This window comes from Amycolatopsis sp. NPDC049253 (genome assembly GCF_040678995.1).
GTDB lineage: Bacteria > Actinomycetota > Actinomycetes > Mycobacteriales > Pseudonocardiaceae > Amycolatopsis.
Genome location: NZ_JBFAQX010000034.1, coordinates 1 through 55,777 on the forward strand (window position 1 = coordinate 1; position 55,777 = coordinate 55,777).

Annotated in this window: 54 protein-coding genes and 5 pseudogenes (1 of these 59 cut by a window edge); 22 read left to right on the forward strand and 37 right to left on the reverse strand. The window is 72.7% G+C overall.

The annotated features are described in order from the left end of the window. The first annotated feature begins 204 nt into the window (after positions 1-204). Complete coding sequence (locus AB0K15_RS41145) at positions 205-561, forward strand: hypothetical protein (protein WP_364064030.1); 357 nt, start codon at positions 205-207, stop codon at positions 559-561. Positions 562-617: 56 nt separating this feature from the next. Here AB0K15_RS41145 and AB0K15_RS41150 read toward each other — a convergent pair whose 3' ends face one another. The 3 genes from AB0K15_RS41150 to AB0K15_RS41160 form a co-directional block, all read right to left on the reverse strand. Then, positions 618-2,240 (reverse strand): NAD(P)/FAD-dependent oxidoreductase, encoded by a 1,623-nt coding sequence (locus tag AB0K15_RS41150; RefSeq protein ID WP_364064033.1) that lies wholly within the window; start codon positions 2,238-2,240, stop codon positions 618-620. Positions 2,241-2,265: 25 nt separating this feature from the next. Next, complete coding sequence (locus AB0K15_RS41155) at positions 2,266-2,565, reverse strand: hypothetical protein (protein ID WP_364064037.1); 300 nt, start codon at positions 2,563-2,565, stop codon at positions 2,266-2,268. 316 nt (positions 2,566-2,881) lie between these two features. After that, a complete protein-coding gene (locus AB0K15_RS41160) occupies positions 2,882-3,334 on the reverse strand; it encodes a DUF1801 domain-containing protein (RefSeq protein ID WP_364064044.1) in 453 nt (150 codons plus the stop codon). A gap of 108 nt (positions 3,335-3,442) precedes the next feature. Between AB0K15_RS41160 and AB0K15_RS41165 the strand changes: the two genes are divergently transcribed. From AB0K15_RS41165 to AB0K15_RS41175, 3 genes are all read left to right on the forward strand, one after another. After that, positions 3,443-4,018: a TetR/AcrR family transcriptional regulator gene (locus AB0K15_RS41165; RefSeq protein ID WP_364064051.1), complete on the forward strand. Its 576-nt coding sequence runs from the start codon at positions 3,443-3,445 to the stop codon at positions 4,016-4,018. A 127-nt stretch (positions 4,019-4,145) separates the two neighbouring features. Continuing rightward, positions 4,146-5,249, forward strand: a complete 1,104-nt coding sequence (locus AB0K15_RS41170; RefSeq protein WP_364064055.1) for an LLM class flavin-dependent oxidoreductase — start codon at positions 4,146-4,148, stop codon at positions 5,247-5,249. A 24-nt stretch (positions 5,250-5,273) separates the two neighbouring features. Further along, entirely contained in the window at positions 5,274-6,263 is a 990-nt protein-coding gene (locus tag AB0K15_RS41175; RefSeq protein WP_364064058.1) for an AraC family transcriptional regulator, read from the forward strand. Positions 6,264-6,301: 38 nt separating this feature from the next. Here the strand turns inward: AB0K15_RS41175 and AB0K15_RS41180 are convergent, their stop codons facing one another. The 6 genes from AB0K15_RS41180 to AB0K15_RS41205 form a co-directional block, all read right to left on the reverse strand. Next, a complete protein-coding gene (locus AB0K15_RS41180) occupies positions 6,302-6,430 on the reverse strand; it encodes a hypothetical protein (RefSeq protein WP_364064061.1) in 129 nt (42 codons plus the stop codon). A gap of 66 nt (positions 6,431-6,496) precedes the next feature. Next, positions 6,497-7,255, reverse strand: a complete 759-nt coding sequence (locus tag AB0K15_RS41185) for an MsnO8 family LLM class oxidoreductase (RefSeq protein WP_364064064.1) — start codon at positions 7,253-7,255, stop codon at positions 6,497-6,499. A gap of 152 nt (positions 7,256-7,407) precedes the next feature. Then, entirely contained in the window at positions 7,408-7,728 is a 321-nt protein-coding gene (locus AB0K15_RS41190) for a putative quinol monooxygenase (RefSeq protein ID WP_364064067.1), read from the reverse strand. A gap of 67 nt (positions 7,729-7,795) precedes the next feature. Continuing rightward, a complete protein-coding gene (locus AB0K15_RS41195; protein ID WP_364064070.1) occupies positions 7,796-8,821 on the reverse strand; it encodes an NAD(P)-dependent alcohol dehydrogenase in 1,026 nt (341 codons plus the stop codon). After that, positions 8,818-9,570: an iron-sulfur cluster assembly protein gene (locus AB0K15_RS41200; protein ID WP_364064073.1), complete on the reverse strand. Its 753-nt coding sequence runs from the start codon at positions 9,568-9,570 to the stop codon at positions 8,818-8,820. The genes AB0K15_RS41195 and AB0K15_RS41200 overlap by 4 nt, the downstream gene beginning before the upstream one ends. After that, complete coding sequence (locus AB0K15_RS41205) at positions 9,570-10,595, reverse strand: amidohydrolase family protein (protein ID WP_364064076.1); 1,026 nt, start codon at positions 10,593-10,595, stop codon at positions 9,570-9,572. Before AB0K15_RS41205 ends, AB0K15_RS41200 begins: the two co-directional genes overlap by 1 nt. A 196-nt stretch (positions 10,596-10,791) precedes the next feature. On the opposite strand from AB0K15_RS41205, the gene AB0K15_RS41210 reads away from it, so the two are divergent. From AB0K15_RS41210 to AB0K15_RS41250, 9 genes and pseudogenes are all read left to right on the forward strand, one after another. Next, entirely contained in the window at positions 10,792-12,219 is a 1,428-nt protein-coding gene (locus AB0K15_RS41210) for a helix-turn-helix domain-containing protein (protein WP_364064083.1), read from the forward strand. 54 nt (positions 12,220-12,273) lie between these two features. After that, on the forward strand, positions 12,274-12,681 hold the full coding sequence (locus tag AB0K15_RS41215) for a DUF1232 domain-containing protein (protein WP_364064090.1): 408 nt from the start codon (positions 12,274-12,276) through the stop codon (positions 12,679-12,681). Positions 12,682-12,819: 138 nt separating this feature from the next. Beyond that, complete coding sequence (locus tag AB0K15_RS41220) at positions 12,820-13,644, forward strand: nuclear transport factor 2 family protein (RefSeq protein WP_364064093.1); 825 nt, start codon at positions 12,820-12,822, stop codon at positions 13,642-13,644. Between the two features lie 228 nt (positions 13,645-13,872). Next, entirely contained in the window at positions 13,873-14,409 is a 537-nt protein-coding gene (locus tag AB0K15_RS41225) for a hypothetical protein (protein ID WP_364064096.1), read from the forward strand. Between the two features lie 328 nt (positions 14,410-14,737). Continuing rightward, positions 14,738-14,848, forward strand: a pseudogene (locus AB0K15_RS41230) (TetR/AcrR family transcriptional regulator); the annotation flags it as partial. Between the two features lie 44 nt (positions 14,849-14,892). After that, positions 14,893-15,360, forward strand: a complete 468-nt coding sequence (locus AB0K15_RS41235; protein ID WP_364064342.1) for a hypothetical protein — start codon at positions 14,893-14,895, stop codon at positions 15,358-15,360. 61 nt (positions 15,361-15,421) lie between these two features. After that, a pseudogene (locus tag AB0K15_RS41240) lies at positions 15,422-16,382 on the forward strand (TIGR03619 family F420-dependent LLM class oxidoreductase). Positions 16,383-16,546: 164 nt separating this feature from the next. After that, positions 16,547-16,705: a hypothetical protein gene (locus tag AB0K15_RS41245; RefSeq protein WP_364064099.1), complete on the forward strand. Its 159-nt coding sequence runs from the start codon at positions 16,547-16,549 to the stop codon at positions 16,703-16,705. Between the two features lie 4 nt (positions 16,706-16,709). Continuing rightward, entirely contained in the window at positions 16,710-18,455 is a 1,746-nt protein-coding gene (locus tag AB0K15_RS41250) for an amidohydrolase (protein WP_364064102.1), read from the forward strand. 139 nt (positions 18,456-18,594) lie between these two features. Here AB0K15_RS41250 and AB0K15_RS41255 read toward each other — a convergent pair whose 3' ends face one another. Beyond that, entirely contained in the window at positions 18,595-19,617 is a 1,023-nt protein-coding gene (locus AB0K15_RS41255; protein WP_364064339.1) for an LLM class flavin-dependent oxidoreductase, read from the reverse strand. A gap of 931 nt (positions 19,618-20,548) precedes the next feature. Between AB0K15_RS41255 and AB0K15_RS41260 the strand changes: the two are divergent. Then, positions 20,549-20,827 (forward strand): annotated as a pseudogene (locus tag AB0K15_RS41260) (NACHT domain-containing protein); the annotation flags it as partial. 39 nt (positions 20,828-20,866) lie between these two features. Here the strand turns inward: AB0K15_RS41260 and AB0K15_RS41265 are convergent. The 3 genes and pseudogenes from AB0K15_RS41265 to gcvH form a co-directional block, all read right to left on the reverse strand. After that, a pseudogene (locus tag AB0K15_RS41265) lies at positions 20,867-21,316 on the reverse strand (flavoprotein); the annotation flags it as partial. A 72-nt stretch (positions 21,317-21,388) separates the two neighbouring features. Then, positions 21,389-22,744, reverse strand: a complete 1,356-nt coding sequence (locus tag AB0K15_RS41270; RefSeq protein ID WP_364064105.1) for an MFS transporter — start codon at positions 22,742-22,744, stop codon at positions 21,389-21,391. Between the two features lie 152 nt (positions 22,745-22,896). Further along, a complete protein-coding gene (gcvH, locus tag AB0K15_RS41275) occupies positions 22,897-23,298 on the reverse strand; it encodes a glycine cleavage system protein GcvH (RefSeq protein WP_364064108.1) in 402 nt (133 codons plus the stop codon). Positions 23,299-23,601: 303 nt separating this feature from the next. On the opposite strand from gcvH, the pseudogene AB0K15_RS41280 reads away from it, so the two are divergent. Further along, positions 23,602-23,796, forward strand: a pseudogene (locus AB0K15_RS41280) (hypothetical protein); the annotation flags it as partial. Positions 23,797-23,827: 31 nt separating this feature from the next. On the opposite strand, the gene AB0K15_RS41285 reads toward AB0K15_RS41280, so the two are convergent. Then, positions 23,828-24,139 carry a hypothetical protein gene (locus tag AB0K15_RS41285; protein ID WP_364064347.1) on the reverse strand — a complete coding sequence of 104 codons (312 nt, stop codon included), beginning with the start codon at positions 24,137-24,139 and terminating at the stop codon, positions 23,828-23,830. Positions 24,140-24,346: 207 nt separating this feature from the next. Between AB0K15_RS41285 and AB0K15_RS41290 the strand changes: the two genes are divergently transcribed. The 3 genes from AB0K15_RS41290 to AB0K15_RS41300 are packed head-to-tail and all read left to right on the forward strand — an operon-like array spanning position 24,347 to position 25,928. Then, positions 24,347-24,949: a sulfite oxidase-like oxidoreductase gene (locus tag AB0K15_RS41290; protein WP_364064116.1), complete on the forward strand. Its 603-nt coding sequence runs from the start codon at positions 24,347-24,349 to the stop codon at positions 24,947-24,949. Next, the gene (locus AB0K15_RS41295; protein WP_364064124.1) at positions 24,919-25,671 is read left to right on the forward strand and encodes a ferredoxin reductase; all 753 of its coding nucleotides are present in this window, start codon (positions 24,919-24,921) and stop codon (positions 25,669-25,671) included. Before AB0K15_RS41290 ends, AB0K15_RS41295 begins: the two co-directional genes overlap by 31 nt. Then, positions 25,668-25,928 (forward strand): DUF6510 family protein, encoded by a 261-nt coding sequence (locus AB0K15_RS41300; protein ID WP_364064132.1) that lies wholly within the window; start codon positions 25,668-25,670, stop codon positions 25,926-25,928. The genes AB0K15_RS41295 and AB0K15_RS41300 overlap by 4 nt, the downstream gene beginning before the upstream one ends. Here AB0K15_RS41300 and AB0K15_RS41305 read toward each other — a convergent pair. Continuing rightward, positions 25,919-28,618, reverse strand: coding sequence for an AAA family ATPase (locus AB0K15_RS41305; RefSeq protein ID WP_364064140.1), 2,700 nt, complete (start codon positions 28,616-28,618; stop codon positions 25,919-25,921). The genes AB0K15_RS41300 and AB0K15_RS41305 overlap by 10 nt on opposite strands. A gap of 202 nt (positions 28,619-28,820) precedes the next feature. On the opposite strand from AB0K15_RS41305, the gene AB0K15_RS41310 reads away from it, so the two are divergent. After that, a complete protein-coding gene (locus tag AB0K15_RS41310; RefSeq protein WP_364064143.1) occupies positions 28,821-31,349 on the forward strand; it encodes a LuxR C-terminal-related transcriptional regulator in 2,529 nt (842 codons plus the stop codon). Next, positions 31,346-33,991 carry an AAA family ATPase gene (locus AB0K15_RS41315; protein WP_364064146.1) on the forward strand — a complete coding sequence of 882 codons (2,646 nt, stop codon included), beginning with the start codon at positions 31,346-31,348 and terminating at the stop codon, positions 33,989-33,991. The genes AB0K15_RS41310 and AB0K15_RS41315 overlap by 4 nt, the downstream gene beginning before the upstream one ends. Positions 33,992-33,993: 2 nt before the next feature. Here the strand turns inward: AB0K15_RS41315 and AB0K15_RS41320 are convergent, their stop codons facing one another. The 14 genes from AB0K15_RS41320 to AB0K15_RS41385 form a co-directional block, all read right to left on the reverse strand. After that, complete coding sequence (locus AB0K15_RS41320; protein ID WP_364064149.1) at positions 33,994-34,932, reverse strand: urease accessory protein UreD; 939 nt, start codon at positions 34,930-34,932, stop codon at positions 33,994-33,996. Further along, entirely contained in the window at positions 34,929-35,645 is a 717-nt protein-coding gene (ureG, locus tag AB0K15_RS41325; protein ID WP_364064152.1) for an urease accessory protein UreG, read from the reverse strand. Before ureG ends, AB0K15_RS41320 begins: the two co-directional genes overlap by 4 nt. Before the next feature lie 12 nt (positions 35,646-35,657). Then, complete coding sequence (locus tag AB0K15_RS41330; protein WP_364064155.1) at positions 35,658-36,398, reverse strand: urease accessory UreF family protein; 741 nt, start codon at positions 36,396-36,398, stop codon at positions 35,658-35,660. Beyond that, positions 36,398-38,116: an urease subunit alpha gene (gene ureC / locus AB0K15_RS41335; protein ID WP_364064158.1), complete on the reverse strand. Its 1,719-nt coding sequence runs from the start codon at positions 38,114-38,116 to the stop codon at positions 36,398-36,400. The genes AB0K15_RS41330 and ureC overlap by 1 nt, the downstream gene beginning before the upstream one ends. Beyond that, positions 38,113-38,493: an urease subunit beta gene (locus AB0K15_RS41340; protein WP_364064161.1), complete on the reverse strand. Its 381-nt coding sequence runs from the start codon at positions 38,491-38,493 to the stop codon at positions 38,113-38,115. The genes ureC and AB0K15_RS41340 overlap by 4 nt, the downstream gene beginning before the upstream one ends. 9 nt (positions 38,494-38,502) lie before the next feature. After that, positions 38,503-38,805, reverse strand: a complete 303-nt coding sequence (locus tag AB0K15_RS41345; protein WP_220247702.1) for an urease subunit gamma — start codon at positions 38,803-38,805, stop codon at positions 38,503-38,505. A 54-nt stretch (positions 38,806-38,859) separates the two neighbouring features. After that, positions 38,860-40,095, reverse strand: coding sequence for a beta-propeller fold lactonase family protein (locus AB0K15_RS41350; RefSeq protein ID WP_364064164.1), 1,236 nt, complete (start codon positions 40,093-40,095; stop codon positions 38,860-38,862). 164 nt (positions 40,096-40,259) lie between these two features. Continuing rightward, a complete protein-coding gene (locus AB0K15_RS41355) occupies positions 40,260-41,420 on the reverse strand; it encodes an FAD-dependent oxidoreductase (protein WP_364064167.1) in 1,161 nt (386 codons plus the stop codon). A gap of 100 nt (positions 41,421-41,520) precedes the next feature. Then, positions 41,521-42,855 (reverse strand): beta-propeller fold lactonase family protein, encoded by a 1,335-nt coding sequence (locus tag AB0K15_RS41360; RefSeq protein ID WP_364064171.1) that lies wholly within the window; start codon positions 42,853-42,855, stop codon positions 41,521-41,523. Positions 42,856-43,040: 185 nt separating this feature from the next. Then, complete coding sequence (locus tag AB0K15_RS41365; protein WP_364064174.1) at positions 43,041-43,478, reverse strand: hypothetical protein; 438 nt, start codon at positions 43,476-43,478, stop codon at positions 43,041-43,043. Beyond that, positions 43,409-44,560 (reverse strand): aldehyde dehydrogenase family protein, encoded by a 1,152-nt coding sequence (locus tag AB0K15_RS41370; protein WP_364064179.1) that lies wholly within the window; start codon positions 44,558-44,560, stop codon positions 43,409-43,411. The genes AB0K15_RS41365 and AB0K15_RS41370 overlap by 70 nt, the downstream gene beginning before the upstream one ends. Positions 44,561-44,573: 13 nt before the next feature. After that, a complete protein-coding gene (gene fdxA, locus AB0K15_RS41375; protein WP_364064182.1) occupies positions 44,574-44,915 on the reverse strand; it encodes a ferredoxin in 342 nt (113 codons plus the stop codon). Between the two features lie 18 nt (positions 44,916-44,933). Then, complete coding sequence (locus AB0K15_RS41380) at positions 44,934-45,938, reverse strand: NAD(P)/FAD-dependent oxidoreductase (RefSeq protein ID WP_364064185.1); 1,005 nt, start codon at positions 45,936-45,938, stop codon at positions 44,934-44,936. Beyond that, a complete protein-coding gene (locus tag AB0K15_RS41385) occupies positions 45,935-47,008 on the reverse strand; it encodes an extradiol ring-cleavage dioxygenase (RefSeq protein ID WP_364064188.1) in 1,074 nt (357 codons plus the stop codon). The genes AB0K15_RS41380 and AB0K15_RS41385 overlap by 4 nt, the downstream gene beginning before the upstream one ends. Positions 47,009-47,135: 127 nt before the next feature. Here AB0K15_RS41385 and AB0K15_RS41390 point away from each other — a divergent pair, with 127 nt between their 5' ends. Next, positions 47,136-47,927: a fumarylacetoacetate hydrolase family protein gene (locus tag AB0K15_RS41390; RefSeq protein WP_364064191.1), complete on the forward strand. Its 792-nt coding sequence runs from the start codon at positions 47,136-47,138 to the stop codon at positions 47,925-47,927. Between the two features lie 9 nt (positions 47,928-47,936). Here AB0K15_RS41390 and AB0K15_RS41395 read toward each other — a convergent pair whose 3' ends face one another. The 8 genes from AB0K15_RS41395 to AB0K15_RS41430 all read right to left on the reverse strand — a co-directional run bounded on the left by AB0K15_RS41395 (position 47,937) and on the right by AB0K15_RS41430 (position 54,164). Then, on the reverse strand, positions 47,937-48,722 hold the full coding sequence (locus AB0K15_RS41395) for an IclR family transcriptional regulator (protein WP_364064198.1): 786 nt from the start codon (positions 48,720-48,722) through the stop codon (positions 47,937-47,939). A gap of 142 nt (positions 48,723-48,864) precedes the next feature. Next, positions 48,865-50,145 carry an aromatic ring-hydroxylating dioxygenase subunit alpha gene (locus tag AB0K15_RS41400; protein ID WP_364064201.1) on the reverse strand — a complete coding sequence of 427 codons (1,281 nt, stop codon included), beginning with the start codon at positions 50,143-50,145 and terminating at the stop codon, positions 48,865-48,867. Further along, the gene (locus tag AB0K15_RS41405) at positions 50,142-51,146 is read right to left on the reverse strand and encodes an amidohydrolase family protein (RefSeq protein ID WP_364064207.1); all 1,005 of its coding nucleotides are present in this window, start codon (positions 51,144-51,146) and stop codon (positions 50,142-50,144) included. Before AB0K15_RS41405 ends, AB0K15_RS41400 begins: the two co-directional genes overlap by 4 nt. Positions 51,147-51,153: 7 nt before the next feature. After that, complete coding sequence (locus tag AB0K15_RS41410; protein WP_364064212.1) at positions 51,154-51,648, reverse strand: aromatic-ring-hydroxylating dioxygenase subunit beta; 495 nt, start codon at positions 51,646-51,648, stop codon at positions 51,154-51,156. After that, positions 51,645-52,358: an alpha/beta fold hydrolase gene (locus tag AB0K15_RS41415; RefSeq protein WP_364064215.1), complete on the reverse strand. Its 714-nt coding sequence runs from the start codon at positions 52,356-52,358 to the stop codon at positions 51,645-51,647. The genes AB0K15_RS41410 and AB0K15_RS41415 overlap by 4 nt, the downstream gene beginning before the upstream one ends. Next, complete coding sequence (locus tag AB0K15_RS41420; RefSeq protein ID WP_364064218.1) at positions 52,355-52,567, reverse strand: tautomerase family protein; 213 nt, start codon at positions 52,565-52,567, stop codon at positions 52,355-52,357. Before AB0K15_RS41420 ends, AB0K15_RS41415 begins: the two co-directional genes overlap by 4 nt. Positions 52,568-52,581: 14 nt before the next feature. Then, on the reverse strand, positions 52,582-53,352 hold the full coding sequence (locus tag AB0K15_RS41425; RefSeq protein WP_364064221.1) for a fumarylacetoacetate hydrolase family protein: 771 nt from the start codon (positions 53,350-53,352) through the stop codon (positions 52,582-52,584). Further along, positions 53,349-54,164, reverse strand: a complete 816-nt coding sequence (locus AB0K15_RS41430) for a fumarylacetoacetate hydrolase family protein (RefSeq protein ID WP_364064224.1) — start codon at positions 54,162-54,164, stop codon at positions 53,349-53,351. The genes AB0K15_RS41425 and AB0K15_RS41430 overlap by 4 nt, the downstream gene beginning before the upstream one ends. A gap of 175 nt (positions 54,165-54,339) precedes the next feature. Here AB0K15_RS41430 and AB0K15_RS41435 point away from each other — a divergent pair, with 175 nt between their 5' ends. After that, a protein-coding gene (locus AB0K15_RS41435) for an aldehyde dehydrogenase (RefSeq protein ID WP_364064229.1) crosses the window boundary here: on the forward strand, positions 54,340-55,777 show its 5' portion. Its footprint extends 8 nt past the window's final position; only the first 1,438 of its 1,446 coding nucleotides appear in the window; it begins with the start codon at positions 54,340-54,342; its stop codon lies off the right edge, out of view.

Consider the following 55,777-nt stretch of genomic DNA (forward strand, 5'->3'; position numbering starts at 1 on the left):
AATGGCGTGGTCTGGCCACCCGCTTCGACAAGCTCGCCATCATCTACCGCTCAGCCGTGCTCCTTCACGCGGTGACCATCTGGACCAAAACATTGTCAGACACGGCGTAGCCGCGGCGGCGGATCTCGGCGAGCTCGGCGCGCAACCAGGGCTCGGGCCGAACACGAGGATCGCCTCGCCCGAAGCCGCGGAGCGCGGGGGAACGTGGCCGTCGAGCTGCGTGACGACCCGGCCGCGACCCCGGCTGCCGACGTACTCCTCGGTGAACGGCATCCCGCCCCGGCCGGGCACGACCAGCAGCACGGTCTCCTGCGTGACGTGCGCCAGATCGGCGAGGAACGGCGCGGCGACCACGCGCAGCGAACGGTGGGCGGGTGCGCGCTGGCCGAGCTCGCAGAGCCACGTGCCGAGACGGTAGCCAGCTCGCCGATCCCGAGCACGGACGAACTCGCGTCGAACGACGGCAGGATCGCCCGCGCGCGGCGCGGCACCGCCTTCGCGGGCGGGGTGCCGAGGGGTTCGCCGCCGGCGTCCATGCCCTCTCCCGGCCTTCCGCCGTGATCGCTGATGCCAGGTCGGTTTCCCGGCCGCCACACCCGTCGTCGCGGACCCGGCGTTCAGGTGCGCGAGCCCCGCAACCACGACCTCAGCGCAGACTTCGCCGACTCCACGCGCGACGGCGTGACGAGGCGCTGGGCGACGAGGTGGCCCGAGCCGGCGCCGAGCCCGGCGCCCGGGTGCGTCGACGCGCCGATGTGCCACAGCCCCGGCACCGGCGTGCGGTGGTGGGCCGCGCTGGGCAACGGGCGCCACAGGAAGCTCTGGTCGACTTCGGCGGCGCCGCCGTAGGGGTCGCCGGCGACGGCGTTGACGTTCGCCGTCCGCAGGTCCGGTGGGGTGATCACGTCCACGGCCAGCACCTTCTCCCGCAGCCCGGGGGCGTGCCGCGCGATCCGGTCGAGCACGCGGTCGGCGTAGGCGGAGGCGAGGCTCGGGGTCCAGCCGCCCGTGACGTCGAGCTCCCCCGCCGCGTCACCGACCGGGGCGAACGGCGTTTCCTGCAGCTGCAACCACAACGCAGCCGCGCCCTCGGGCACGCGCGAGGGGTCGAGCAGGTACTGCTGGCCGACGACGATGGTCGGGCGGTCCGGCAGCAGGCCGGCTTCCGCCTGGGCACAGGCGATTCCGGTGCTCGCCGATCCGTCGGAGACGTGGACGAGCGGGATCTCGCGCAGCCGCTCGTCGCGCCAGTCCGGCGGCGCGGACAGGGCGACGTGGATCTGCAGCTCCGCGCGGCCGTAGCGGAAGCGCCGGGCCTCGTCGGCGACCTGCTCGGGCACGGACCCGGCCGGCAGCAGCTCGCCGTATAGCGCCGTCGGCGTCACCGACGCGATTACGGCCCGCGTGGCCCGCAGGGTCTCGCCGCCGGCCACGACACCGGCCGCGCGCCCGCCCTCGACGAGGACGCGCTCGACCGGCGCGCCCGTGCGGATCTCCACGCCACGAGCTTCGAGCAGCGACCGGAACGCCTCGACGAACCGCCCGGCCCCGCCCTCGACCACGGGCAGGCCGAACCCGTGCAGGGTCGCGGCCAGCACCGGCACGAAGAACCCGCCCGAGGCCTGGTCGGGTGCCAAGCCCGCGTGCAGCAGCCACGGGATCCACAGGTGATCGACCTCGGAGCCGGTGAACTCCCGCGCGCACCACGAACGGCCGCTGCTCACGAAGTCCCGCAGCCAGCGTTCGGTTCCCGTGCGGCCGAGGCCGCGCGCGAGCCCGCCGGCGTGCTTCAGCAGCGCGGGCGAGCGCAGCTCCGAACCCATCAGGCCGCCGACCGGGCCGGCGTGGTCCAGGAAGTCCCGCAACGCCTTCAGGTACCGGGCGCGGTCCTCGGCGTGCGCGAACTCGGCCGCCGTCCGCTCCGGGTCGCGGTGCGCGACCACGGCGTGCCCGTCGTCGGCGAGGCTCGCGACGAGCGGACCTTCGGCGTTGCGGTAGACGAGCCCCTGCCGGTGCAGCTCCTCCCCCAGCGCCGCGTACGCGCCGCCCGAGACGAACAGCGGGTGCCAGGAGGAGAAGGTGTCGTGCACGTAGCCCGGGAGCGTGCGTTCCTCGCTCGCGATGAACCCGCCGAGCCGGTCGTTGCGCTCCACGAGCGTCACCGACCAGCCGGCGCCGGCCAGCTCGGCCGCCGCGACCAGGCCGTTGACGCCACTGCCGACCACGATCGCGTCCGGCATCGGATTCCCCCTCACGCGATTCTTCTCACGCCAGGTGGGCCCGCACCGACTCCTGCCGCGGATCGGTCCAGCCCTTGCTCGCGGCGTAGGCGATCATCTTCCCGAAAGCTTCCGTCCACTGTGGATCGACACCGGGTCCTTCGCCCCGCAGCCACGCCACCGAAAGCCACGCGTGCCCGTCGGCCGCGGTGCCGGCTCCGGCCCCGCGCAACGCCGTGTCGACGTCGGCTTCGGTGACCCCCTCGGCTCGCTCGACCGACAGCGACGTCAGCTCCTCGGCTTCGACCACCGCCGGCCGACGGTCCGCACCGATGACGACCTTCATGCCGTTTCCTCCCGTCCGACCTGCCGCGGCAGGTGCGTTCCGAAACCCCGGCCGTCGAGGGTCAGCGCCTCGTCCGGCCGCGGCACCGCCGACGTGACCCGCGCGAACGCGACGCCGTGGTCGCGCTCAGGACACAGGCCGCCGAGCGGCGTCCCGAGTCTGCCTCACCCGCCCGCAGTGGCCCGACGATCGTGGTGAACGCCTCTTGCCGAAGCACGCGATGGAGTCGTCCTGGCCGCACGACTTCCGGCATCACGCAGGCCCGCTCGAACACGCACGCCCCGATCGCGGCGTACTCGTCGTGGAAGGCGCGAGATCAGCCGATCGCCTGCCGCACCAGGGCGGTGATCTGCTTCTCGACCTCGGCGGTCATCTCGGTGACGGCGTACGCGACCGGCCACAGCGCACCGTCGTCGAGCTTCGCCAGGTCACTGAACCCGAGCGTCGGATAGCGGGTCTTGAACTTCGCCGACGGCTGGAAGTGGCACAGGAGCTTGCCGTCGAGGGCGTAGGCCGGCATGCCGTACCAGAGCTTCGGCTCCAGCTGTGGCGCCGCGGCCAGGACGACGGCGTGCACGCGCTCGGCCCGTACCCGGTCCGCCGGGTCCAGCTCCGCGATCTTGTCGAGCACGTCCTGCCGCGCCTGCGCCGCCTTCTCGGCTTTCGAGCCGCCACGCGCGGCCGCCTTGAGGTCCTTCGCGTGGTCCTTCATCGCCGCCCGCTCCTCGGCGCTGAAGCCCTCGCGCCGAGCCGTCTGTCCGGTGGCCATCCGATTCCCCTTCCACCAAGATCGGCACGGCCCGTGCCGATCGGGCACAGCATGGCTTCCCCGTCGGCACCTGTCAATGGCACGGCCCGTGCCGTTAAACTCCCGGCCATGGGCGAGGAACCCCGGCGCCGCGGCGCCGCGCGTACCGACGAACTCCTGCGGGTCACGCTCGACCTCGCGACGGAGGTGGGCTACGCCGGGCTGAGCATGGAGGCGGTCGCGCGCCGGGCCGGCGTCGGGAAGCACACGATCTACCGGCGCTGGCCGTCGAAGTCCGCGCTGCTGCTCGACGCGCTCGCCCGCGTCTGGACGACCGACCTGGACTACCACGACACCGGTGACGTTCGCGCCGACCTGCGCGAGCAATTCCTCCGCTCGGCACCCGCCCTCTCCACGCCCCCGATCGGCCCCGTGTACCGCGCGGTGATCGCCGAAGCGCAATCCGACGAAGCACTGCGCGAAACGCTGCACGAGCGGTTCCTGGTGACCGTGGAGAGAAGCACACTCGAGCGCATCACCCTCGCCCAGCGCGCCGGCGAGCTCAAGGCGGACGCCGAGCTCGGGTTCGCCGCCGAGGTCCTGTGCGGCGCGCTCTACTACCGCGCCCTGCTCTCGGCCCGCCCGGTCGACGAAGCCGCGGTCGACGGCCTGATCGACCTGTTCATGGCCGCGTACGCGGCTTGATCCTTTGTGGACCCGGCCGGGGGCGGTGCGCGATCCGGCCATCCCCCTCGCGTCCCGGATGGCCGCGGACCGGCGACGCGGTGAGACTTCGGCACACCACATCGGCACCGCGCCCCGAGGAGGAGCCATGGTCAAACCCGTCGCCGACGGCAAAGGGTTCAAGCTGGGGCTGTTCTCGGCCAACTGCTCGTCCGGGCTGGCCGTGACCAAGATCCCCGAACGCTGGTCGGGCAGCTGGGAGGACAACCTCCGCCTGGCCGAGCTGGCCGACGAGATCGGGATCGACTTCCTGCTGCCCATCGCCCGCTGGATCGGCTACGGCGGCGAGACCAACTTCCACGAGGGCGTGCTCGACCCGACGACGCTCGCGGCGGCGCTGCTCGCGCGCACCCGGCGGATCACGGTGTTCACCACCGTGCACACCGCGTTCAACCACCCCGTCGTCGTGGCCAAGCAGCTCGCCACCGCCGACCTGGTCGGGGCCGGCCGCGCGGGGATCAACATCGTGGCGGGCTGGAACGAGCCCGAATACCGCGCGCTGGGCGCGGATCTGCCCGCCGAGCACGACGCCCGCTACGCCCTGGCACAGGAGTGGTGGGACGTCGTCCGCCGGATCTGGACCGAGGACGGCCGGTTCGACCACGAAGGCCGGTTTTTCCGGCTCGAGGGCGTCGAGGGGATGCCGAAGCCCTGCGACGGGCCGCTGCCGGTGCTCAACGCCGGCTCGTCGAAGCAGGGCCGTGGCTTCGCGGCGCGCAACGCGGACGTCGCGTTCACCATCGTCGGCGGGCCGGAGGACGGTGCCGGGATCGTGCAGTCCGTCCGCGCGGAGGCCGAACGCGAGCACGGGCGCCAGGTCGGCGTGTTCACCCTCGGCCACGTCGTCTGCCGCCCGACGCGCGCCGAGGCCGAGGAGTACCTGCGCTACTACGCCGGCGAGCAGGCCGACTGGGCCGCCGTCGACAACCTCATGCGGCTGCAGGGCCTGCACGCGCAGTCCTTCACGCCGGAGATGCTGGCGACCTTCCGCGCGCGGTTCGCCGCCGGCCACGGCAGCTGCCCGCTGATCGGCGCGCCCGATGACGTCGCCGACCGGATCGCCGCGTTCCACGAGGCCGGCTTCGCCGGGATGACGCTGTCCTTCGTGGACTACGCGGGCGAGCTCGGCTACTTTGCCCAGGAAGTGCTGCCGCGCCTCGAGGCCCGCGGGATCCGGGCCCCCGCCGGCTGACGGGACGCCAGAGGGGAGCCGCCGGTGACCGCGACGACGAGGGTCCCGCCCCGCTCCGGAGAGGGCACGCTGCTCGCGACGTCCCTGCGCTCCACCCGGCTCACCGACCTGCGCGACCGGGTGCAGGACCTCACCGTCGTGCACGAGATCGAGCCCCGCCGCGGCCGCCCGGACGGCACGGTCGCCGTGGCGGGACTCGGCGCACTCAACCTGGTCGTGGTCCGCTACGGCGCCCAGGTCACCGTCGACGCCTTCCCCACACGCAACCGCTTCGCGCTCACCGTGCCGCTCGGCCCGATGCGGGTCTCGGCGCCCGAGGTCGCCGGCGAGGTGCTCACGTCCGGCTTCGCGCTCGCCGGCGACGATCACACGGTCATGCGCCCCGACCCGCACGCCGGCGCCCTGGTGCTGTCCACGCGGATGTCGCGGGTCGAGGAGCACCTCGCCACCCTGCTCGGGCGTCCGCCGAGCACGGCGCTGCGGTTCCTGCCGCCGAACGCCCCGGCGGCGGGACCGGCCGCGCTGCTCGACCCGGCGTGGCGCACCGCCTGCTTCGCCCTCGCCGACACCCGCGCGCCGCTCGGGCCGGCCGTGCTGCGGGCGCTGGAAGACCAGCTGCTCACCGCGATCCTGCTCGGCCTGCCGCACACGTCGTCAGCCGAACTGCTCGCCGGTCCCGCCGACGAGCCGGCCGACGTGGTCGAGCGGGCGCGCGCCTGGCTGGAGGAGCACCACGCCGAGCCGGTGACCGTCGCCGACCTCGCCCGCGCGACCGGACTCGGCCCTCGCCAGCTCCAGGCGCGGTTCCGCCGCCGGCTCGGCACCACGCCGACGGCTCTGCTGCGCGACATCCGGCTCGGCCGCGCGCACCGCGCCCTGCTCGGCGCCGACCGGACGGTGGCCGAGATCGCGCACTCCTGCGGGTTCACGCACCTGAGCCGGTTCGCGCAGGAGTACCGCGCGCGGTTCGGCGAGCTGCCTTCCGAGACGGCCCGCCAGCGGCGGCCGGTCTGACCACAGTGGACAGCCGGCCCAGTCGCCGTGCGCGGGCCTCAGCGGGTCACGAGGTCGGCGACGAGCTCGTGGGAATGCCGCCGGTCCGCGTGGTCGCGCACGGGTGTGGTGATCATCAGCTCGTGCGGTGCCGTCCGGTCGAGCAGGCCTTGCAGCCGGTCCCGCACGGTCGAGGGCGAACCGACCACGAGGTGGCCGCACCGGGCCTCGATCTCCGCGCGGTCGGCCTCGGTTTACGGGTGTGCGGCGGCCGTTTCCGGGTCCGGCAACAGAATCCGGCGGCCGCGGTGCCGGCTGAGGATCTTCAGCCGCTCGGGCCCCGCGAGCCACCGCGCGCGTTCGTCGGTGTCCGCCGCGATCACGGCAACGCTGCGCAGTGTGGGCCGCACGGTGATCTCGCGGTACGCCGGCAGTGCTTCGCGCGCCAGGCGGGCGTTGAGGTGGTGGGCGAACGCGTAGGGCAGCCCGAGCCCGGCGGCCACCCGCGCGCCGGCCGGACTCCAGCCGAGCACCCAGACCGCCGGCGTGTTGCCGACCGCGGGCACCGCGCGAACGGACCCGTCGCCGGCGAAGTAACCCAGCAGCTCTTTCACTGGCTCCGCCAAAGGTTTCGCCGAGTGCTCCCGTTCGCCGCGCACGGCGTCCGCGGCGGCGCGGGGACCGCCGGGCGCCCGCCCGAGCCCGAGATCGATCCGGCCCGGGTGGAACGCCGCCGGCGTCCCGAACTGCTCGGCCACCACGATCGGCGTGTGGTTCGGCAGCAGCACCCCGCCTGCCCCCACCCGGATCCTGCGGGTCGCCGCCGCGACCCGCCCCACGACCACCGCCGGCGCCGAGCCGGCGACCCCGCGCATGCCGTGGTGTTCGGGCACCCGGCAGCGGTGGTACCCCAGCTCGTCGGCGAGCATCGCGAGGTCCACGGTGCGGTGCAGGGCCTCGGCCGCCGTGGATCCCGCCACGATCGGGGAAGTGTCGAGCACCGCGACGCGCACCCGTCCTGTCTGCCACCGACGCGCGCGACCCGCTGTGCCAGGTCTGCCGGGAGCAGCACGGACACGCCTTCACCGAGCGAGAGGGCGCGGCAGACGAAAACGGCGGCGCACCCGCCCAGGGGTGCGCCGCCGCCGTCGTGTTCGCGCGCGCCTCAGCCGACCTTCATCTCGCCCAGCTCCGACCAGGTGTCCTGGTCGAGGGTGGTGTTGATGATGTCCGGGGTCTTCTGCAGGTACTGCGGGAACTCGGCCTGCGCCTTCTTGAAGTGGTCCGCGTTGACGTGCGCCGCGGCCGCGTCGTCGGCGAAGGCCTCCACCAGGACGTACTCGTTCGGGTCGTCGAGGCTGCGGGACCAGTCGAACCACTTGTTGCCCGGTTCGGCTCGCGTGGCCTCGGTGAACTCCCGCGAGAGCTCCGGCCACCGGTCCGCGTACTCCGGCTTGATCTGCCACTTCACGGTGATGAAGATCATCTGTTCCTCCTTCGTGCCCTCAGCAGCCTAGCGCCGCCGCGGGCGCGTCCGCTGTGGACGGCCGCGCTCACGGGACCAGGATCGCCCGCCCGCGGATGCGGCCGCCGTCGAGGTCGTCGAGGGCCTGCTGGAAGTTGTCGAGCGGGTACTTCGTGGTGTGCAGCTTCACCTTGTCCTGCGCGGCCAGCACCATCAGCTCGCACAGGTCGGTGTAGGAGCCGACGAGGTTCCCGATGAAGTTGATCTCCGTGGAGATCACGTCGATCGTCGGGATGTTGATGTTCTCGCCGTAGCCCACCACGTGGTAGTCGCCCGCGCGCCGCAGCATCGCCACACCGTCCCGCGTCGCGCCGCCCTCGCCGACGAAGTCGACCACGACCTCCGCGCCGTGGCCGCCCGTCAGCTCCTGCACGGCCGCCACGTGGCCGCCGTCGGCGACCACGCCGTGGTTCGCGCCGATCGACTCGGCCAGCTTCACCGCGTCGGCGTTGCGGTCGACCACGATCAGCTCGGCCGCGGTCATCGCCTTGAGCACCTGGATGCCGATGTGCCCGAGCCCGCCGGCGCCGATCACCACGCACTTGTCGCCCGGGTGAAGGCGACGCGACGCCTTGGCCGCCGCGTGGTACGCGGTGAGGCCGGCGTCGGCCAGCGCCGCGACGTCCGCGGGCTCCAGCGAGTCGTCGAGCTTGACCACGCTGCGCGCCGAGGTCTTGAGCACCTGCGCGTAGCCGCCGGCAGTGTCAATGCCGGGGAACTGGCTGTTCTCGCAGTGCACGTCGTCGCCGCGCCGGCACGCGGGGCACAGCCCGCACGTGATCAGCGGGTGCACGATCACCTTGTCGCCCTCGGCCACGTTCGTGACCGCGGAGCCCACGGCCTGCACCCAGCCCGCGTTCTCGTGCCCGATCGTGTAAGGCAGGGTGACGCCGGACTTCTCCGCCCACTGCCCCTCGAGGATGTGGAGGTCGGTGCGGCACACACCCGCTCCGCCGATGCGCACGAGCACGTCGTGCGGCCCGGTCACCTCGGGTTCGGGAACGTCGGTCATGCGCAGCTTCTCGTCGTACCCGACGACCTGGACAGCCTTCACGAAGCTCGTGCCTCCTCACCGGCGACAGCCGAAACGGACGGGTCGTGCGGCCGGGCCGTCTGGTCGGTCTCCGACCCGGGGTAACGCGTGCGGAGCAGGCCGCGGCAGAAGTGCGCGTTGCCGTCGATCGAGATCCGGATCGACCGGGCGAACCGCAGCCGCAGCGGCACCTCCTCGCGCGGGTAGGGCTCGCCGTGCTCGTCGACGAGCACCGGTTCACCCGGTTCGACGCTCAGCCCGAGCGACGTCCGCCGCCGCAGCAGCGCGTCGGTCGTGAGGCCCGCCGGCAGGTCGCCGAGCCTCACGTCGTGCAAATCCTCTTCCTTCAGCTCCTTGTCCGCGCGAAGCAGGCCCGTGAGCGCCCGCTCCATGGCGGCCGTGTGGGCCTTGCGGCGGAAGGTGAGCCGCAGCTCGTCGAGGTCCTTCTCGGCCTCGGCGCCGAAGGTGCCGAGGTACCCGGCGTCGGCGGCGAGACCGCGGTTGATCAGGTCGGAGTCGTGGTGGTCGTCGAGCTGCACGACCACCCGTCGCTCGCCCGCCACGGCGGTGAGCACGTCCTTCGCGTCCGATGCCATCAGATACGCGAAGTTGGGCGAGCAGAACGAGGTCGGCAGCCGCAGGTGCACGGTGAGCTCGGCCTCGGTCGCGGCCACGGACCGCACGAACCCCAGATCGGTGATGGGTTCGTCGAGCTCCGGGTCGTAGACCGAGTCGAGCGCACTGCGCGCCAGCTCTTCGAGATCGGGCATCAGGCAACCGCCGCCGCTTCGGCCTCCGCGTCCGCCGGCGGGTTCTTCACCTGCAGCTCCTCGGGCACCGGGACGTCGTACATGGCCGCGGCGTTGAGGCCCAGGATCTTCTTCTTGATCTCCGTGGTGAGCGGCGCGTACTCCGTCATGTCCTCGGGGATCTGGAAGTCCACGAACTTCTCGACGAGCCACTTCGGCGTCCAGATCGCGTAGTCGCTGGAGAACTGGATGCGGTTCTCGTCGAGCCAGTACAGCAGCTCGCCGATGATCTGCGCGAAGTAGCGCGGTCGCGTGTGGATGAACGGCATCGCGACGGCCAGGCCGGCGTGCACGTTGGGCTCCTGCGTCGCGATCCAGCAGAAGTCTTCGAGCCGCGGCAGGCCGCAGTGCTCGATCACGAAGTTGAGGTCGGTGAAGTCGGTGGCGACCTTGTCCACGTCGGCGACGTCGAACGCGTCGCGGTCCAGCGGCCGGATGGTCGGGCCCTTGTGGATGTGGATGTTCTTGATCCCCAGCTCCTGCGCGGCCTCCAGGTAGCGGTAGCTCCACTTGTCGTCGAGCTTCCAGCCGCGCGAGTCGCCGAACCACTCGGCCGTGTAGAGCTTGGCCCCCTTGAGGTTGAACCGCTTGGCGTCCTCGCGCAGCTGCTTGAGACCGTCCTCGCCGAAGCGCGGGTCCCAGCAGTGGTTGTAGGTCAGCTTGTCCGGGTGCTTCTGCGCCAGCGCGAACGCCTCGTCGGTCTGCCCGAAGTTGTTGTTGTAGAAGGCAGGCAGGGCCGCGGGCTGGAAGACGGCATGGTCGACGTAACCGTCCGTGAACAGGTCCTTCATCAGCTTCTCGCCACCGTAGTAGAGGTATTCCTCGTACGGCCACACCTCGGACTCGGGGCTGAGGTTGCGGTGGTAGTCGTAGAAGCAGTCGATGAACTGTTTGCCGTGGATGTTGCGCTGGTTCTCCGGCCGTGCGTCCCAGAGCGCGATGTGCGCGTCGAGGATGAAGTACTTCTCGCCGTCCTTGCTGTACATGGGCTTTCCTCCGCATTCGTGACCACATCGGCACGTCAAGACCGGAACTTAGGGCGATCATCGCCGGTCGAGGTGGCCCATGCTGTCTCGATTTGAGACACGAACCCGCGCCTGCGGCTACCCTGGGTCTCCTAGCCTTACCCAAGCCGGACGCACGATCGGCCGAGACGCAGTGCGGCGTCTCCCGGGAGGTGGCATGACACGCGGTGACGGGCTCGAGCCTCGCGGCGACACCACGCCGAGGCTGCGGGCGTCGTGGCAGCGCAGCGCGCGTTACGGGGTGCCGGACGACGAGGTGAAACCCGTGTTCACGGCCACGGTCGACACGGAGTCGCTGCTGTTCGAATGCGGCGACGAGGTGCTGCGCGGCCTGCACGCGACCCTGGCCGACGAGCCCATCAGCCTGATGCTCACCGACAGCGAGGGCCTGGTGCTCAGCCGGCTGTGCGGCGACCCGGGGATGACCCGGTCGCTGGATCGGGTGCACCTCGCGCCGGGGTTCTCCTACGCGGAAAGCAACGCCGGCACCAACGGCCTCGCCCTCGCGCTGGCCGACCGCACGCCGTCGCTGGTGCGCGCGGGTGAGCACTACTGCACGAGCCTGCGCGGCTACACGTGCGCCGCCGTGCCCGTGCTCGACCCGATCACGGGTGCGCTGGCGGGCAGCGTGAACCTCACGACGTGGTCCGAGCAGTCGTCCGGCCTGCTGCTCGCGCTGGCCCAGACGGCCGCCGGGCACACCTCCTCGCTGATGCTCGCGCGCGCCTCGGGCCGCCGCCCACGCCCCGCCCCGCGCGGCGAGGTCTTCCGCGTGTACGCCGACCGCATCGACCCGCCGGAGCTCTCCGCGGCGTGGCAGCACGCGCTGCTGGAGGCGATGGACACGATGGGCCGCGGCCGTGCGGTCGCCGTGGTCGGCGAGCCGGGCGTCGGCAAGACGGCGCTGGCCGCCCTGGCCCGCCGCGAGCTGCACCCGCGCGAGCGCGTGCTCAACGCGCGCCCGCCCGCACCGGACGACGTGGACGCGTGGCTCGCGATGTGGGCCCCGGAGGTCGGCAAGGCCGACACGTGCGTGATCGTCTCCGGCGTCGACGCCCTGCCCGCCTGGGCCGCCGGCGAGCTGGCCGCCCGGTTCACCGGACACCCGGCCGGTTTCGTCCTGACCGCAACGGATACCGCGGCGATCCCGAAGCCGCTGGTGTCCTTCGTGGACACCGTCGTCGAGCTCCCGCCCCTGCGCCTGCGGCCCGACGACATCCTCCCGCTGGCCCGCCACTTCGCCCACCGCGCGCGTGGCCGCGCTGTCTCCTTCACCCCGGCCGCCGCCCGCGCCCTGGCGACACACGACTGGCCCGAGAACGCCAAGCAGCTCCGGCGCGTCGTCGCCGAGGCCGCCGCCCGCGCGGACACGATCGACACGCACCACCTGCCGCCGGAGGTGTTCACCACCACGGGCCACCGGCTCAGCCGGCTGCAGGCGATGGAACGCGACGAGATCGTGCGCTGCCTCGCCCAGCCCGGCGCCACCGTCGTCCGCGCGGCCGCAGAGCTCGGCATGGGCCGCGCGACGATCTACCGGAAGATGGCGCAGTACGGGATCAAGAACCGGCAGCTGCGGTCCTGACCGGCTTCCGTAGCATCGGGCCGTGACGACAAACCTCGGCGCCGGCCCGAGCCGGTGACCGGCTCGTTCTGGTGGGACCTGGTACTCGGGCTCGCCGGCGGCCTGCTGCTGTTGTGGCTCGCCCTCGTGGCCGTGCTCGTCGTGGCCCGCCCTCGCGGCGACCTGCTGCGCGAGGCACTCCGCTTGCTTCCCGACGTCCTGCGGCTGATCCGCCGCCTGGCCGCGGACCGCAACCTTCCCCGCGGAGTGCGGGTACGGCTGGGCCTGCTGATGGTCTACCTCGCGCTGCCGATCGACCTGATCCCGGACTTCATCCCGGTGCTCGGCTACGCGGACGACGCCATCGTCGTCACCCTCGTGCTGCGCAGTGTCGTGCGCCGCGCCGGGATCGACGCCGTCCGGGCCCACTGGCCCGGCACCGAAGACGGGTTCGCCGGTCTGACGCGGTTGACGGGCCTCTAACCCGCGGCGAAGCCTCCTGCCGTGCCGTGTAGGTCGTTATACACCGGGTGAAGTCAGCCCTTCGGGACTGTCGCCGCGGCGCCCGAGAAGGCAGGGTGGGGTCCGGGTGTCCGCTCGGGAGAAGGAGCGTGGGTCGAGATGCCGTGGTTCCCGGACTTCGTCAACGCCGCCGAGCTGGCGCACAAGCAGACTCGCGTCCAGGGGCACGAAGATCCCGTGGGGCAGTTCTTCGCGGCGCTGAACGACGGCGACGCGCGCACGCTCGAGACGGCCTGGCCCGGCGAGGTCGCGGTGTTCGACCCACGCGCCGGGGAGATCCGCGGCCACAAAGAGCTGCGGCACTTCGTCCACGTGAACCAGGTCTGGCTGGGCGAGCAGCACGCCCGCGCGGAGAGGATCGCGACCACGCGCGCCGGCGGGCGGGCCGTGGTCGAGCTGCTGGCGTGGCTCGGCGGCGACGGGCACGAGGAGGTGGCCTGGCCGGTGGCCGTGGTCGCCGAGTCGGCGAACGAGCGGTCCGTCGTCTTCCGGACCTACTGCAGCCAGTGGCCGGTCGACGGGCACCGGCACCTGCGGCCGCCGATCCTCGCGTCCGCCGCCACCCCGCTCGGCGATGTCGTCGGGCACTACCTCGCGGCGCTGGCGGCCGGTGACGCCGACGCGATCGTGGGCACCTTCTCCCCCACCGGCTACCTGCGCGAGCCCGTCGGCACGCACACGCAGCACACCGGTCCCGACGCGCTGCGCGAGTTCTTCACGAAGACGTTCGCCGTGGGCGGTCTCCACCTCGAACCGTGCGTGGTCACCGACGACGGCGTGCGCTGCGTCCTCGAGTACAACTGCGTCGGCTGGGGTTCGCACGACGTGCCGCCGCAGGCCGGGGTGTGCGTGTTCGATCGCGGCCTCGACGGGTTGCTGAGCGCGGTCCGCGTGTACGACGACATCGAGGCGCCGGCCGCGTAAGCGCACCGGGGTCACCTCCGCCGGGACGCGCCGCGGGGCCGGACGGTCGACACTGGACCCGCCCGCCGGGAGCACCATTACTTCGAGCTTCACGCCCATGGCCTCTGCTGACCGTCACCCGCGTACGCACGCAGTAGTACGCCGAAGTACCGCAGCTCGACGGACGACGCCCGCCCGTCTTCCCCCGACGATGGACGCACAGCTCGGGCCATCGACGGAGGAGGCGGCATGGCGACCGGACAGGGGTGGCGGCTCGGCGCACGCACCCGGAAGTGGTACCTGGTCGGGCACCTCGTGTCCGGGGCGGCGTGGTTCGGTCTCGACCTCGCGCTGGGGATCCTCGCGTGCACGGCCCTGCTGACCGACGACCCGGCGGTGACCGCGACCTCGTTGCGGGCGCTGGAGTTCTTCGCGGTGTGGCCCATGTTCACCGCGAGCGTGCTCACGCTCGCCACCGGCGTCGTGCTCGGCCTGGGCAGCAAGTACGGCCTGGTCCGGTACTGGTGGGTCGCCGCGAAACTCGCGGTGAACGTCCTGATGGCGGTGCTCATCCTGGTGGCGCTGCGACCGGGGATCGACGCGGCCGCCGATTACGGCCGGGCGCTGGTGGCCGGCGAAACCGCCGCGCGCCCGGCGGATCTGCTGTACCCGGTGTTCGTGGCGCCGAGCCTGCTGCTGTTCTCCTATTTGATGACGGTGTTCAAACCGTGGGGTCTCCTCCGGCGAAGTTCGGCCGGGAAAGCACTCGCCCACGACGGAGCGTGAGCGGAAAAGGCGGCGGGGGCACGAAAGCGTGCAAGATCGTTTTCGGGCGAGGCGTGGCCCACGTTTCCTGTTAGCGTCGATCATGAAAGGCCGGACGGCCGACCGGGATCGACAGGGAGGAAATGACCATGATTCGCGTTCGCAGGATTCTCGGTCACGTCGTGAGCGGATTCGCCACCGCCGGCTTGTGCGTGAGCGGTCTCGCGGTCGCCGGGGCCTGACCCGACCATTCGCCGCGATTCTTTTCCCGAAAAGGAATCGCATTTCTCCTCACGCCCGCGCTGACCGCGAAGGCCGCCGCCGGGCGCCTGCAGTACCGTGACGGTCCGTGACTCCCGAGAAGCCGCCGACCGCGCGCCAGGCCGCCGCCGAGCAGACCCGGCAGAAGCTGCTCGAAGCCGCGCTGGCGGAGTTCTCACGCCGGCCGTACGCCGAGGTGACCGTGGGAGACATCGCGCGCGCCGCCGGTGTCGCGCACGGCTCGTGTCACACCACTTCCAGGGCAAGCAGGGCGCGTACGTCGCCGCCGTCGCCAAGGTCTACGAGCAGCTGCGCGAAGCGGAGGAAGCCGAGCAGCCGACGGCGGTGCCCGACCGGATCCGGGCCCGCTTCCGCGGGCTCGTCACCTTCCTCTCCGCACACCCCGACCGGGCACTGAACCTCGTCCTCGCCGGCGGCCGCGACGAGGTGTTCGCCGACCTCCGCGGCCGGAACCTGCGGGTGCTCGCCGGACTGCTCGGCCTCGACCCGGACCGCCCCGCGGTGGCCGCGACGCTGCGTTCGTTCGCCGACGGCGCCGAACGCCTGACCGCCGACTGGCTGCGGGCCGACCGGCCGTTCGGGCTCGACGCACTGGTGGAGGCGTTCTGCGCCCTGCTCGCCGGCGCTCTGCGCGGCGCGCGCGAGCTGGACCCCGCACTCGACGTGACCAACGCGCTCGCCCACCTCTAGCCCGCACATCGTTTCACTCCCAACCAGTTTCGGGCGCATGCCGATCATTGATTGACAGTCAATGATTGATGGTCAGCAAGCAGACCTGGATGAAGCTCGGCGTAACGCTGCCCCAGAACTGGAAGTTCGACCCCGCACCGACCTGGTCCGCGGCGCCCGCGAGGCCGAGGAGGCCGGCTACGACAGCGTGTGGGTGGCCGAACGGGTGCTCTACCCCGGGGACCAGAGAGGGATCCACCGGCTCACCGAGTACGGCGACGGCGCCTGGCCCGACGTCTACCGCAAGATGCTCGACCCGATCGTGGCGATGACGATGGCCGCGACCGTCACCTCGCGGGTCCGGATCGGCGCGTCGGTGCTCCTGCCGCCGCTGCACATGCCCTACCGGCTGGCGAGTTCGCTCGCCGCGATCGGCGCGATCAGCGGCGGCCGGGTGATCGCGGGTCTCGGCACCGGCTGGTCCGTGGACGAGTTCGCCGCCACCGCGCCCCGGCCCATGGAAGAGCGCGGCGCCGCCCTGGAGGAGTTCCTCGACGTGGCCCGACGCGGTCTGGGGCCCGGACCCGGCGTCGTTCGAGAACGAGCGCTACACCTTGTGGCCGGCCGAAACCGGCCCCAAACCCGCCGAGCGGATCCCCGTGTTCCTCGGCGGCTGGTCCCGCAGGCCGCTCGAGCGCATCGCCCGCCACGCCGACGGCTGGCTGCCCGTCATGGTGCCGCCCGCCCAGGTCGCCTCGACGCTGACCGACCTGCGCAAGCGCGCCGAGGAGCACAGCCGCGACCCGCGGGCGATCCGCTGCATCGCGATCATCGCGCTGGGCGGCGAGTTCGTGCGCGTGGAGACGGCCGATCGCCCGCCGTACCAGGGCAGCATCGAGCAGATCCTCGGCGACCTCGCCGAACTGGGCGCCGCGGGCGTGGAGGAGGGAGTGCTGACGCTGCCGAACATCTCGCGCGACATCGAGGAGTACAGCGACCTGCTCGCCGAGTTCCACGCCGCGTTCGGCGCGGCCGGGACCTGACCACCGGGGCGTCCGGCGCTGCCCCGGACGTCCCGGGTGACCGGGGACGTCCGGGCAAGGCGGCTGCTCTGTTCGTGTCGTTCCGTGGCCGAGGATTCACTCACGGCACACCTTCGGGGCTAGGGTCCGGTTCGATCTCGCGTCGAGGCGGAAGTGAGGGCTCGGTGACGGTCACCAGGTGGGGGTTCCCGACCGGCGTGGCGGGTGCGGTCGGGGCCGCGGGCCTCGGCACGGCGGGCGCCGGACCGGGGGTGGCCGAGCCCCGCGCGGGCCGGCCGCTCGCACTCCGCCAGGGCACGAACGTTTCCGCGTCCGAAAGGTGAAGGCATGTGCCAGCTGTGCGGTTCCGAAGCCCGGGAAAGCTCCACGGTCTCGAGGCGGACGTTGTTCGCCGCGGCGGCCGGGCTGGCCGTGACACCGATGATGTCCGGGACGCCGGCGGACGCCGCGGCCCGCCCGGACGCCGGGGCCGACCTGATCCTCCACAATGGACACGTCGTCACCGCGGCGCTGCACGGGCGCACCGCCCAGGCGATCGCGATCCGCGGCGGACGCGTCGAAGCGACCGGGCCGTCGGACCGGATCCTGCGCCTGCGGGAGCGGCACACCCGCGTCGTGGACCTCAAGGGCCGGGCGGTGGTGCCGGGACTCATCGACAGCCACCTGCACCAGTTCACCTCGGCACTCGACCGGCCCAACGTCTCACTGCTCGAAGCGCGCAGCATCGCCGATGTCGTGGCGGCCATCGGCGCCCGCGTCGCCGCGAGCGCGTCGGGCGCGTGGGTGCAGGCACGCTCGGGCTGGCACGAAAGCCTCCTCGCCGAGGGCCGGCTGCCCGCCCGGGCCGAGCTCGACCCGGTGTCGCCTGAGAACCCGGTGTTCATCCCGCGCGGCGGCCACGTGGCCACGGTGAACAGCCGCGCGCTGGAGCTGGCGGGCATCACGCGCGACACGCCGGACCCGGCGGGCGGCGTCATCGTCCGCGACGCGAACGGCGAGCCCACCGGCGTGCTGCTGGAACGCGCGCGCCAGCTCGTGACGCCGGTGCTGCCCGCGCCGCCGTCGGCCGAGAAGCAGCGGCGGCAGCTGCGCGACCAGATGGCCGAGCACAACGCCCTGGGCATCACCGGCGTCACCGAGCCGGGGCTGGACCCGTCGCAGATCGAGATCTACACGCGCCTGTGGCACGACGGCGAGATGACCACGCGAGCGCACCTGCTGTGGCGGATCGCGGCACTCGCGGACGTCGACGCGGCCGTGGCGGCGTTCAAGCCGCGCACCGGCGACGACATGCTCCGCTTCGACGGCCTGAAGTACCTCTCCGACGGTGGCGTCGAGGGCGGCTTCCTGCGCGACCCGTACCAGCTCGTGCCCGGCGAGCAGACCAGCCCGGACTACCACGGCGTCCAGCTTCTGCCGCCCGGCGGCAAGGACGAGCTGACCGAGATGTACCGCCGGGCCGCGCGGCACGGGTTCCAGGTCCAGACCCACGTCGTCGGCGACGCGGCGATGGACTTCATCGTCGACGTCCTCGCCATCGTGCACCGCGACACGCCGCTCGCGCACCTGCGCTGGGTGCTGATGCACCTGTTCCTGCCCAGCGGCCCGAACCTCGCGCACATGCGGAAGATGGGCCTGCTCGCAAGCGTGCAGGACCACGCCGTGCTGCTCGGGGCCAACCAGGTCAAGTGGTGGGGCGCCGAACGCGGCTCCCGCGCCGTGCCGATCCGCGACATCCTCGACGCTGGCCTGCTCGCCGGCGGCGGCACCGACGCCCCGGTGGTCCCGCCCAGTCCCCTGTGGTCGCTCGGCTGGATGGTCACACGCGAGACGCTCAAGGGCGACGTCCTCGGTCCCGAACAGGCCATCACCGCCCGCGAGGCCCTGCACCTCTACACCCTCGGCAGCGCGCAGACGCAGTTCGCCGAGCACACCCTCGGCACCCTCGACCCCGGAAAGCTCGCCGACCTCGTCGTGCTCGACGCCGACCCCCTGACCGCCGACCCGGGCACGATCAAGGACCTCGCCGTCACGATGACCGTCGTCGGCGGGCGCGTGGTGCACGAGGCCTGAGGCCCAGTGCGGCGGTGTGCCCTGCCGGGACATCGCCGTGCCGGCCGGATCACCCGCGCGGCGCGCCGCGGCCGACGGCGTCGTCCACCCCGGAATTACGCCGGCCACCGGGAAACCCCGGTGGCCGGTGCGGGGGAACTCAGCGCCAGCCGAGTTCCGGTGCCACGTGCGTCAGGATGCTCTCCAGCACGTGGGCGTTGTACTCCACCCCGAGCTGGTTCGGGATCGTCAGCAGCAGGGTGTCCGCGGCCTCGACGGCCTCGTCCTCCTTGAGCTGGCGCACGAGCTCGTCCGGTTCCGCGGCGTAGGAACGGCCGAAGATCGCCCGGGTGTTCTCGTCGATCATGCCGACCTGGTCGCGCGAGTCGCGGTCGCGGCCGAAGTAGGCGCGGTCGAGGTCGTTGGTGAGCGCGAAGATGCTGCGGCTGACCGACACGCGCGGTTCGCGCTCGTGGCCGGCCTCCTTCCACGCCTCGCGGTAGGCCTCGATCTGCTTGCGCTGCTGGACGTGCAGGGGTTCGCCCGTCTCGTCGTCCTTGAGGGTGGAGCTCTGCAGGTTCATGCCGAGCTTCGCGGCCCACACGCCGGTCGCGTTGGAGCCGGAACCCCACCAGATGCGCTCGCGCAGGCCGGGCGAGTGCGGTTCGACGCGCAACAGCCCGGGCGGGTTGGCGAACATCGGGCGCGGGTTCGGCTGCGCGAAGCCGTCGCCCTCGATGACTTTCAGGAAGACCTCGGCGTGCTGCCGGGCCATGTCCGCGTCGGTCTCGCCGTCGGCCGGGGCGAAGCCGAAGTAGCGCCAGCCGTCGATCACCTGCTCGGGGGATCCCCGGCTGATGCCGAGCTGAAGCCTGCCGTCGGAGATGAGGTCGGCAGCGCCGGCGTCCTCCGCCATGTAGAGCGGGTTCTCGTAGCGCATGTCGATCACGCCGGTGCCGATCTCGATCTTCGAGGTGCGGGCGCCGATGGCCGAGAGCAGCGGAAACGGGCTGCCGGCCTGCCGCGCGAAGTGGTGCACGCGGAAGTAGGCGCCGTCCACGCCGAGCTCCTCGGCCGCCACCGCCAGGTCGATCGACTGGTGCAGGAAGTCCTTCGCCGACCGGGTCTCGGAGTGCGCGGTGTCCGACCAGTGGCCGAACGAGAGGAAACCAATCTTCTTCACGCCCGTGGAAGCGTACGCGCGCCACGATTGATTCCCGCGGGCGGTGCGGCTCACGTCCTCGCCGCGGATCGCCCCGGCCGGTAACCTGGCTGCAGCACGCACACTGGGGGTGTCGTCGTAGCTCCGCTCTCCTCCGCACTGGTGGCCACGCTGGGTGCCACCTTCTCCGCGCTGTACCAGTGGGCGGTCGAGCGCGGGGCGGACAAGCTCACGGCCCAGCGCCGCGCGCGTGCCCTGGGCGATCCCCACCGCCAGCTGGTCGCGGCCGAGGAGGACCTGGCCGAGCTGCGGCGGGTCGAGTTCCCGGCGGTGCCCGACGGCGACTGGCAGGCCGCGCTCGACGCGGTGGCGGTCGCCCTCGACGCCGCCGACGTGGGCGGGCTCGTCCGCACGCACCCCGCCGTGCTCGTCGACGAGGACCGCCTGCGGGCCCGCGTCCGCGCGGCCGGCGGCCACGCGCTCGACGCCGCCGGGCGGGGCTCCGACGGCACCGCGGCGTTCCACCGCCTGCTCGACGAGTGCTGCCGCCGGGTCGCCCGCCGCGCGCGGGCCGTCGACGAGGTCATGCGCGCCGTGCAGGCCGGGATGGCCGGCGACGTGGTGACGATCCGCCAAGCCGTCACCGATCTGCAGGGCCAGGAGGAGCGGCGCACGCGCGATCGCGCCGAAGCCTTCGAGCAGCACTACCTGTCCTACCTCGCCGCGGACTACGCCACGTTCGAGCTGTTCCAGGTGGGCCACGGGCGCGCCCCCGTGCGCCACTCGTTCTCGTGGTACTACGCGGCCCCGTCGGTCACCCGCCAGGGCGGGACGGCCGTGGGCTCGGCGCTGACCGGCGCGGGCACCGACACCGCCCACGCCCTGGCCGCCGAACGGCGCGTGCTGCTGGTCGGCGGCGCGGGCGCCGGGAAGACGTACCCTGCTGCAGTGGCTGGCCTACACGGCGGCCACCGCCGAGTCCGCCGCCGACGGCGAAAGCGAAGACCCCTGGCCCGGCGCCGTGCCGTTTTTCGTGCCGCTGCGCGAGTTCGCGGACCGCGGCCTGCCCCAGCCCGAAGACCTCGTACGCGTGACGGCACCGGCGCTGGCCGGCGAGAAGCCCGCGCGGTGGGTCAGCGAGCTGCTGCGGTCCGGGCGCGCGATGGTGCTCGTCGACGGCGTGGACGAGGTCCTGCGGCCGCGCCGCGAGGAAGTGCGCCGCTGGCTCGAAGGCCTGCTGCGCGGCTACCCGCAAGCGCGCTACGTCGTGAGCACCCGGCCCGCCGTCGTCGACCCGCAGCTGGGTCACGTTGCGCTGCACCGCGGCCTTGGCCCACATCTCCCCCGTCATCACGGGGAAGAACGCCACGGGGTGCGTGGCGGCGAGCACGGTCGTGGCCAGCATGTTCGGCGCGGCGCCCGCCGCGACCGTGGACAGCGTGTGGGCGCTGGCCGGGAGGATCACCGTCAGGTCGTGCCCGGCGGCCAGGGTCGCGTGGTTCTCGGCCGGCCACGTCGCCGGGTCCGCGCCGGTCACCACGCGGTCGGCGAACAGGCCGACGGTGTGCGCGGGCAGGAAGGTCGCCGCGGTGTGGGTCATGAGCACGGTGATCGGGCCGCGCAGGACCGTCCGCAGCGCGCCCAGGTACATCGGCAGCGTGGCGACCGCGGCCGAACCGGTCGCCCCGATGAGCAGGCGGCCTTCGAAGGTGTTGTCCATACGACCACGATGGCCTGCCGCGCCACTTCAGGCCTGACCGGGAGTGCCCGGACGGGTGACGGCTCGCGCCAGTCAGCCCTCGCGCGCGAGCGATCCCGGCAGCGGCCTGCGCGCCGTCTCCCGCATGAAGAACACGCAAATACCGCCGATGACCCCGGCGATCATCAGGTAGTACGCGGGCCAGTCGAGGTCTCCGGTGCCCGAGACGAGCGCACTCATCACCGTCGCCGTGGTCCCGCCGAAGAGGGACACCGAAAGGTTGAAGGCGATCGACAGCCCGCCGGCCCGGACGTTCGTGGGGAAGAGCGCCGGCAACGTCGACGGGAGGATCGCCGAGAACAGCACGAGCACGAGCCCCATCACCAGCAGGCCGAAGAACGTCGAGGTGGTGCCGCCGGCGCGGACCAGCAGCACGGCGGGCAGCGACAGCACCACGAGCCCGAGGCAGCCGGCCAGGATCACCGGCCGCCGGCCCACCTTGTCCGACAGCCCGCCGACGAACGTGATCACCAGCATCAGCACCACGAGCACCACGATCTGCAGGATCTCCGACGCCGTCTTGCCGACGCCGGTGTGCTGCTCGGGCAGCGTTTCCGTCAGGTAGGTCGGCATGTAGCTGGTGAGCATGTAGTTGGCGACGTTCCACGTCAGCACGAGCCCGGCGCACAGCAGCATCGCGGGCCAGTACTTCGTGAACACCGCGCGCAGCTCTCCGCCCAGCGACCGGACGCCCTCGTTCTGCTTCTCGGTCTCCTGCAGCTGCGCGAACGCGGGCGACTCCTCCAGCCGCCGGCGCAGGTAGAGCCCGACGGCGCCCAGCGGGAGCGCGAGCAGGAACGGGATGCGCCAGCCCCACGTCAGCAGCGCCTGGTCGGACAGGACCGCGCTGAGCACGGTGGCGATGGTCGCGCCGAACGCGTAGCCGGTCAGCGTGCCGAACTCGAGCCAGCTGCCGAAGAACCCGCGCCGGCGGTCCGGCGCGTACTCGGCGATGAAGGTCATGGCGTTGCCGTACTCGCCGCCGGTCGAGATGCCCTGCACCAGCCGGGCGAGCAGCACGAGCAGGGGCGCGGCCAGACCGATGGCGCCGTAGCTCGGGATCACGCCGAGCGCGAACGTGCCCAGCGCCATGAGGATCACCGTGAGCGACAGGACCTTTTTCCGCCCGATCCGGTCACCCAGTGGCCCGAAGATCAGCCCGCCGAACGGGCGGATCAGGAACGACACCGCGAACACCCCGAACGTGGCGATCTGCCCGGCCGAAGCCGGCAGGTCCGTGAAGAACACCTTCTGGATGGTTGTCGCCAGGTACCCGTAGACGCCGAAGTCGTACCACTCGGTGATGTTGCCGATCGCGGCCGCGCCGACGGCCCGGTTGATCACCGCGGGCTCGACGACCTGGACGTCGCCGGCCTTCCCCTCCACCATCGATCCACCTTCCGGCCGCCCGCCGTTCAGCGGCCGCGTACGAGTGTCTCCCGGATCGGTGAGGTCTGCCGGTTCACCGCGCATTGCCCAGGTGAGAGGCGGGTTTCCCGCGGTTCGGGCGGCGTTCGGCACGCCCGTTTCCGCTTCGCGAGCTAGTCCGCGGTGAAACCGCGGTACTCGTCCGCGCTCATCAGCTTCAGCCGGCCGGCCGCCGGGTCGGCCGAGTCCACGACGACGCTGAGCGTGATCAGCCAGCCCTCGCCGTACGGTTCGTCGTTGACGAGCTCCGGGCTGTCGACGAGGAGCGGGTTGACCCCGGTCACCACTCCGGACACCGGCGCGTACACCTCGGACACGCTCTTGGTCGACTCGATCTCCCCGAAGGCCTCGCCGGCCACGACCTCGTCGCCCACCGCGGGCAGCGTGACGGTGATGAGGTCCCCCAGGGACTCCTGCGCGAAGTCGGTGATCCCCACCCGGGCCGAGCCGCGCGGCGACAACCGCACCCATTGGTGCTGCTCGGTGTATTCGACGTCGGGGTCCACTTCGGCCATCGCGGTGCACACCTCTCCGGGTACGGGTTCGACGATGCGGTGTCGGCGACGGTGCCCCGCGAACGCCCGGATCGCATCGGGGTGGACCCCAGTGCGACGCCGAGTCGGGTGATCGGACGCGGCGCGGACCGCGGTCCGGCTACCCGACGGGGGGTGCGCTTTCGCCCGAGCCGGCTGGGCCGCACCCGGATCAGCGCGCACCTGGCGCGCGCCCAGCTCGTCCACGGCGAGTGGCCGCGCCGGCAGGGACGCAGGGCCGACGCCCGGGACAAGCTGCGCGCCGCACACCGCGCGTTCACCGAAATGGGCGCGGACGCCTTCGCCCGCCGGGCCCTGCGCGAACCGCTCGCGACGGGCGAGCGAGCGCGGCGGCGCATCCCGGAAACCCGCTCCGACCTGACGCCGCAGGCGGCCCGGATCGCGTGGCCGGCCCGCGAAGGCCGCACCGACCCCGAAATCGCGACCACGCTCTCGATCAGTCCGCGGACCGTTGAATACCACCTGCACAAGGTGTTCACCAAGCTGTCCGTCACGTCCCGGGCCGAGCGCTACCGGGCATTGCCCGAAAGCAGCCGTCAGCGCCCGCGCGCGGGCGCAGCCATTCCACGTGCAGGATCCAGTGCTTCCCGGCCTGGCGCAGCCGGCCGGACGCGGTCACCGGGCGCAGGATGCTGGCCCGGGTCCGCGCGGTGGGGTCCGAGGGGAACTCGAGCGCGACGCAGTCCCCCGAGCCGTCCAGGACGACGGCCAGGTCGAGCCGCCCGTCTTGCGCGGCGCGGACCTCGAGCACCCCCGTGACCACCACCCGCAGGCCGGCCCGCGAGCCGATCGTGCCGGTCACCCCTTCACTCCTCCCCGACTGCTCCCCTTGCCCGCCAGGGTGCACCGGGGCGACGGTCGGTCGCATCGGGGGGAGCCCGGGTACGGGACCCCGGTCGGGCCCGGCCCGGTGGGCCGACGCGGGGGTTCCCCGACGCGAAGGGCGGGGCCGGGGAGAAACGCTGCACCGCATGGAACTCGGAGCAGCCGGGCACGGGAGGTGCGCCTGATGGCCTTCACCCGCAACTTCCACAGCAAGCGCGGCGCCGAGGTCGACCCGGCGCGGGTGCCGCCCGGGCAGTACGTGACGCCGGGGTTCCCGGTGCTCTCCGCGGGGCCGACGCCGAAGGTCGTCGCCCGCGACTGGACGTTCACCGTCCGCGGGGCCGCGAAGAGCCCCGTCACCTGGACCTGGGACGCGATGCGCGCGCTGCCCGCCGAGTCGATCACCGTGGACATCCACTGCGTGACCAAGTGGTCGAAGCTCGACACCACGTGGACCGGCGTCTCGCTCGACACGCTGCTCGACAGCGTGGAGACCCGGGCCGGTTACGCGGTCGCGTTCAGCGAAGGCGGCTACACCACGAACCTTCCGCTGGCCGACCTCACCGGCGGCAAGGCCTGGCTGGTCCACGAGTTCGGCGGCGCCCCGCTCGAACCCGAACACGGCGGCCCGGTGCGGTTGCTCGTGCCCCACCTCTACTTCTGGAAGAGCGCCAAGTGGGTGCGGGGCCTCGACCTGCGCGAGCGGGACGAACCCGGCTTCTGGGAGCGCTACGGCTACCACAACTACGGAGACCCATGGCGGGAACAGCGCTACGCCGGCGACTGATCTGGCAGCAGGCCACGGTGACCGGCCTCGTCGCGGAGACCTCGAACACCCGCAGCATCGCCTTCGACGTGCCGGACTGGCCGGGCCACCGCGCGGGCCAGCACGTCGACGTGCGCCTGACCGCCGAGGACGGCTACCAGGCCGAGCGCAGCTACTCCGTCGCCTCCGCGCCCGAAGACCCCCACGTGGTGCTCACGGTCGAGCGGCTCGACGACGGCGAGGTCTCGCCCTACCTCGTCGACGAGCTGCGGATCGGTGACGACGTGGAGCTGCGCGGCCCGGTCGGCGGGCACTTCGTATGGGAGTCCACGTGCGACAGTCCCGTGCTGCTCGTCGCGGGCGGCTCCGGCGTGGTGCCGTTGCGCTCGATGCTGCGCCACCACGCGGCGGCGGGCAGCACGGTGCCGATGCGGCTGCTGTATTCGGCGCGCTCGCGGGAAACCCTGATCTACGCCGACGAGTTCACCCGGCTCGGGGGAAGTGGCAGGATCGACATCCGCGTCACACTCACGCGCGAGAACTCGGGCACCTGGCCGGGCGAGCGCGGGCGGATCGACCGGGACTTCCTCACGCGGACCGGCCTGCCGCCCGCAGGGGAGCCCCTGGTCTACGTGTGCGGGCCGACCGCGTTCGTCGAGACCGTGGCGAACACGCTCGTCGACCTCGGCCACCGGCCCGAGCGGATCCGGACCGAACGCTTCGGCGGAACGGGGACACCATGACGACCTTCGACGGCAACGCCATCGCCGGCACCCTCAACGCGGTGTTCGGCGGCGAGATGACCACCGCCAGCGGAACCTGCGCGTCCTGCGGTGCCACCGAACCCCTGGCGCAGCTGCGGGTCTACCGCGACGCACCGGGCGTGGTGGCCCGCTGCGCGCACTGCGACACGATCCTGATGGTCATCGTGGAGAAACGCGGGATCGCCTGCGTGGACGTGTCGGGCTTCGCGGCGCTGGAGGAGCCCGCTCAGCTCTGAAGCCCGCGCCGCGACGTGACGTTGAGCTTGTCGTAGATCCGGCCCAGGTGCCATTCCACCGTGCGCGGGCTGAGGAACAGCCGCGCGCCGATCTCCGCGTTGGACAGTCCCTCGCGCACCATCCGCACGATCTGGGCCTCCTGCGCGGTGAGCTCCGTGCCGGTCTCGACGGAACGCTTGCGCGCGGTGCCGCCGGTCGCGCGCAGCTCGCGGCCCGCTCGTTCGGTGAACGCCTCCATGCCCATCTCGGTGAACATGTCGTGGGCGGTGCGCAGCTGTTCGCGCGCGTCCGCCCGGCGGCGACGGCGGCGCAGCCATTCCCCGTACAGCAGCCGTGCCCGCGCGCACTCGCCCCGGATGCGGGTGCGCGAAAGCCGTTCCACGGCCTCGCGGTAAGCGCTCTCGGCCTCTTCCCCGGTGGCCAGCAACGCGCGTGAGCGGGCTTCGACGCCCAGCGCCCAGTCGGTGCCGCTGGCGCGCGTGGTCTCCACGAGCTTGGCGAACGCGTCCTCGGCCGCGGCGGTTTCGCCGAGCCGGCTGGCAGCTTCGATCAGCTCCACCAGCGTGAGCCACGGCTCCACGCCCATCACCGGCGGCCGCTGCCGCGCGTCCTCGCTCGACGCCAGCGCCTCCGCGTAGTGGCCGAGGCTGTTGCACAGCACCGCCCGTGCCGCGCCGACGATCAGCAGCCCGAAGCCCTCTCCGCGCCGCACTGCCTCGGCTTCGGTGCGGGCGATCACGTCGCGTGCGTCGTTCTCACGGCCGCGCCACGCCGCCAGCAGCAGCGTCCCGTACGTCGCCGCCGGGATCCCGGTCGCTCGCGACACCTCGGCGAGCTCGTCGCGCAGGTGCGCCGCGGTGACCAGGTCGCCCGCGTAGACGTGGGCGCCGATGTGCGACGCGAGCGCGAGCGGCAGGGTGTTGAGCGCACCCTTGTCGCGGGCGAGCTGCAGGTGCCGCGCGGTGTCGAGCGTCTGCTCGTCCCACATGTTCCCGGCCATGATGTGGGCGAGCCACAGCCAGTGCAGTTCCTTCAGCGAAAGGTCGGGGGTGCGGAAGGCCCCCAGCGCCCGCCGCAGCATCGGCAGCGAGGGCGCGAAGCCGTCGGTGAACCGGATCGCCAGCCCGTCGAGCAGCAGGTCGGCCGGACCGGGCGGCTGCGGCAACCGAGGCGCGGCGCGCGCGGCTTCGGCGACCTCACGCAGCTCGGCGTCGGTCACGCCCGCGAACATCCCGGCCAGCAGCGCGTCGAGGTAGGTCTCGCGGGCAAGCCTCACGTCCAGCTGCTCGAGCTGCCGGGCCGCGGCGAACAGCAGCGGCGGCGCCTCCCGGCCGCGGTTGACGGTCATCGAGATCCGGCCGCGCAGCAGGTCGGCCTCGGCCTTCCCGAGCCGGTCGAGCGGCCCCGCTTCGGCAATGGACAGCAGCCGCAGCGCCTCCTCCGGCGCCCCCGCCACGTGCGTGATGTGCGCCGCCTCGAGCGTGCGCTTGGCCCGGGTCTTGGGGTCGGCCGTCAGCTCCGCCGCGCGTTCCAGCATCGCCGCGGCGGCCGCCATGCCGCCCCGGGACTGCGCCCGGCAGGCCGACCGGCCGAGCTCCTCGGCAGCCTCTTCCGCGGGCGCTTCGGCGGCCTGGGCCGCGTGCCAGGCGCGGCGATCCTGGTCGGTCTCGGGGTCGGTGACCTGCGCGAGCGCCCAGTGCGCCCGGCGCCGCTCACCCGGGGCCGCGGCCTGGTAGATCGCGGAGCGCACGAGCGGGTGGTGGAACCGCACGTGGGTGCCGATCTCGATCAACCCGGCCGCCAGCGCGGGTTCCGCCGCTCCGGCGCCGATGTCGAGCAGCCCGGCCGCGCGCCACAGCGTGACCGGGTCGCCCTGCGGTTCGAGGGCGGCGATCAGCAGCAACCGGGTCGTGTCGGAGTCGAGCTGGGCCAGCCGCGCCTGGTAACGCTCCTCGATGCGGCGCGGGATCGTGGTCGCGCCGGCCAGGGAGAACCCCTCGGCCAGCTCCTTCGGGCTCAGGCCGCGCGAAAGCTCCACCAGCGCCAGCGGGTTGCCGCGGGTCTCGGCGACGATCCGGTCGCGCACGCGGTCGTCGGCGGGCAGGCGCAGCACGGAGTCGAGCAGGTCGCGGGCCGCGGCGTCGGGCAAGCCTTCGACCACGAGCTGGGCGACGCCCGTCAGCTCCGTGGCCGCCGCCGGCTCCCGCACGGCGAACACCAGCGCGACCGACTCGGCGACCAGCCGGCGGGCGACGAAGGCGAGTGCTTGCGCGGAAGCGCTGTCCAGCCACTGGGCGTCGTCGATCACGCACAGCAACGGTCGCTCTCGCGCCGCCTCGGCGAGCAGGCCGAGCACGGCCAGGCCGACGAGGAACCGGTCCGGTGCCGGGCCCGGGCTCAAGCCGAACGCGGTGCGCAGCGCCACCCGCTGCGGGTCCGGCAGGGCTTCGGCGCCGTCGAGCATCGGCGCGCACAGCTGGTGCAGGCCGGCGAACGCGAGCTCCATTTCGGACTGGACGCCCCCGGCTCGCGCGACGCGGACCCCGGCGGCCTGGCGGACCAGGTGGTCGAGCAGCACGGTCTTGCCGACGCCCGCCTCACCGCGCAGCACGAGCACCTGGCTCTTGCCGGCGCGGACGGAGTCCAGCAGCCGGTCGAGGGTCTCGCGTTCCGCGCGCCGATCCAGCACTCACCCACCTGCCCGTGTGCTCGCTCTTCCCTTCCGGTCACGGCGACCAGCGGGCGTCCGCAGGATATCCCGATCAACGGCCGGCGCCGGGTACACAGTGTTCACCGGCGTCGCCCGGTTCGCCCGGATTCACCCGGGTCCCGGGGTCGTGCCCGGGACAGCCCGGGTTCGAAGCGGCCGGGGACCCGCGAGCGTCGAGGCCGTGCCCGACCCGAACCCGGCCAGTGCAGTAACCGACGTCACTCTGCACGGCCGTGCCGCCGAAGTCCACCTGCTCGACCGGCTCGTGCGGGACGGCCACGGCGCGCTCGTGCTGCGGGGAGCCGCGGGCGTGGGGAAAACGGCGTTGCTGCGGCACGTGATCGAGCGAGCGCGTGGGTATCGGGTGGTCCGGGTGAGCTCGGCCGAGCCGCGGCCGTACGCCGGGCTGCGGCAGCTGTGTGCCGAGCTCGACGGACTGCTCGAACGGCTGCTGCCGCACCACGCACGCGTGCTGCGCACGGTCACGGAGGACTCCGATCCGTTCCTGGTCGGGGTGGCGACGACGTTCCTCCTGTCGGCGGCGGCGCCGTTGCTGTGCGTGGTCGACGACGCACAGTGCCTCGACGGGCCTTCGGCGCGGGCGCTGGCTTTCGTGGCGCGGCGATCGCGGGGGCGGCGGGTCTTGCTGTTCTTCGCGCAGCGCACCGGGGCCGGCGGGCTGGAAGACTTGCCGGAGCTGGTCGTGCCCGAGCTGTGCCGGGCCGGTGCTCGCGCGCTGGTCGGTTCGCTGGTGCCGGGTCCGGTGGACGAGGACGTGGTCGAGCGGTTCGTCGCGGAGACGCGGGGAAACCCGCGGGCGATCCGGTCGGCCGCGCGGGCTCTCGCGGCGGCCGGCGGCTTCGGGCCGGCCGACGGGAACCCGGACGCCGGCACCCGGGACCGGGTGCTGCGCCTGGACGCGGACGGCCGCACGCTCCTGCTGGCCGCTGCCGCGGACCCGACGGGTGAGGTGGCTCTGCTGTGGCAAGCCGCCGCGCGGCTGGGGATCCCGGCGGTCCCGCCGGACGGCTTGCTCGCGTTCGGCGAGCGGGTCACGTTCTCCGACCCGGCGGTGCGCGGCTGGGTGTATCACCGGGCCACGCCGTCGGAGCGACGCGCGGTGCACCGAGCGCTGGCCGGCGCGGCGACTTCGGCGGACCGGCGGGCCTGGCATCACGCCCACTCGGTGACAGCCCCGGATCCGACGGCGGCCGACGGCCTGGCCGCGCAGGTGTCCTCGGCACGCCGGCGGGGCGGGCCCAGCGCCGCGGCCGCGTTCCTGGGTCTCGCCGCCACGCTCACCGCCGACCCGGCCCTGCGCGCCGGACGGACTCTGGCCGCGGTCGCCGCGGAACTCGACGCCGGGCAGCCCGGCAACGCGCAGCAGCTGCTGGACGCGCTGGCCGGTCCACTCGGACCGGCGCACCGGGCCGAAGCCGCTCGGCTGCGGGCGTGGCTCGCGTTCACCTCGACCCGCACTCCCTCGGCAACGGAAGCGCTGCTGCGCGCGACCCGCCGGGTCACGGCCTTCGGCCCCGCGAGCCGAGCCTGGCTCGACGCGCTCGGCGCCGCCGTGCTCACCGGCGTCGGTTTCGCCCCGGGCCCACCCGGTCACGACGACGGGCTCGCGGCCGGGCTGATGCTGCGCGGCGCCCACGGTTTCGGCACCGCGATCGGGCCGCTGACGGCAGCTCTCGAAACCGCCCGGCCGTCGTGGCTCGCGGCGCTCACCGCCGCTGAGCTGTGGGACGACCAGGCGTGGCACCGGTTGGTGAGCGGGGTGGCCGATCCCGGTGCCCTGCCGGACTCCTTGACCGGACGGTCACTGTTTTCGCTCCATACCGGCAATTTCGCCGAGGCGGCCGCACTGGACGACGAAGCTCGCAGGATGAGCGCGAAGCTGGGCCAGGCGCCGTCGGCGCACGCCACCGTGCTGATCGCGGCCTGGCGCGGTCAGGAGCTCGGCCGCGCCGCCGGTCACGGACTCGCCCGCACGTGCGGCGAGCTGGCCATCGCGGTGGCGGGCAACGCCGCCGGCGACTGGTCGCGGGCCCTCGCCGCGGCACAGCGTGTCGTCGAGCGCGACGAACCGGCGACGGCGGGCTGGGCGTTGGTCGAGCTCGTCGAAGCCGCCGCGGGCGAGGACCGGCCCGACCTCGCGACGACAGCGCTCGACGTGCTCACCGACCGCACCGGCCGGTGCGGGACGGACTGGGCGCTCGGTGCCCGGGCCCGTTCCCGCGCGCTGCTGGCCGAAGGCCCCGAGGCCGGGCGCTTGTACCTCGAAGCGATCGAGCGGCTGACCCGGACGAGCATCCGCACGCTCCTGGCCCGCACCCGGCTCGCCTACGGCGAATGGCTGCGCCGCCGGGGCCGCGACGACGAAGCTGGTGAGCAGTTGCGCGCGGCGTACGATGCGTTCCTCCGCATGGGGGCCACGGCCTTCGCGGACCGCGCGTTGCTCGCGATCGGCGAACCCGGGGCCCCCGCGGTCACCACCTCGGCGCTTACCCGGCACGAACACCGGATCGCCGCGCTCGCCCGCGACGGCCTCACCAACTCGGAGATCGGCGCCGCGCTGTCGATCAGCCCCCGCACGGTCGAATACCACCTGCGCAAGGTCTTCACGAAGCTGCGCATCACCTCGCGAACCGAGCTGCACCTGGCCTTCACCGAGCACCAGCACGGAATCGAGGTCGTGGCACGATGAACGCAACGCTCCCCCTCGTCGGACGCGACCCCGAACGCGACCGGCTACGGGAACTGCTGACCGGCGGCGGCGCGGTCGTGGTCCGCGGCGCGGCGGGGCTCGGGAAAACGGCCTTGCTCACGCATCTCGCGAACGCGGCCGGCGAGCACCGGGTGCTGACCGTCCGAGGGATCGCCGCCGAGGCGGATCTGCCGTACGCCGCGCTGCACCTGCTGTGCTCGGCGCTGCCGGCCGAGCTGGACCGGCTGCACGCGCACCGGCGCGACGTGCTGGAACGGGCCGTCGGACTCCGCCCGGGCCCCGCGCCTGAGCGACTCCCGGTCTGCGTCGCCGTGGTGGAACTGCTGACGCTGGCGGCGCACCAGAAGCCGGTGCTGTGCGTGGTCGACGACGCGCAGTGGCTGGACGAGGCCTCGGCCGCCGTGCTCGCGGCCGTCGCCCGGCGGCTCGGCCCGGTGCCCGTCGCACTGGTGTTCGCCGAACGCGGCGAGCGGTTCACCGACCTGCCGGGTCTTGGCCTCGAACCCCTGGGCCACGCCGAGTCGCGCCAGGTCCTCAGGTCCGCACTGGACACGCCGCTGGACGAAGCCGTGCTCGACCGCGTGGTGGCGGAAGCCCGGGGAAATCCCCGGCTGCTGGTCGAGGCCGTCCGCCCGGCGGCCGGCCTCGCCGGCGGCTACGGCGTGGTTCCCCTGTCCTGCCCCGAATTCGCCGGCACGTCGACAACGTTGACACCCGAAAGCCGGCTCCTTCTCGTCCTCGCCTCCGCCGAGCCCCTCGGCGAGCCCGTCCGGCTGTGGCAGGCGGCCGCGACGCTCGCGATCGGGCCGGACGCGGCCACACCGCTCGAAACGGCCGGCCTCGTGTCGTTCGGCGCGTGGGTCACCTTCCGCGAACCCCGCCTGCGCCAGTGCGTTTACGGCCTCGCGTCCGGCGCGGAGCGGCGCCTGGTCCACGGTGCCCTAGCCCTGGCCACCGATCCTCAGCTCGAACCCGACCGGCGCGCGTGGCACCTCGCCCACGCGACGGCCGAGCCGGCCGAAGCCGTCGCCGGCTCACTGGCCCACCTCGCCGACGAAGCCGGACGGCGGGGCGGGCTGCCCGCCACCGCCGCCTTCCTCGAACACGCGGCGCTTTGCACCGCCGAACCGCGGCTGCGCGCCGAGCGGGCCATCGCGGCGGCGGACGCGCACCACGCCGCCGGCGCCGTGGACGCGGCGGTCCGCCTGCTCGCCGTCGCGGAGCTGGGCTCCCCCGGCGTCGCCGCCCGGGCGCGGGCGAACCGGGTGCGCGCCCGCATGGCGTTCGACTCCCGCCGCGGCGGCCCCGCCGTCGGGCGGCTGCTGACGTCGGCGAAGGACCTGGAGCTCTGCGAACCCCGGCTCGCCCGGCCGGCGTATCTCGAAGCGCTGGGCGCCGCGATCTTCACGGGCCACGTCGACGTCGTCCACGCTGTGCTGGCGCGCCTGGCCACCCACCGGCCGACGAGTTCCGACCGGCTGCTCGAAGGCGTCGCACAACGCTGCACCGCCGGGTACGCGGCCGCCGTCGAACCGCTCAAGCTCGCGTTGAAGACTCTCGACAACGACCACGAGGACGACGCCCGGTCCCGGCTGCTGGCCTGCCTCGTCGCGCCGGACCTGTGGGACGACGACACCTGGCACGAGCTGACCCGCGCGGAGCTGGGCAGCGCTCGCGAGACCGGCGCGCGCACGATCCTGCCCTACGTCCTCACCCACCGCGCGCTGGCCGAAGTCCACTTCGGACAGTTCGCCGCCGCGGAGTCCCTGGTGGCCGAGGCGGAATCCCTCACCCGGCTCTCGGGCACCCCGTCGTTCCCGCACGCCGCCTGCGTGCTGGCCGCGTGGCGCGGGCAGGAGCTGCCGGCGTTCGCCGAGTCGTGCTTCGAAAACGGCGGCATGGCGAGCACGACGGCCCGCTACGCGACAGCCGTGCTCCGCAACGGCCTCACCGCATACGCCGAAGCCGCCGACGCGACCCGCGACGTCCTCGACCGCGACGGCATCGAACTCCAAGGCTGGTCCCTCGTGGAACTCGTCGAAGGCGCCGTCCGCTCCGGCGACCTGGCCACCGCCGCGGCAGCGGCCGACCGCCTGTCGGAACGCGCGTGCCTCAGCGGCACCGAATGGGCCCTCGGCGCCGACGCGCGTTCCCGCGCGCTGCTCCACGACGGCCAGGCAGCGGAGGACCTGTACGCCGAAGCCATCGACCGCCTGAGCCGCTCCCGCATCACCCCGCACCTCGCGCGCGCCCGCCTGCTCTACGGCGAATGGCTGCGCCGCCGTGGCAGGCGCGTCGATGCCCGCGGCCCGCTGCGCGCCGCCCACGAGGCGTTCGCCGCCATGCGCGCCGAGGCCTTCGCGACCCGTGCGATGCGCGAACTCCTCGCCACCGGCGAACGCGCGCGTCGCCGGGTGCCGGAGACCAGCTCCCAGCTCACGCCGCAGGAGCGCCGCATCGCCTCGCTCGCCCGCGACGGCCGCTCCAACCCCGAGATCGCGGTCGCCTTGTCCATCAGCCCCCGCACGGTCGAGTACCACCTGCACAAGGTGTTCACCAAGCTGTCCATCACCACGCGCACCGAGCTGCACCTGGTCCTGGCCGCCTGCGCGGACGACTGAGCTCAGCCCTTGCGCAGGTCGGGGGCGGGCGCGCTCAGCAGGCCGAGGCGGGCACGGTCCCAGGCGGCGCGCATCGCGGCCTGCACGGACCGGGAGGTGTGGCCCAGCAGCCGTACGCCCACGCCGCAGGCGGCGGGCAGCTCGGAGACGCCGGCGAGGACGTCCGGCACCTCGGCCAGGGCCTCGCGCAAGGTGGTCACGAGCTCGGCCGGCGGCATCCGGTCCGACATCACGTACAGGCTCGCCACCACCTGGTACCCGCCCAGTGTCGCGGGCGAGACGGGGTCGCCGGCACCGCCCGGGCGCAGGCGCAAGGTGTCGGCGAACAGGAGCGTGCCGTCGGGGCCGCGGGCTTCCAGCTCGGCCCAGTAGAGGTCGTAGACGTGGGCCTCGCCCCTCGCCACGCGGCCCGGGAGCAGGACCTCGCCGAGGATCGCCGTCGCGCCGGGCGCGATGGTCACGGCTGTGCGCTGGTAGAGGCGCGAGCCGCGGAACGGGACGACGGGGTCGGGCAGGTACTCCAGCACCGCGCCGGCGCCGACGGTCAGGTTCACCAGCTGCGTCGCGTAGTTGTCGCGCGCGCCGAAGACCTTCGTGGACGCCTGTGTCGTGAGATGGACGGCCGAGCCGGGCGCGCAGTCGACGTCGATGCGGTAGCGGTCGCCCTGCACGAATCCGTCACCCTGCTGCTGCAGGAACACGAAGGCCATGTCCGGCCGGTGCGGGTCGAGGTGGATCGGGTGGTAGACGTGCAGCGGCGCGCGCTGGTACTGCCGGACGACCCGGGTGGTGCCGCCGCGCGGGGCGAGCGCGAGGTCGAGCACGCCGAGCTTGCCGGGTGCCCCGACGCCGAGGCCGTCGCGGACGGACCCGTCGAAGCCGAGCAGCTCCTCGGGCAGCCGCGCCGGCGTGCACCACGCCGCGTCGTCGCGCCGGGTCATCCCACTTCGGCGGCGGGCGCGAACCGGCCGATCACCTCGCGGACGCGGCGCGTGACCTCGTCGAGCCCCTCACCGGTGAAGCAGTTGGTGAACACGAACGGGCGGCCTTCGCGCACGGCGCCGGCGTCGCGGTCCATCACCGACAGGTCGGACCGGACGAGATCCGCCAGGTCGACCTTGTTGATCACCAGCAGGTCGGAGTGCGTCACGCCCGGGCCGCGCTTGCGCGGGATCTTGTCGCCCTGCGCCACGTCGATCACGAAGACGAAGTAGTCGGCCAGCGCCGCGCTGAACGTCAGCGTCAGGTTGTCGCCGCCCGACTCGACGAGGACCACGTCCGCGTCGGGGTAGCGATCGGTGAGCTCGGTGACGGCGTCGAGGTTCATCGTCGGGTCGTCGCGGACCGCGGTGTGCGGGCACGAACCCGTCTCCACGCCGACGACCCGCTCCGGCGCGAGCACGCCAGCCAGCGTGCGCCGCACGTGCAGGGCGTCTTCGCTGGTGAAGATGTCGTTGGTGACGACCAGCGGACGGTGGCCCGCCGCGATCAGCATCGGCACGAGCGCCTCGATCAGCGCCGTCTTGCCCGACCCGACCGGGCCGCCGATGCCGATGCGGGCGACACCGGGGGTGCGCACGGCCGAGAACTCCGCGTGCGAGTGGGGGTGGTCAAGGGAGTGCGGGTGGGCGTGCGAATGCGTGTGGGGCTCCATGGTTTCCTTCCCTCAGCTGGCGAACAGCCGCAGTTGCGTTTCCTCGTGCCGCATCGCCGCCACGTCCGGCAGCGGAGTGCAGCTCGTGATGACGTCGGGGTCCTTGTCCACGGCGCACATCGCCGCTTCGGCCGTGGCGGCCCGGACGTCGTGCAGCACGGCCTGCGCGGTGCCGTGGTCGGTGACGGCCAGCCGCACGCCGGCCGCGACCCAGGCCGCGGAGAACGCGAACAGCTCCCCCGCCACCGCCTCCAGCCGCGGCACGCCCACCGAAGCGCTGAGGATTCCCAGCACCACCGCGTGGTTGCCGGGCGACCGTCCTTTCGCGACACAGTCGGCGTAGCGCAGCAAGGCCTCGGTCGGGAACACCGACTTGGCGATCCGCAGCAGCGCCCGCCCCGTGCGCGTGGACGTCTCCCGCGCCTCCCGCGGCAGCTTCACCGCGGCCAGCCGTTCGTCGGCCCGGGTCACGCACTCGAGATCGAGGGAGTTCTCCGACGCCGTGGCGCGGTGCGCGCACGCCAGGGCCACCCCGTCCGACGGCGCCACCCCGAGCAGCAGCTGGTCCCGCAGCAGCGCCGAAAGCACCCGCGGGTCGCTCGGCGTCGCCAGGAAACCCGATTGCACCAGGGTTTCCAGGCCGTAGGACAGCGTGTAGCGGCCGCTCGGGAACGCCGAATCACTCAGCTGCAGCACCGACAGGAAGCCCGTGAGCCATTCCGCACCGGGCGCCGGCAGCGCGTGCCCAGCCATCAGACGATGTAGTAGAGCTGCGCCATGGCCACCTCGTCGACCGCGGGCACCACGGCCGGCTCACCGTCCACAGTGACCTGGTACGTCTCGGGGTCCACCGCGATGTCCGGCGTCAGCTCGTTGCGCACCATCTGCGCCTTGCCCACCGTCCGGCACCCGCGCACGGCCTCGGTCCGCCGGTCGATCCCGAGCCGCTCGAACAGCTCGCCCTCCTGCGCCGCCTGCGAGAGGAACGTGATCGACGTCCGCCCCACCGCCTTGCCGAGCCCGGCGAACATCGGCTGCAGCAGCACCGGTTCCGGCGTCGGGATCGACGCGTTCGCGTCACCCATCACCGACCACGCGACGAACCCGCCCTTGAGCACGTACTTGGGTTTGACGCCGAAGGTGTTGGTCGGCCACAGCACGATGTCGGCGAGCTTGCCCGGCTCCAGCGAACCCACGACGTGGCCGATGCCGTGCGTGAGCGCCGGGTTGATCGTGAGCTTCGCCAGGTACCGCAGGATCCGCTGGTTGTCATCGCCCGCGGTCTCCCCGGGCAGACTGCCGGTGAGCTTCTTCATCTTGTCCGCGGTGCGCCAGCACGTCGTGACGGTGTCCCCGATGCGCCCCATGGCCTGCGCGTCCGAGGAGTACATGCTCAGCACACCCCGGTCGTGCAGCACGTCCTCGGCCGCCTCGGTCTCGGCGCGGATCCGCGACTGCGCGAACGCGACGTCCTCGGGGTTGTCGGGGTTGAGGTGGTGCGTCACGATCGTCATGTAGAACAGGTTGTCCGTCGTGTCCGTGGTGTACGGCCGCGTCGGGTTGGTCGAGGACGGCAGCACGTTGGGCAGCGACGCGATCGCCATCATGTCCGGCGCGTGCCCCCCACCGGCACCCTCGGTGTGGTAGCTGTGGATCGTCCGGCCGTCGATGGCGTCGAGCGTGTCGGCCAGGTACCCGCTCTCGTTGAGGGTGTCGGCGTGCAGTGCCACCTGCACGTCGTACTCGTCCGCGACCGACAGCGCGCAGTCGAGCGCCGCCGGCGTGGCACCCCAGTCCTCGTGCACCTTCAGCCCGCAGGCGCCGGCCTCGACCTGCTCGCGCAGGGCTTCCGGGCGGCTGCTGTTGCCCTTGCCCATCAGGCCGATGTTGACGGGCAGCGCGGCCGTCGCCTCGAACATCCGGGCCAGGTTCCAGGGCCCGGGGGTGCAGGTCGTGCCCTTCGACCCGTCGGCGGGCCCGGTCCCGCCGCCCAGCAGCGTCGTGACACCGCTGGAGAGCGCGTGCGGGATCTGGGCCGGCGTCAGGAAGTGCACGTGGGTGTCGATCGCCCCGGCGGTGGCGACGAGGCCCTCGCCGGAGATCACCTCCGTGCCCGGCCCGATGACCAGGCCGGGCGACACGCCGTCCTGCACGTACGGGTTGCCCGCTTGGCCGACGCCGGCGATCAGCCCGTCCTTCACGCCGATGTCCGCCTTGAGGATGCCGAGCACGGCGTCCATCACGATCACCGAGGTGATCACGAGATCCAGGGCGCCGTCGGCGTTGCGCACGCCGGGCGCCTGCGCCATGCCGTCGCGAATGGACTTCCCGCCGCCGTAGATCGCTTCCTCACCCGGGAGGATGAGGCTGCGTTCCACGCGGGCGAGCAGGTCGGTGTCTGCCAGCCGGAAGCGGTCGCCCGCCGTGGGGCCGTAGAGTGACGCGTAGTGCCGCCGCGAAATCGTGGTCACTTCTGCTCCCCCGTTCCCGTGAAGCCGCGCTCGGCGGCCCGCGCCTGGGCACGGGCCGCCGCTCCGCGAACCGCGAAACCGCCGTCGAGCAGGCCGCTGAAGCCGACCACCCGGCCGGAACCGCCGAACTCCACGAGCTCGACGTCGCGTTCGTCGCCGGGCTCGAAGCGGATCGACTGCCCCGAGGGCACGTTGAGCCGCATGCCCAGCGTCGCCGGGCGGTCGAAGTCCAGCACCCGGTTCACCTCGAAGAAGTGGAAGTGCGAACCGACCTGGATCGGCCGGTCACCGGTGTTGCGCACCGGCAGGCGCGCGGTGCGCCGGCCGGCGTTGAGCTCGATCGGCTCGTCGGCCGGCAGCCACTCGCCTGGGATCATCCTGTGCTCCTACGGAATCGGGTCGGCCACGGCCACGAGCTGCGTGCCCGTGCGGAACGTGGCCTCGACCTGCACCACGTTCACCATCTCCGGCACGCCGGGCAGCACGTCCTCACGGGTGAGCACCTGCTTGCCCAGCTCGGTCACCTCCGCCACCGACCGGCCGTCCCGGGCCGCCTCCAGCAGCGCCTCGGTGATCAGCGCGATCGACTCCGGGAAGTTCAGCTTCAGACCGCGGTCCTTGCGCCGCCGAGCCAGTTCGGCCACCTGGTAGATCACCAGCTTCTCGATTTCCCGGGGGCTGAGCATCAGCGACGACAGCGTCGCCTCGATGCGCGCCTGGCCGGCCTCACCCGCGGTCACGGCTCAGAACCCCGCCAGGCCCTGCGGGCTGTTGTACGGGATCTCCGCCGCCGTGACCTCGACGAGCGAACCGTCGGACTGCACCGCGTAGCCCACGAGCTTCGAGGCGTTGGCGTAGATCTGGTACAGGTGGCTGCCGTCCGGGGTGAGCCAGTTGTCACTCGGGCCGCTGCTGACGGTGCCGTTGAGCGCGCGGAAGGTGCCGTCGCCGGGGACCTTCGGGCAGGCGTTGTCGTGCACCAGCGAAACGACGTCGCCGTCGATGCGGAAGCTGGAGATGTTGCTGTAGCCGAAGTTCGTGGCGAACACCCACTTGTCGTCGGGCGAGACCGCGAGCCAGCACAGCTCCGAGGGCAGGCCCGCGCTGGTGTCGATCTTCACGACCGGGCCGGTGCCGATCTGGCCGCGGTCGTCGAGCTTGGCCAGCGCGATGCCGTCGGCCACGGCGTAGCCGATCACGAAGTGGTCCGGGCGGTGGTGCAGGAACGCGGGGTAGAACGGCGAACCGCCGCCGCCGTCCTGGAACATCCCGTCGCCCAGCGAACCGTCGTGCTGCAGCGGGAAGACGATGATGCCGTCGGGGTCGGGCGCGTTGGACGCGACGGACTTCTTCGAGCCGTCCGGCTGGTCGGCCCACAGGATCGGCGAACCGTCCAGGTTGGCCGCGGCCGGCTGGTCGAACGTGGTGCCGACGACGAGGAAGCGCTCGTCCGGCGACAGCACGACCATCGTGGACACGCGCAGCGGCTTGTCCGGGGTGTTCACGGTGTAGCCTTCGGGCCGCGAGGTGAGCTTGCCCTCGGGGTCCACGGTCATCAGGCGCACGTGGTCCGGGCCGAACGAGTGCAGCACGTACAGCGTGCTGGTGCCCGGCGAGAACGCCAGCGACTTCGCGGTGCCGCTGCGGCCCGCCACGATGTTGCCGGTGCGCTTGACGTCGAGCAGCGTCAGCTTGCCGTCTCCGCCGACGGAGAAGCTGGAGACGGAGTTGTCGCCGCCGTTGGTGGCGAAGAGGAACTGCTTGTCCGCCGTGAGGATCACGCTGCCCGCCGCCTCGAAGGCGTTCGGCGCGCTCTCCTGGCCGCTGATCGGCTTGTACACCCCGGACCCGCCGCCTCCGGTGGGCACGCGCTCCACCTCGGTGAGGGCGCCGTCGGCCCCTCGGGAGTAGTGGATGATCGCGTTCTTGACCTCGTTGGTCTGGAGGTAGAGGTGGCCGGCGGCCTGCATACCTGGCATGTGGGTTCTCCGTTTCCGGTCGTCACGTCAGAGCCTGCCCGCACGGCGCCCGCGTCGCGTCCGGGTGCACCCGGGCCCGACCCCCCAGTGCGCTGCGGTGGAAGGAAAAGAAAAGCCCCACACCATCCTTTGTGGACGGTATGGGGTTTTTCGGCGGGAGGACGCTACTTCTCGTCGCTGCGGACCACAGTGGAGATCACGTCGTTGAACGCCTCCGTCGACGACGGGTGCGTGTAGATCGCCTCGCCCAGCTGTGCGGCCTTGATGCCGTAGCGCATGGCCTGCGCCACGGTGTTGATCAGCTCCTGGGCGTCGACGCTGAGCAGCGAGGCGCCGAGGATCTCGTCGGTGTCGAGGTCGATCACGAACTTCATCACGCCGCGCGTCTCGTCGACGACGTAGGCGCGCGGCATGGCGATGATCTCCGCCACCGGCTGGCTCGAGACCTTGATGCGGTGACCCGCGTCGCGCGCCTCGCGCTCGGTGAGCCCGACCATCGCCAGCGGCGGGGTCATGAACAGCGTCCGCGGCACGGCGACGCGGTCGGTCGTGGTGCGCTTGCCCTCGCCGCGCAGCTGGTCGAGCACGATGCGGCTGTCGTCGAGGGAGACGTAGGTGAACTGCGGCCCGCCGTTGACGTCGCCCAGGGCGAAGATGTGCGGCTGGCTGGTGCGCAGGTGCTCGTCGACCTCCACCGCACCACGAGCGGTCACGCGGACGCCCGCCGCGGCGAGGCCGAGGCCCTCGGTGGCCGGTTTGCGGCCGGCGGCGGCCAGCACGGCGTCGACGGCCAGCGTGCGCTCGCGGCCGTCGTGCATGTACTTCACGACCGCCTCGCCCTCACCGTCCTCGACGCCGGTGACGTTGGCGCCGGTGACGATCTCGATGCCCTCGTCGACGAGGATCTTCTCCGCCACGGCCTGCACGTCGTCGTCGAGGTGGTCGAGGATGCGCGCCGTCGACTCGAAGAGCGTCACCTCGGAGCCGAACTGGCGGTAGATGGCGGCGAACTCGATGCCGAGGTAGCCGCCGCCGACGATGGCCAGCCGCTTCGGCAGCTCCGTGCGGTGGATGAGGTCGGTGCTGGTGACCAGGTACTTGCTGTCACGCAGGCCCGGCAGGTCGGGGATCACGGGCGTGGAGCCGGTGTTGATGAGGATGTGCTCGGCCCGGACGGTGACAGGGCCGTCGGCGGTGTCCACGAGAACGGTGTTCGGGCTGGTGAACTCCGCGTGCCCGGTGAGGACCGACGCGGTCTCGAGGCCGTCCATCCCGTCGAAGTTGCCCTTGCGGAACAGTGACGTGATGGCGTGCACCTCGCCCACGGCCCGCTCGTACCCGCAACCGCCGCCCGTCCGACCCGCACGGGCCGCCGGGGTCTCAGGCCCGGGATGGCCGGTTTCTGGGGCCATCCCGGGCGTGGCGTCAGCTCACGTCGATGCCCGCCGGGCTGCCGAGCGCGCTGAAGTCGCTCGGCGCGTGGTCGCCGTTCACGGTCTGCGGCAGGCCGCCGAACTCACCGATCTTGGTGAGCTCGCCGTTCGCGCCGATCGACCAGGCGGCCAGCTTGCCCGAGCCCGGGAGCACGTTGTAGAGGTTCTTGCCGTCCGGGCTCACGCCGAGGTCGAGCGGCGTGCTGCCCTGGCTGTTGGCGGACTTGTCCGTGGTGCCGGCGACCTCGTGCAGGAGGGTCAGGCTGCCGTCGGGGTTGACCTGCCAGCTGGAGATCGTGCCGGAGGTGTAGTTGGAGCCGAAGGCGTACTTGCCGTTGTTCACGACCCAGCAGGTGTCGATCTGGTGGTCAGCCACGGCCGTGCTGATCGGGGTCAGGTGCCCGTCGCGGCCGAGGCGGTAGCTGCCCGCCGCGCCGGTGGGGTGCCCGTCCTCGACGCCGCCGCCGACGAACTCGGCGAGGTCGACGTTGCCGGCCTTGTCGAAGGAGAACCCGAAGGGGCCGCGGTTGGCGAAGTCGGTGCGGACGAAGTCCTTGCTGGGCTTGCCCGCACCGTCGACGGAGAAGGTGAGCACGCGGCCCGGGCCGGTCGGGTCGGCGCCGGGGATCACGTCGTTGGTGGGGCCGTCCTTGATCGACACCAGCAGGTGGTGCCCGTCCGGGCTGAACGAGACCTGGGTCGGGTCCTTCAGCGCGTCGGGGGCGAAGCGATCCTGACCGGCCTGCAGCCGCCGGGTCGAGCCCGCGATCGGGGTGAGCCGGCCGTCGAAGCCGACGCGGAAGCCGGTGATGCTGCCCTGGCCCGAGGCGTTGAGCACGTACACGACGTTTCCGTGCTGTGTGACGCTGTTCGGGAACCGCTGCGACGCGGAGCCGTCCCCGGTTGGGACGACGTCGACCACCTGCAGGCGGTCGGGCAGGATCCGCAGCACGGAAAGGGTGTTGCTGCCCGCGTTGGTCACCAGCAGGAAACGGTGGTCCGCGGTGAGGCGCACCGAATTGCCGGAACCGAGGCCGTCGCCGGCGAACCGCTGGCCCGGGCCGGAACCCTGACCACCGGTCGCGAAGGTGCCGACGAGCGTCAGCTTGCCGTCGGCCGCCCGGTGGTAGTAGGCGACCTGGTTGCCCGGCTGGCTCGCGTCACTGCTGTTGTTGTGGTTGGTACCCACGAAAACCGACCCCGGCCGGCTCCAGTCCGCCGCCGGCGACGCCGACGCGGTGCCCCCCGCGAACACCGCTGCGAACGGAACCAGCGCGGCCGCCGCCAGCGCCGTGCGCACCATTCTGCGCGACGATGACTTGCTCATGAATCGATCCTCCCTTGGTCCACGTCCCGGGAATGTTCCGACGTGGCTGAGCCCGACTTTATGGGTGATCGGAAACGTGGCGGAAGGACACGAAAGGAACGGTAATATATTAACGATTTTCTACGAGGAATCGATTCTTACCCGGGCTCCTCGGGTTGTAATGGAGGGGTAAGAATTGTTTCCGCTCAGCGCTGCAGCCGCCCGTCGATCCGGCGTGGCAGGGGTGCTGCGGGCTCGTCGGTGAGCTCGTCGGGCAGCAGGTGCGCGGGCGCGTTCTGCCAGGCGAGCGGGCGCAGGAACCGGCGGATCGCGGTGGCGCCGACGGAGGTGTGGAGGCTGTTGGTCGCCGGCCAGGGGCCGCCGTGGTGCTGGGCCCAGCTCACGGCCACACCGGTCGGGAAGCCATTGAACACCAGCCGTCCGGCGCGCCGGCCGAGCTCCGTGACCAGGTCCTTCGGTGCTTCGCCCGCGCCGAGGTGGAGCGTGGCGGTGAGCGACGCGGGCGCCTGGTCGAGGACGGCCAGCAGTTCGGCCTGGGTGCGATACCGCACGATCACGGCGGCGGGGCCGAAGTACTCGGCGAACGCCTCGGCCGGAATGCCGGCCGCGTCCACCGTGGCCAAAACCGGAGCCACCCGATAGCCGGCCGGTCCCGGATTGGGCCCGCTGGCCACTTCGGACACTCCGGTCGCGCGGGCGAGCTCGGCCGTGTCGGTGAGATAGGCCTCGTGGATCCGCCGGTTGAGCAACGGCACCACTTCCGTGTGCCGAGCGCTTCGGCCGCGGCGGCCACCACGGAGTCACCGTCGGCACCGGCCGGCACCAGCACCAGCCCGGGCTTCGTGCACAACTGCCCCGCCGACCCGGTGACCGACGCGGCGAGACCCGTCCCGATCTCCGCACCCCGCTCGCGCGCCGCGGCAGCGGTGACGACCAGGGGGTTCAGGCTGGAAAGCTCACCGTAGAACGGGATCGGATCCGCGCGGCCGTGGATGAGGTCGAGCAGCGCCCGGCCGCCGGACAGCGAGCCCGTGAACCCGACCGCTTTGATCGCGGGATCGGTCACGAGGCGCTCCCCCGCCGCCCGCCCGAACACCAGCCCGAGCGTCGCGGCCGGCGCGCCGGCCGCGACCGATGCCTTCCGCAGGACCTCGAACACCAGCCGAGAAGTCCCGGGATGCGAACCGTGCGCCTTGACCACCACGGGGTTCCCGGCCGCCAGCGCCGACGCCGTGTCCCCGCCGGGCACCGAGAACGCCAGCGGGAAGTTGCTCGCCCCGAACACCGCGACGGGCCCGATCGGCACGAGCATCCGCCGCAGGTCCGGCCGCGGCCCCATCGGCGTCGGGCCGGCCGTGTCGAGGGTCGCCTCGACGTAGCCGCCGTCCGCCACGACGTCGGCGAAGAACTCGAACTGGTAGCACGTGCGCGTCAGCTCCCCGCCCAGCCGCGCCGCACCCAGCGCCGTCTCGGCATCGGCGATCGCGACGATCCGCTCGCGGGCGGCTTCGAGCGTTCGGGCGAGCGCGCGCAGCAGGCCGGCCCGTCCTCGCCGGCCCAGCGCCTCCAGCTCCGGCGCCGCCGCGGCCGCCTCCGCCACGATCGCGCGCACGTCCTCCGCGCTGTTCTCCACCGCGCCGGCCGCCAGCGCCTCACCGGTCCACGGATCGGCTCCGGCGACCGGCCGGTTTTCCAGGGTTGTCACAGTTCTCTCCGAATCAGGTACGAGGCAGCGCGGCGACGGTTTCGGTGTCCACACCCACCGCGCCCAGGTGAGTAGCGCCGCCGGGGATGCCGAGCGGGGTCTCCCGGCCCGGCAGCGCCTGGGTGAAGAACCCGGCGTTGTCCGCCGTGTTCCATTCCGCGTCCGTGCCGGCGAGCATGCGGTCCGCGAGCGCCGCGCCCGTCGGGCAGGCCTGTTCGCAAGCGCCGCAGTCGATGCATTCCACGGGGTTGATGTACATCTTGCGATCGCCCTCGTAGATGCAGTCGACCGGGCATTCCTCCGTGCACGCGCGGTCGAGGATGTCGACGCAGGCGTCGGTGATGACGTAGGCCATGGCCGGGGTCCTCTCGGGTCAGGCGGGGACTCCCACGGGCCGGGCGGCGGGCGCCGGGCCGTCGGTGGAGTGCCCCGGGAAGGTGGAGGCGGTCGGGTCGAGGCGGACGGCCGCGTGGTTCACGGCGGTGGCCGCTTCGCCGAAGCCGACCGCGATGAGCGGCACCCGGCCGTCGTAGGTGCAGATGTCGCCCGCCGCGAAGACGCCGGGCCGCGACGTGCGCATGGCGGCGTCGACCACGATCTTGCGGTCGTGCGTCGCCAGGCCCCACTGCAGCAGCGGGCCCGGGTTCGCGACGAACCCCAGCGCCGCCACGACGTGGTCGCACGGCACTTCGGTCGTCTCGCCGCTCACCGTGTCGCGCAGGGTCGCGCGCGTGACCCGGGCGTCGCCGTCGAGGCACTCGACGGTCGCGTTCGTGCGCACGGTCGCCGGGCCGGCCAGCACCTGGCCGACGGTGTGCTGGTGCGCGCGGAAGGAGTCGCGGCGGTGCACGAGGGTGACGTCCGCGCTGTGCTGCAACGTCTCGGCCCAGTCGAGCGCCGAGTCGCCGCCGCCGACGACCAGCACGCGGCTGCCGGCCAGCTCGGCCGGATCGCGGACGAAATAGGTGAGCCCACGGCCCAGGAACTCCTCGCCGCACGGCAGCTTGCGCGGTGAGAACGTGCCGATCCCGCCGGTCACCACGACCGCGCCGGCCTCGAGTTCCGCACCGTCGTCGAAGCCCAGCCGCAGCCGGCCGTCCGCCAGGTCGTCGAGGGTCGTCGCCCGGTGCCCGAGCAGCATCCGCGGCGAGAACCGGCCGAGCTGCTCCACCAGTGCGCGCACGAGGTCGCGGCCTTTCACCGCCGGGAACCCGGCGACGTCGCGGATGAGCTTTTCCGGGTACAGTGCGGTGATCTGCCCGCCGGGCTCCGGCAGCGCGTCGACGACCGCGACCGACAGCCCGCGCATCCCCGCGTACACCGCCGCGAACAGCCCCGCGGGCCCGGCGCCGACGACCGCGACGTCGCAGCGCGTCACCGCTGCTCCCCGTCGTAGACCGCGAAAACCTTGTTGGACACGAAGATGTTCGACGCCACGAAGCTCGTCCAGCTCGGCCCGCGGCCCAGCTCCCGCATCGCGCCGAGCAGCGCCCACCAGTTCAGCAGCTCCTGCTGGCCGGCCTTCTCCGCGTCCGCGAGCGTCGTGTTCTCCCACACCGAATAGTCCGCAGCGACGAGCGCGTCGTACATCTTCTCGTCGGCCGCGGAGTCGGGGAACAGCCGCATGGTCGAGTCCACGAGGAAGCTGTGCGACCAGCTGGAGCTCGCGACGAGCGCGACCCGGTACGGGCTGTCCGCGCAGATCCGCGCGACGGCCGCGCCGACGGCCATGATCCGCGCCGGCGACGGCGACGGCGGGTCGAGCTCGCGCTCCACACCCAGCGGGCTGATGTTGCCCTGGAAGCTGATCACCTTGCGCCCATAGCAGTTCAGCGGGAACGTGACCACCGGGTAGTCGAACCCCTCGCGGTCGTAGTCCAGGTACAGCACTGTGTTCAGGAACGCGTGCGCGAGACCCGGGTGGTGCAGCGGCTCGTACGAGTACGGCACGTCGATGTGGCGCACCAGCAGCCCTTCCACCAGGTGGCGGGCGAACGGCCGGTGGCCGCGCACGAGGCGCTCGGTGTTCTCGTCCTCGCCCCAGACGTTCGCCTTGCCCTTCATGTTCGACGACTCGTCGGCGTGGCGCCACGGGTGCACCGTGAGGTCGTCGTAGATCTGCACGGCGTACGGCGGCACGAGGTCTTCGCGGAAGTTCTCGTACTGGTCGTCGCCCCAGATCAGCACGACATCCGGCTGGAACTCGTCCAGCGCGGCGCGCGTGCGGCGGAAGCCCTCCCGCAGCGCCGCGCGATGCGCCTTGCCGGCCGCGACCCCTTCGTCCTCGGCCCATTCACGGCGGGCCCGCTCGGGCCACGACGCGGGGTCGCGCAGTTCGGCTGGCAGCTTCGGGTCCGCGAGCGCGCCGCGGAACACCCGCGTCAGGTTGTCGTCGGCGCCGCTCAGCGGCGGGTAGTGGGTGACCCCGAGACCCAGCACTTCGGCCATGGTTCCTCCTCGTCGTCGAGTGGTGGTGACGTCCAGTCTCGGAACCGGCGCGATCCCCGACCACGCCTCGGACCGGCGAGTGGACCGGTGGGACTCACGGGCCACGGTCAGCCATGACGATGAGGAGGTGACCGACACGATCGAAACCCCCGTCCTCGCGCACGTGCTGCACCGAGCCCGCACCGAGCGCACACTCCTCGACGCGGCAACGGAAGCGACTACGCTGTCGCTGGACAGCGCGTACGCGATCCAGGACGACCTCACGCGCCTGCGTCTCGCCGAAGGACGCTGCACCATCGGCTACAAGCTCGGCTACACGTCCGCGGCGATGCGCCGGCAGATGGGCGTGACCGCGCCCAACTACGGGCCGCTGCTCGACGACATGGTGCTTCGCGACGGCGCGCAGGCCACCGGATTCCTGCACCCGCGCGTCGAGCCGGAGATCGGCGTCGTCCTGGGCCGCGACCTGGCCGGGCCGGGGCTCGCGCTGCACGAGGTCGCCGACGCGATCGCCGAGGTGCGCGTGTGCCTCGAGGTCGTCGACTCGATCTGGCGCGACTACCGGTTCACCGCCGAGCAGAACACCGCCGACGGGTCCTCGGCGGCGGGCGTCGTGCTGGGACCGGTGCTCGACGCCGATCCATTGCGAGCCCACCGGATCACCGTCGAACTACACGAAGACGATGTCCTCGTCGCGACCGCGACCTCCGCGGCGGCCGCCGGGCATCCGCTGCACGGGGTCGCGTGGCTGGCCGCGCAGCTCGCCGCGCGCGGCAGCGGCCTGCGCAAGGACGAGCTGATCATCACCGGCGGCCTCACCTCCGCCGTGCCGCTGCGGCAGGGGAGCACGATCATGGCCAGTTTCGGCGGCACGGCGACGGTGAGCGTCCGCAGGCCGGCCGGCGAAGCCGACGCGTGAACGCCGGGGTCAGTGCAGCGGATAGCCCAGGAGCCGGCTGATGCTCAGGGCGGCGGTCCGCACCGCCGCCCCCAGCCGCGCCGGCTGCAGGCGATGCGCGGGTCCCGTCACCGAAAGCCCGGCGACGGCCCGGTGGCCGTCGCGCCCGACGTAGCTCTCCACCACGATCGGCGCCGCGACACACGCGATGCCACGCGTGCCCTCTTCGCGGTCGTAGGCGATGCCAGAGTCGTGGATCTTCGCCAGCTCCCGCAGGAAGTGCCGCGGATCGGTGATCGTCGTGCCGGTCCGCGCCGGCATGGGCGCGGACGTCACGCGGTCGACCGCGGACTCGTCGCTGAACGCGAGGATCGCCTTGCCCAGCCCGGTGCAGTACGCGGGCAGCCGCGCACCGACCGCCGAGGGCACCGAGGCGCTGTGCTGGCCGGTGAGCTTCTCGACGTAGACGATGTCCGTGTCGTCGAGCACGCCCAGCTGCACGACCTCGCCGGTCGCCTTCAGCAGGTCGGCCATGAACGGCAACGCGGTCGCCCGCAGCCGCCGCGACGCCGGCACGTGCTGGCCCAGCTCGAACAGGTGCAGCCCGAGCCGGTAGCCGTAGGCGCCGCGTTCGAGCATCCGGTGGGCCACGAGGTCCAGGGCGAGCCGGTGCACGGTCGCCTTCTTCAACCCGGTCCGCCGCGCGAGCTCACTGAGCCCGACCTCGCCGGGTGAGGTCGCGACGGTGTCGAGGATGAGCAGCATCCGGTCCCCCACCGACCGGTGTTGCTCCGTCTCCTCGGCACTGATGCGCATCCGGCCACGATATCCGTTCTCGGCCGTCAAGCCGGGTTTGTTCGAAGGGGCCGACCGCCAGTACGGCTTCGACTACGCGGTGCCGACTACGCGGTGGCGAAACACAGTGCCGAAACAACAGGCCCGAGACAACAGGGCCGAATCAGGCACCGCCGAGCAGATCCCGCCACCGGCGCCAGAACGCCCGCTGCTGCACCTCGTCCGACGCGACGAACGGCCCGCCCGTGGCTTCCTTGTGAATCCCCCGCGAGATGTCCGACCAGGGCGATTCAGCCGCGACGGCGAACCCCTCCTGGCAGGATTCGCACGCCTCCATGTCGTCCGGCGTGGCCAGCCCACCCGGCCCCTGGAACGTCACGTACGAGTCCAGCCGCCGCGCCCGCACCGACTCCGGCTCGCCCTTCGCCGCCATCGTCCACTGCGCCACCAGCGTGCGCCCGGCCGCGGTGGGCGTGATCGTGCGGACGACGATCCCCATGATGTCGTTGATCACGAGGTTGGGGAAGATCAGCAGGTTCCGGTCGGTCGTCGCGATCCGGCGCGCGCGGTCGGCACCGAACTGTTCCTCGAGCCGGGTGCGCTGCCCCTCGACGTACTCGCGGTTCTCCTCCCCCATCGCCGGCGTCCACCGTGCGACCGGCCGGGCCCACGGACCCTCCACGGTGATCACCGCGTGCCCGTTGCCGAGGTCCTTCGCCTCGGTCGCCTTGCGCGGGTCGAGGTAGGAGTCCTCGGTGGACTTCAGGTAGTCGAAGTACGTGCGGTGCAACGGGATCAGATGGTAGCCGTCGAGGCTGTTCTCCACGAACAGCTTCCAGTTCGCCTCCATCGAGTACTCGTGCACCCCGTCGACCACCTCCATGTCCGGCGCCTGGTCGGCCACCAGGTCCAGGTAGTCGCGGGCTTCGCCCAGGTACTCCGGCAACGTGACGGCGTCGGGATCGAAGCAGCAGAAGACGAAGCCGCGGTACTCCTCGACGCGCGGCGGGGTGTTCAGGCTGAAGCGCGAGCGGTCGAAGTCGGGGCCGTAGCCGTCGACGTCGGGCAGCGCGGTCAGCCGGCCGTCGTTGGCGTAGGTCCACGCGTGGTAGAAGCACGACATCCCGCGCGCGTTGCCTTCGGGCACGCGGCACAGCTGGGCGCCGCGGTGCCGGCACGCGTTGAGGAACACCCGTACCTCGCCGTCGCTGCCGCGCCACAGCACGAGCGGGCGCCCCGCCACCGTGCGGGCTCGGAAGTCGCCGGGTTCCGGGATCTCCGAGACGTGGCCGACGTAGAGCCAGCACTTGTCGAAGATGGCGCGGCGTTCCCGCGCGAGCACGCCCTCGTCGACGAGCGCGGCCCGGTCGACACGGAAGAGCCCGTCGGCGGGGCGGTCGTCGACCAGCGGGGTGGACGGGGGTGCGATCGGTTCGGAGGTCATCGTCTCCAGCTCCTTTGCCGGGAGTTCGGTCGGGTGAGCGCGGTGAGCAGGGCCGCGGGGTTCGTCTCGCGCACGGCCTTCGCGAACCCCGCGGGCAGCACCGGGTCGTCGAGGAACGCGAGCGGGTCGGAGGGCATGAACGGGTGGTCCGTGCCCAGCACGATGCGGTCCGCGCCGACGGTCTCGGCGAGGTGGCGCACGAGGCCGGCGTCGAACAGCAGCGGGTCGAACCACAGGCGGCGCGCGGAGTCCACGGCGGACTCGGGCATCAGCTCCCGCAGCGCCGGCGTGATCCGCCGCAGATAGTCGATCCGCGGCAGCTCGGTGATCAGGGCGCCGCCGCCGTGGCTGGCCAGCAGCCGCAGCCCGGGCCGGGCGGCCAGTGCGCCCGTGACGATCAGGCCGCCGAGCGCGGTGCCGATGCCCGCGGGGAACAGCACCCCGTTCGCGGCCATGGGGTGCGGGTAGTCCGCGACCGCCGCGCCCCCGGCCGCGTGCACGAACACGAGCAGCCCCAGCCGTTCGGCCTCGTCGAGGAACCCGGCCCACGCCGGCGCGTGCAGGGGCGCCGTCGGCGGGTTCGAGGGCACCTCGACGCCGAGCAGGCCGGCGTCGGCGATCTCGGTGAGCAGGTCCGTGGCACCTTCGGGATCCCGCAACGGAACGACACCCAGTCCGGTGAAGAATCCGTTGTGCTGCCCCACTTCGTCCGCGAGCCAGGCATTGAACGCCCGCGCGTGGGCGAGTCCTTCGCCCGGCGGCGCCCACGGTGCGAGCAGTTCGGGCATGGCCGACAGCAGCTGGCCGGCGCCGCCGGCGGCTTCCGCGGCCGCGCGGCGGGCGTCGAGGTCCCACGCGACGCGGTGGACCGTCCGGAACGGCTTGCCGGAGACGGAGACAACCCCGGTCCCGGTGTCGAGCCGGGCCCAGCGCGGGTCGGCCGAGGTGAGGAAGGGGGTCTCCCGGGGCACCACGTGGGTGTGCAGGTCGAGCACGGTCACGCTCCCGTCACAGGATGATCGACACGGTGCCGCCGGCCTCGACGATGCCGTGGTCGAGGGTCGCGACCCGCTCGCGGACGAGGAACCCGGCGCCGTCTTCGACCAGCACGTGGCGGTAGGTGCCGAGGAAGTGGTCGAGCCGGCCGAGCCGCGTGCGCATCACGTGGAAGTTCGCGTGCGCCACGACCGTGTCGCCGAGAGGCTCGGCCCGGACGTTGGTGACCAGGCGGCGCGTGCGCGAGTGCGGGCTTTCGGCGTGCGCGTGCTTGCTCTTCAACCGGGTGACGCGTCCGCCGAGGCGGGTGTGGTCGTCGTGGATCACCTGCAGCGTATGACGCGGGTCGAGGTGGTCCGAGCCCGGCGACGGAACGCGGTACTCGATCCGCGGGTGCATCAGTGCGAACCACTCGTCGAGCCGCCACCCGTCGAGCAGAGCGGCTTCCCGGTAGAGGAACTGTTCGACGCGGTGCTGCAGGTCGGGTGTGGTGACGGCGGCGGTCATCGGACCTCCGATCTCGAGGCGAGGGTGACGAGCAGACCGGCCAGCTCGCCGGGTGCGGACAGGAACGGGCTGTGGGAGGTGCCGAGCCAGGTGACGTCGGCGCCGAGCCGGTCCTTCGCGGTGCGTTCGGCCCATTCCGCGGACACGGCCCGGTCGGCGCGACAGCCGACGTAGTGCATCGGCAGTTCGGGAAACGCCTGCAGCGGCGTGACTTCCGTGATCGGGGCCGGTGACTGGGGCCGGAGCCTGGCCGCGGCCGCGGCGGCTGTCGCGGGTGGACAGTCGTGGAAGAACAGGTCCGCCGCGACCGACGCCGGCCACCGCGTCCGGCCTTGCCCGTCGCGTTCCTGCTTCGGCAATCCGTGGTCGTAGAACCAGTCCGCCATCGGGCGCCCGAGCGTCAGCTGGTCTCGCCACGAGCGGCCCGGCTCGGGCAGCAGCGAAGCCAGGAAGACCAGAGCCGCCACCGCCGTCCGCTGCGGGACCAGCGGAACCGCCAGGCCGGCCAGCGAGTGACCCACCACGACATCGCCGGGACCGCGCACGGCGGCGGCGATCGTGGCGGCGTACTGGCGGGCGCCCGCCCGCACGTCGTCCGACGGCAGTTCCACGGCCGTCGCCGAGTGGCCGAGCTCCTCCAGCGCGGAGACCTCGGCGTCCCAGCACCACGCGCCGTGCCAGCCGCCGTGCACCAATACGAAGTGCGTCATGCCGGGCCCGCCGGTTGCGCGGCCTGCCGCTCGGCGAGCGTGACCCCGCCGACGAGCACCTCCGTCGCCGGAACCTCCACGACCCACACGCGCACCGACGTCTCCGGCACGGAGATCGCCTCCGCCGCGGCCGCGGACACGGCGCGGATCAGCTGGTCCTTCTGCTCGGGCGTGCGCCCGGCCCCGAGGTTGATCTGGATGAACGGCATGGTGTCCCTTTCCCTTACTCCGCGCCGAGGGTGACGCTGCCGAGCCCGCTGAGCGTCGCGGTCACGGTCGAACCGGCCGTCAACGGCACCGGCGCGGTGAGGCCGCCCGAGAGCACGACCCAGCCGGCCTCGAGGCGTTTCCCGGCCAGGGCGAGCTGGTTGGCCATGAACGCGACCGCGGCGGCCGGGTGGCCCATCACCGCGGCGCCGGCCGCCGACTCGACGACCTGTCCGTCGACCTCGAGCACGCAGCCCGTCAACGCGAGATCTCCGTGGGGCGCCACCAGGTCGTCGCCCAGGGCGAAGGCCGCCGACGACGCGTTGTCGGCGATCGCGTCGAGGTGGCGGAAGGAGAATCCCTCGTACCGGCTGTCGATCACGTCGAGCGCGGCGCAGAGGTACCGCGTCGCGCCGAGGACGTCGGAGACCGTGACGTCGGGGCCTTCCAGCGGCTCGCCGAGCACGAACGCGATCTCCGGCTCGACGCGCGGGTGGATCAGGGTCTTCAGCGGCAGGCGCGAGCCCGAGGCGCGGCTCATGCCGCTGGTGACCAGGCCGTAGAGCGGTTTGTCCACGCCCATCGCGAGCTGCTTGGCGCGGCTGGTCAGGCCGAGCTTGCCGCCGACCAGGCGTTCGCCGCGGTCGAGCCGCAGGCGCACGAGCGCGTCCTGCACCTCGTAGGCGGTGCGGAGGTCGGCCAGGCCGTCGGTGGTCAGCGGCGCGACCGTCGCCCGCGTGGTGGCGGCGTCGTCGAGCCGGCCCGCCCAGGTGCGCACGCCGGTCACGCGGCCACCTCCCCGGCGCGGGCGGCGCTGAAGGAAACGCCGACGTGGCCCAGGTGCTCGAAGTCCGCGCGCACGGTGTCGCCGGGCTTGAGCTCGACCGCCCGGGTGCAGGTACCGGGCATGATCACGTCACCCGCCTTGAGCACCACGCCGTCGCCGGCCACCGTGTTGGCCAGCCACGCCACCGCCTGCGCCGGGTTCCCCAGCACCGCGCCGCTCGCGCCCGTCTCGACGATCTCGCCGTTGCGCCGCAGCACCACGCCGATCAGCCGCGGGTCGAGCCCCGCGATCGGGGTGCGCTTGCCGCCCAGCACCACCCGCGCCGACGACGCGTTGTCCGCCACGGTGTCGACGATCCCGATCCGCCAGTCCCGGATGCGCGAGTCGATGATCTCCAGTGCCGGCATCACGAACGCGGTCGCGGCGAGCACGTCGGCCACGGTCACGCCGGGGCCCCGCAACGGGGCGTCGAGCACGAACGCCAGCTCGGGCTCCACTCGCGGTGCGATGAGCGAGCCGACGGGCAGCGGTTCCCCTTCCGGGTGGAACATCGACGCGAGCAGGTGGCCGAAATCGGGCCGGTCCACACCGAACTGCGCCTGCATCACCCGGGCCGTGAGCCCGACCTTGTGCCCGCGCACGGAATCGCCGGCCGCGCAGCGCAGCCGCACGCCCTCCAGCTGGATGCCGTACGCGTCGTCGACGTCCACGCCGGGGAACCGGCCGGTGATGGGCGCGACGGGCGCCGACTGCCGCTCCGCCTCCCACAGCTCGCCGGCGAGGTGCCGGACGTCCTCTTCACTGAGTGCCATGCAGGCAGCGTGCGGGCCGCCACGGACGAAAACACCCGGACGGTTCGGCCAGTGGACCGGTGCTCGAACAGCCGGTCCGGGGTCCGGGCCCGCCCAGTGGACCGATGCCTGGAGCAGTGTCGATCACCCCGGTTGGCTCGGCGGACGAGAACCGTTTCTCCCGGGAGAGTGGGCAATGACGACCAGTGAATCCCTTTTCATCGGCGGCGCATGGGCTGTTCCGGCCGGCACGGAGACGATCTCCGTCTACTCGGCCGGCACCGGAAAACCGCTGGGCACCGCGGTGTCCGCGAACCGCGCCGACGTGGACCGCGCGGTGGCCGCCGCCCGCGGCGCGTTCGACGATCCCGCCGGCTGGGCCACGTGGCCGGCCGCCGAGCGCGCCGACGCGCTCGAACGGTTCGCCGCGGCCCTCGACACGCGCGGTCACGAGACCGCTCGGACGGTGAGCGAGCAGAACGGCATGCCGATCGCGGTTTCCGGGCGGATCGAAGCGTCGTTCCCGTCCGCGATGCTGCGCTACTTCGCGGGACTCGTGCGCACGCAGCCGGAGCAGACCACGCACCCCGGGACGTTCGGCGGCACCACGCACGTCCGGCGCGAACCCGCCGGTGTGGTCGCCGCGGTCGCGCCGTGGAACTTCCCGCAGGCGCTGGCCGCGCAGAAGTACGCGCCCGCGCTCGCCGCCGGGTGCACGGTGGTCCTCAAACCGTCGCCCCAGACCGTGCTCGACACCCGCGCCGTCGCGGAAGCCGCGATCGAGGCCGGGCTGCCGCCGGGCGTGCTCAACGTCGTGCCCGCCGAAGCCGACGCCAGTTCCTACCTCGTGGGCCACCCCGGCGTGGATCTGGTGGCGTTCACCGGGTCCACCGCGATCGGGCGGCGCATCTCCGAGATCTGCGGCACGCTGATCCGCCCGGTGATCCTCGAACTGGGCGGGCGATCGGCGGCCGTCGTGCTCGACGACGCCGACCTCGACCTGGCGCGGGTGGGCGAGGCGATGTTCGGCGCGATGCTCATCAACAACGGGCAGACGTGTTTCCTCTCCACCCGGGTCCTCGCACCGCGCAGCCGCTACACCGAAGTCGTGGACACCCTGGCCGCGTTCGCCGGCTCGCTCACCGTCGGCGACGCGCTCGACCCCGCCACGCAGATCGGCCCGCTGGTGTCGCGGCGCCACCGGCAGACGGTCGAGGCCGCCATCGCCCGCGGCCTCGAAGACGGCGCGCGCCTCGTCGCGGGTGGCGCGCGGCCGCGCGGGCTGGACGACGGCTGGTTCCTGCAGCCGACCGTCCTCGCCGATGTGGACAACAGCTGGGCCGTCGCCCGCGAGGACATCTTCGGCCCCGTCCTCACGGTGACGCCGTACGACACGGACGACGAAGCCGTGGCGCTGGCCAACGACTCCGACTACGGCCTCGCCGGCAGCGTCTGGACCGCCGACGGCGACCGCGGTCTCGCACTCGCCGCCCGCGTGCGCACCGGAACCATCGGCATCAACGGGTACCTCCCGGACCTCGCCGCCCCCTTCGGCGGCGTGAAGCACAGCGGCATCGGGCGGGAGCTCGGGCCGGACGGGCTCGCGAGCTACCAGCAGGCGAAGTCGATCTACC

Bases quoted from the DNA above. Each gene is read 5' to 3' on its own strand.
- AB0K15_RS41150 (WP_364064033.1), bottom strand. From the start codon at position 2,240: ATGCCGGACGCGATCGTGGTCGGCAGTGGCGTCAACGGCCTGGTCGCG.
- AB0K15_RS41155 (WP_364064037.1), bottom strand. From the start codon at position 2,565: ATGAAGGTCGTCATCGGTGCGGACCGTCGGCCGGCGGTGGTCGAAGCC.
- AB0K15_RS41160 (WP_364064044.1), bottom strand. From the start codon at position 3,334: ATGGCCACCGGACAGACGGCTCGGCGCGAGGGCTTCAGCGCCGAGGAG.
- AB0K15_RS41165 (WP_364064051.1), top strand. From the start codon at position 3,443: ATGGGCGAGGAACCCCGGCGCCGCGGCGCCGCGCGTACCGACGAACTC.
- AB0K15_RS41170 (WP_364064055.1), top strand. From the start codon at position 4,146: ATGGTCAAACCCGTCGCCGACGGCAAAGGGTTCAAGCTGGGGCTGTTC.
- AB0K15_RS41190 (WP_364064067.1), bottom strand. From the start codon at position 7,728: ATGATCTTCATCACCGTGAAGTGGCAGATCAAGCCGGAGTACGCGGAC.
- AB0K15_RS41200 (WP_364064073.1), bottom strand. From the start codon at position 9,570: ATGCCCGATCTCGAAGAGCTGGCGCGCAGTGCGCTCGACTCGGTCTAC.
- AB0K15_RS41205 (WP_364064076.1), bottom strand. From the start codon at position 10,595: ATGTACAGCAAGGACGGCGAGAAGTACTTCATCCTCGACGCGCACATC.
- AB0K15_RS41210 (WP_364064083.1), top strand. From the start codon at position 10,792: ATGACACGCGGTGACGGGCTCGAGCCTCGCGGCGACACCACGCCGAGG.
- AB0K15_RS41220 (WP_364064093.1), top strand. From the start codon at position 12,820: ATGCCGTGGTTCCCGGACTTCGTCAACGCCGCCGAGCTGGCGCACAAG.
- AB0K15_RS41225 (WP_364064096.1), top strand. From the start codon at position 13,873: ATGGCGACCGGACAGGGGTGGCGGCTCGGCGCACGCACCCGGAAGTGG.
- AB0K15_RS41250 (WP_364064102.1), top strand. From the start codon at position 16,710: ATGTGCCAGCTGTGCGGTTCCGAAGCCCGGGAAAGCTCCACGGTCTCG.
- AB0K15_RS41270 (WP_364064105.1), bottom strand. From the start codon at position 22,744: ATGGTGGAGGGGAAGGCCGGCGACGTCCAGGTCGTCGAGCCCGCGGTG.
- gcvH (WP_364064108.1), bottom strand. From the start codon at position 23,298: ATGGCCGAAGTGGACCCCGACGTCGAATACACCGAGCAGCACCAATGG.
- AB0K15_RS41290 (WP_364064116.1), top strand. From the start codon at position 24,347: ATGGCCTTCACCCGCAACTTCCACAGCAAGCGCGGCGCCGAGGTCGAC.
- AB0K15_RS41295 (WP_364064124.1), top strand. From the start codon at position 24,919: ATGGCGGGAACAGCGCTACGCCGGCGACTGATCTGGCAGCAGGCCACG.
- AB0K15_RS41300 (WP_364064132.1), top strand. From the start codon at position 25,668: ATGACGACCTTCGACGGCAACGCCATCGCCGGCACCCTCAACGCGGTG.
- AB0K15_RS41315 (WP_364064146.1), top strand. From the start codon at position 31,346: ATGAACGCAACGCTCCCCCTCGTCGGACGCGACCCCGAACGCGACCGG.
- AB0K15_RS41320 (WP_364064149.1), bottom strand. From the start codon at position 34,932: ATGACCCGGCGCGACGACGCGGCGTGGTGCACGCCGGCGCGGCTGCCC.
- ureG (WP_364064152.1), bottom strand. From the start codon at position 35,645: ATGGAGCCCCACACGCATTCGCACGCCCACCCGCACTCCCTTGACCAC.
- AB0K15_RS41330 (WP_364064155.1), bottom strand. From the start codon at position 36,398: ATGGCTGGGCACGCGCTGCCGGCGCCCGGTGCGGAATGGCTCACGGGC.
- AB0K15_RS41340 (WP_364064161.1), bottom strand. From the start codon at position 38,493: ATGATCCCAGGCGAGTGGCTGCCGGCCGACGAGCCGATCGAGCTCAAC.
- AB0K15_RS41350 (WP_364064164.1), bottom strand. From the start codon at position 40,095: ATGCCAGGTATGCAGGCCGCCGGCCACCTCTACCTCCAGACCAACGAG.
- AB0K15_RS41360 (WP_364064171.1), bottom strand. From the start codon at position 42,855: ATGAGCAAGTCATCGTCGCGCAGAATGGTGCGCACGGCGCTGGCGGCG.
- fdxA (WP_364064182.1), bottom strand. From the start codon at position 44,915: ATGGCCTACGTCATCACCGACGCCTGCGTCGACATCCTCGACCGCGCG.
- AB0K15_RS41385 (WP_364064188.1), bottom strand. From the start codon at position 47,008: ATGGCCGAAGTGCTGGGTCTCGGGGTCACCCACTACCCGCCGCTGAGC.
- AB0K15_RS41395 (WP_364064198.1), bottom strand. From the start codon at position 48,722: ATGCGCATCAGTGCCGAGGAGACGGAGCAACACCGGTCGGTGGGGGAC.
- AB0K15_RS41400 (WP_364064201.1), bottom strand. From the start codon at position 50,145: ATGACCTCCGAACCGATCGCACCCCCGTCCACCCCGCTGGTCGACGAC.
- AB0K15_RS41410 (WP_364064212.1), bottom strand. From the start codon at position 51,648: ATGACCGCCGCCGTCACCACACCCGACCTGCAGCACCGCGTCGAACAG.
- AB0K15_RS41415 (WP_364064215.1), bottom strand. From the start codon at position 52,358: ATGACGCACTTCGTATTGGTGCACGGCGGCTGGCACGGCGCGTGGTGC.
- AB0K15_RS41420 (WP_364064218.1), bottom strand. From the start codon at position 52,567: ATGCCGTTCATCCAGATCAACCTCGGGGCCGGGCGCACGCCCGAGCAG.
- AB0K15_RS41430 (WP_364064224.1), bottom strand. From the start codon at position 54,164: ATGGCACTCAGTGAAGAGGACGTCCGGCACCTCGCCGGCGAGCTGTGG.